The organism is Paenibacillus sp. CCS19 (genome assembly GCF_033239625.1).
Classification (GTDB): Bacteria; Bacillota; Bacilli; order Paenibacillales; family Paenibacillaceae; genus Paenibacillus_T.
Genome location: NZ_BTCK01000024.1, coordinates 1 through 57,671 on the forward strand (window position 1 = coordinate 1; position 57,671 = coordinate 57,671).

47 protein-coding genes and 1 pseudogene are annotated in these 57,671 nt (G+C 50.6%); 35 read left to right on the plus strand and 13 right to left on the minus strand.

The window, feature by feature from the left end; all coding sequences use genetic code 11:
* Nucleotides 1-299: 299 nt before the first annotated feature.
* Both SBI19_RS16820 and SBI19_RS16825 read right to left on the minus strand, forming a co-directional pair.
* Entirely contained in the window at nt 300-1,043 is a 744-nt protein-coding gene (locus SBI19_RS16820; RefSeq protein ID WP_317970216.1) for a sugar phosphate nucleotidyltransferase, read from the minus strand.
* A 44-nt stretch (nt 1,044-1,087) separates the two neighbouring features.
* Nucleotides 1,088-1,966 carry an AraC family transcriptional regulator gene (locus SBI19_RS16825; protein ID WP_317970218.1) on the minus strand — a complete coding sequence of 293 codons (879 nt, stop codon included), beginning with the start codon at nt 1,964-1,966 and terminating at the stop codon, nt 1,088-1,090.
* A 136-nt stretch (nt 1,967-2,102) separates the two neighbouring features.
* Between SBI19_RS16825 and SBI19_RS16830 the strand changes: the two genes are divergently transcribed.
* The 10 genes from SBI19_RS16830 (at nt 2,103) to SBI19_RS16875 (ending at nt 21,251) form a co-directional block, all read left to right on the plus strand.
* Entirely contained in the window at nt 2,103-4,601 is a 2,499-nt protein-coding gene (locus SBI19_RS16830; RefSeq protein ID WP_317970220.1) for a glycosylhydrolase-like jelly roll fold domain-containing protein, read from the plus strand.
* 397 nt (nt 4,602-4,998) lie between these two features.
* Nucleotides 4,999-11,637: a DUF5695 domain-containing protein gene (locus SBI19_RS16835; RefSeq protein WP_317970222.1), complete on the plus strand. Its 6,639-nt coding sequence runs from the start codon at nt 4,999-5,001 to the stop codon at nt 11,635-11,637.
* Between the two features lie 76 nt (nt 11,638-11,713).
* On the plus strand, nt 11,714-12,721 hold the full coding sequence (locus SBI19_RS16840) for an S-layer homology domain-containing protein (protein ID WP_317970224.1): 1,008 nt from the start codon (nt 11,714-11,716) through the stop codon (nt 12,719-12,721).
* A 205-nt stretch (nt 12,722-12,926) separates the two neighbouring features.
* Entirely contained in the window at nt 12,927-14,585 is a 1,659-nt protein-coding gene (locus tag SBI19_RS16845; RefSeq protein WP_317970226.1) for an MGH1-like glycoside hydrolase domain-containing protein, read from the plus strand.
* A gap of 17 nt (nt 14,586-14,602) precedes the next feature.
* Nucleotides 14,603-14,845 carry a family 43 glycosylhydrolase gene (locus SBI19_RS16850; RefSeq protein WP_317970228.1) on the plus strand — a complete coding sequence of 81 codons (243 nt, stop codon included), beginning with the start codon at nt 14,603-14,605 and terminating at the stop codon, nt 14,843-14,845.
* Between the two features lie 292 nt (nt 14,846-15,137).
* On the plus strand, nt 15,138-15,566 hold the full coding sequence (locus SBI19_RS16855; RefSeq protein WP_317970230.1) for a response regulator: 429 nt from the start codon (nt 15,138-15,140) through the stop codon (nt 15,564-15,566).
* Between the two features lie 21 nt (nt 15,567-15,587).
* Nucleotides 15,588-17,360 carry a sensor histidine kinase gene (locus SBI19_RS16860; protein ID WP_317970232.1) on the plus strand — a complete coding sequence of 591 codons (1,773 nt, stop codon included), beginning with the start codon at nt 15,588-15,590 and terminating at the stop codon, nt 17,358-17,360.
* A 124-nt stretch (nt 17,361-17,484) separates the two neighbouring features.
* Entirely contained in the window at nt 17,485-19,203 is a 1,719-nt protein-coding gene (locus SBI19_RS16865) for a type 2 periplasmic-binding domain-containing protein (RefSeq protein ID WP_317970234.1), read from the plus strand.
* A 113-nt stretch (nt 19,204-19,316) separates the two neighbouring features.
* On the plus strand, nt 19,317-20,303 hold the full coding sequence (locus SBI19_RS16870) for an ABC transporter permease (RefSeq protein ID WP_317970236.1): 987 nt from the start codon (nt 19,317-19,319) through the stop codon (nt 20,301-20,303).
* A gap of 15 nt (nt 20,304-20,318) precedes the next feature.
* Nucleotides 20,319-21,251: a carbohydrate ABC transporter permease gene (locus SBI19_RS16875; protein WP_317970238.1), complete on the plus strand. Its 933-nt coding sequence runs from the start codon at nt 20,319-20,321 to the stop codon at nt 21,249-21,251.
* Between the two features lie 104 nt (nt 21,252-21,355).
* On the opposite strand, the gene SBI19_RS16880 is transcribed toward SBI19_RS16875, so the two are convergent.
* Nucleotides 21,356-22,273 (minus strand): AraC family transcriptional regulator, encoded by a 918-nt coding sequence (locus SBI19_RS16880; RefSeq protein ID WP_317970240.1) that lies wholly within the window; start codon nt 22,271-22,273, stop codon nt 21,356-21,358.
* Between the two features lie 189 nt (nt 22,274-22,462).
* Between SBI19_RS16880 and SBI19_RS16885 the strand changes: the two genes are divergently transcribed.
* From SBI19_RS16885 to SBI19_RS16925, 9 genes and pseudogenes are all read left to right on the plus strand, one after another.
* The gene (locus tag SBI19_RS16885; RefSeq protein ID WP_317970242.1) at nt 22,463-23,902 is read left to right on the plus strand and encodes an MFS transporter; all 1,440 of its coding nucleotides are present in this window, start codon (nt 22,463-22,465) and stop codon (nt 23,900-23,902) included.
* Between the two features lie 124 nt (nt 23,903-24,026).
* A pseudogene (locus tag SBI19_RS16890) lies at nt 24,027-24,290 on the plus strand (helix-turn-helix transcriptional regulator); the annotation flags it as partial.
* Nucleotides 24,291-24,407: 117 nt separating this feature from the next.
* The gene (locus SBI19_RS16895) at nt 24,408-25,538 is read left to right on the plus strand and encodes a rhamnogalacturonan acetylesterase (RefSeq protein WP_317970244.1); all 1,131 of its coding nucleotides are present in this window, start codon (nt 24,408-24,410) and stop codon (nt 25,536-25,538) included.
* Entirely contained in the window at nt 25,535-26,290 is a 756-nt protein-coding gene (locus SBI19_RS16900) for a hydroxypyruvate isomerase family protein (RefSeq protein ID WP_317970246.1), read from the plus strand. The genes SBI19_RS16895 and SBI19_RS16900 overlap by 4 nt, the downstream gene beginning before the upstream one ends.
* 313 nt (nt 26,291-26,603) lie before the next feature.
* Nucleotides 26,604-27,335 carry a glycoside hydrolase family 43 protein gene (locus SBI19_RS16905; RefSeq protein WP_317970248.1) on the plus strand — a complete coding sequence of 244 codons (732 nt, stop codon included), beginning with the start codon at nt 26,604-26,606 and terminating at the stop codon, nt 27,333-27,335.
* 207 nt (nt 27,336-27,542) lie between these two features.
* Complete coding sequence (locus SBI19_RS16910) at nt 27,543-29,429, plus strand: beta-galactosidase (protein ID WP_317970250.1); 1,887 nt, start codon at nt 27,543-27,545, stop codon at nt 29,427-29,429.
* Nucleotides 29,430-29,578: 149 nt separating this feature from the next.
* Entirely contained in the window at nt 29,579-31,144 is a 1,566-nt protein-coding gene (locus tag SBI19_RS16915) for a spore germination protein (protein WP_483312306.1), read from the plus strand.
* 4 nt (nt 31,145-31,148) lie between these two features.
* Nucleotides 31,149-32,360 carry a Ger(x)C family spore germination protein gene (locus tag SBI19_RS16920; RefSeq protein ID WP_317970254.1) on the plus strand — a complete coding sequence of 404 codons (1,212 nt, stop codon included), beginning with the start codon at nt 31,149-31,151 and terminating at the stop codon, nt 32,358-32,360.
* A 252-nt stretch (nt 32,361-32,612) separates the two neighbouring features.
* Entirely contained in the window at nt 32,613-33,740 is a 1,128-nt protein-coding gene (locus SBI19_RS16925) for a GerAB/ArcD/ProY family transporter (RefSeq protein WP_317970256.1), read from the plus strand.
* Here SBI19_RS16925 and SBI19_RS16930 read toward each other — a convergent pair.
* Nucleotides 33,697-34,575, minus strand: a complete 879-nt coding sequence (locus SBI19_RS16930; protein ID WP_317970257.1) for an AraC family transcriptional regulator — start codon at nt 34,573-34,575, stop codon at nt 33,697-33,699. The genes SBI19_RS16925 and SBI19_RS16930 overlap by 44 nt on opposite strands.
* Before the next feature lie 205 nt (nt 34,576-34,780).
* Here SBI19_RS16930 and SBI19_RS16935 point away from each other — a divergent pair, with 205 nt between their 5' ends.
* The 7 genes from SBI19_RS16935 (at nt 34,781) to SBI19_RS16965 (ending at nt 39,869) form a co-directional block, all read left to right on the plus strand.
* Nucleotides 34,781-35,941 carry a Gfo/Idh/MocA family protein gene (locus SBI19_RS16935; RefSeq protein ID WP_317970259.1) on the plus strand — a complete coding sequence of 387 codons (1,161 nt, stop codon included), beginning with the start codon at nt 34,781-34,783 and terminating at the stop codon, nt 35,939-35,941.
* Nucleotides 35,942-35,973: 32 nt separating this feature from the next.
* Entirely contained in the window at nt 35,974-37,047 is a 1,074-nt protein-coding gene (locus SBI19_RS16940; protein ID WP_317970261.1) for a Gfo/Idh/MocA family protein, read from the plus strand.
* 83 nt (nt 37,048-37,130) lie between these two features.
* On the plus strand, nt 37,131-37,715 hold the full coding sequence (locus SBI19_RS16945; protein ID WP_317970370.1) for a TMEM175 family protein: 585 nt from the start codon (nt 37,131-37,133) through the stop codon (nt 37,713-37,715).
* Nucleotides 37,716-37,890: 175 nt separating this feature from the next.
* On the plus strand, nt 37,891-38,313 hold the full coding sequence (locus tag SBI19_RS16950) for a DoxX family protein (RefSeq protein ID WP_317970263.1): 423 nt from the start codon (nt 37,891-37,893) through the stop codon (nt 38,311-38,313).
* A 23-nt stretch (nt 38,314-38,336) separates the two neighbouring features.
* Complete coding sequence (locus SBI19_RS16955) at nt 38,337-38,807, plus strand: phage tail protein (protein ID WP_317970265.1); 471 nt, start codon at nt 38,337-38,339, stop codon at nt 38,805-38,807.
* A 378-nt stretch (nt 38,808-39,185) separates the two neighbouring features.
* Nucleotides 39,186-39,434 carry a P-loop NTPase family protein gene (locus tag SBI19_RS16960; protein WP_317970267.1) on the plus strand — a complete coding sequence of 83 codons (249 nt, stop codon included), beginning with the start codon at nt 39,186-39,188 and terminating at the stop codon, nt 39,432-39,434.
* A 42-nt stretch (nt 39,435-39,476) separates the two neighbouring features.
* The gene (locus SBI19_RS16965) at nt 39,477-39,869 is read left to right on the plus strand and encodes a P-loop NTPase family protein (protein ID WP_317970269.1); all 393 of its coding nucleotides are present in this window, start codon (nt 39,477-39,479) and stop codon (nt 39,867-39,869) included.
* An 89-nt stretch (nt 39,870-39,958) separates the two neighbouring features.
* Here the strand turns inward: SBI19_RS16965 and SBI19_RS16970 are convergent, their stop codons facing one another.
* The 4 genes from SBI19_RS16970 to SBI19_RS16985 all read right to left on the minus strand — a co-directional run bounded on the left by SBI19_RS16970 (nt 39,959) and on the right by SBI19_RS16985 (nt 43,260).
* Complete coding sequence (locus tag SBI19_RS16970; RefSeq protein ID WP_317970372.1) at nt 39,959-40,249, minus strand: helix-turn-helix transcriptional regulator; 291 nt, start codon at nt 40,247-40,249, stop codon at nt 39,959-39,961.
* A 40-nt stretch (nt 40,250-40,289) separates the two neighbouring features.
* Nucleotides 40,290-41,432: a helix-turn-helix domain-containing protein gene (locus SBI19_RS16975; RefSeq protein WP_317970271.1), complete on the minus strand. Its 1,143-nt coding sequence runs from the start codon at nt 41,430-41,432 to the stop codon at nt 40,290-40,292.
* Nucleotides 41,422-42,081: a hypothetical protein gene (locus SBI19_RS16980; protein ID WP_317970273.1), complete on the minus strand. Its 660-nt coding sequence runs from the start codon at nt 42,079-42,081 to the stop codon at nt 41,422-41,424. Before SBI19_RS16980 ends, SBI19_RS16975 begins: the two co-directional genes overlap by 11 nt.
* Before the next feature lie 195 nt (nt 42,082-42,276).
* On the minus strand, nt 42,277-43,260 hold the full coding sequence (locus SBI19_RS16985; RefSeq protein WP_317970275.1) for an aldo/keto reductase: 984 nt from the start codon (nt 43,258-43,260) through the stop codon (nt 42,277-42,279).
* 150 nt (nt 43,261-43,410) lie between these two features.
* Here SBI19_RS16985 and SBI19_RS16990 point away from each other — a divergent pair, with 150 nt between their 5' ends.
* Complete coding sequence (locus SBI19_RS16990; protein WP_317970277.1) at nt 43,411-43,812, plus strand: hypothetical protein; 402 nt, start codon at nt 43,411-43,413, stop codon at nt 43,810-43,812.
* Nucleotides 43,813-43,885: 73 nt separating this feature from the next.
* On the opposite strand, the gene SBI19_RS16995 is transcribed toward SBI19_RS16990, so the two are convergent.
* Nucleotides 43,886-44,287, minus strand: a complete 402-nt coding sequence (locus tag SBI19_RS16995; RefSeq protein ID WP_317970279.1) for a VOC family protein — start codon at nt 44,285-44,287, stop codon at nt 43,886-43,888.
* 129 nt (nt 44,288-44,416) lie between these two features.
* The gene (locus SBI19_RS17000) at nt 44,417-44,707 is read right to left on the minus strand and encodes a hypothetical protein (protein ID WP_317970281.1); all 291 of its coding nucleotides are present in this window, start codon (nt 44,705-44,707) and stop codon (nt 44,417-44,419) included.
* A 4-nt stretch (nt 44,708-44,711) separates the two neighbouring features.
* Between SBI19_RS17000 and SBI19_RS17005 the strand changes: the two genes are divergently transcribed.
* Nucleotides 44,712-45,011 (plus strand): hypothetical protein, encoded by a 300-nt coding sequence (locus SBI19_RS17005; RefSeq protein ID WP_317970283.1) that lies wholly within the window; start codon nt 44,712-44,714, stop codon nt 45,009-45,011.
* A 44-nt stretch (nt 45,012-45,055) separates the two neighbouring features.
* On the opposite strand, the gene SBI19_RS17010 is transcribed toward SBI19_RS17005, so the two are convergent.
* The gene (locus SBI19_RS17010; RefSeq protein ID WP_317970285.1) at nt 45,056-45,640 is read right to left on the minus strand and encodes a YdeI/OmpD-associated family protein; all 585 of its coding nucleotides are present in this window, start codon (nt 45,638-45,640) and stop codon (nt 45,056-45,058) included.
* Nucleotides 45,641-45,999: 359 nt separating this feature from the next.
* Nucleotides 46,000-46,998, minus strand: coding sequence for an AraC family transcriptional regulator (locus SBI19_RS17015; RefSeq protein WP_317970287.1), 999 nt, complete (start codon nt 46,996-46,998; stop codon nt 46,000-46,002).
* Nucleotides 46,999-47,163: 165 nt separating this feature from the next.
* On the opposite strand from SBI19_RS17015, the gene SBI19_RS17020 reads away from it, so the two are divergent.
* The 6 genes from SBI19_RS17020 to SBI19_RS17045 all read left to right on the plus strand — a co-directional run bounded on the left by SBI19_RS17020 (nt 47,164) and on the right by SBI19_RS17045 (nt 55,739).
* Entirely contained in the window at nt 47,164-49,677 is a 2,514-nt protein-coding gene (locus SBI19_RS17020; protein ID WP_317970289.1) for a beta-glucosidase, read from the plus strand.
* A gap of 259 nt (nt 49,678-49,936) precedes the next feature.
* A complete protein-coding gene (locus tag SBI19_RS17025) occupies nt 49,937-51,709 on the plus strand; it encodes a sensor histidine kinase (RefSeq protein WP_317970291.1) in 1,773 nt (590 codons plus the stop codon).
* A 5-nt stretch (nt 51,710-51,714) separates the two neighbouring features.
* Nucleotides 51,715-53,214, plus strand: coding sequence for a response regulator transcription factor (locus tag SBI19_RS17030; RefSeq protein ID WP_317970293.1), 1,500 nt, complete (start codon nt 51,715-51,717; stop codon nt 53,212-53,214).
* A 13-nt stretch (nt 53,215-53,227) separates the two neighbouring features.
* Nucleotides 53,228-54,541 carry an ABC transporter substrate-binding protein gene (locus SBI19_RS17035; RefSeq protein WP_317970295.1) on the plus strand — a complete coding sequence of 438 codons (1,314 nt, stop codon included), beginning with the start codon at nt 53,228-53,230 and terminating at the stop codon, nt 54,539-54,541.
* A 192-nt stretch (nt 54,542-54,733) separates the two neighbouring features.
* Nucleotides 54,734-55,231, plus strand: coding sequence for an RNA polymerase sigma factor (locus SBI19_RS17040; protein ID WP_317970297.1), 498 nt, complete (start codon nt 54,734-54,736; stop codon nt 55,229-55,231).
* Entirely contained in the window at nt 55,212-55,739 is a 528-nt protein-coding gene (locus SBI19_RS17045; RefSeq protein ID WP_317970299.1) for a hypothetical protein, read from the plus strand. The genes SBI19_RS17040 and SBI19_RS17045 overlap by 20 nt, the downstream gene beginning before the upstream one ends.
* An 82-nt stretch (nt 55,740-55,821) precedes the next feature.
* Here the strand turns inward: SBI19_RS17045 and SBI19_RS17050 are convergent, their stop codons facing one another.
* A complete protein-coding gene (locus SBI19_RS17050; protein ID WP_317970301.1) occupies nt 55,822-56,205 on the minus strand; it encodes a hypothetical protein in 384 nt (127 codons plus the stop codon).
* A 405-nt stretch (nt 56,206-56,610) separates the two neighbouring features.
* Between SBI19_RS17050 and SBI19_RS17055 the strand changes: the two genes are divergently transcribed.
* Nucleotides 56,611-57,588: a DUF5667 domain-containing protein gene (locus SBI19_RS17055; RefSeq protein WP_317970303.1), complete on the plus strand. Its 978-nt coding sequence runs from the start codon at nt 56,611-56,613 to the stop codon at nt 57,586-57,588.
* Nucleotides 57,589-57,671 lie beyond the last annotated feature (83 nt).

Consider the following 57,671-nt stretch of genomic DNA (forward strand, 5'->3'; position numbering starts at 1 on the left):
GAGGTGGAAGCGCAGCAATGCGTGCAGCTGACGAGTACTAATCGATCGAGGGCTTATCCTAAATATCCTTCTTAGGAAGGTAAAGCATATACTTAAGCTAAGAATGGTTTGCTACCCTATTCATATCCAGTTTTGAAGGTGTGATCTTTGTACAAGACACATCAACAAAAGCCGGTCATCCATTGGATGACCGGCTTTTGTTATGAAACTATGGCATTTCGCAGTCGATCTGGTATTTAGCAGCCGTTATATAACCGGCTGCTTTGTTGTTGAAGACAACATAGCGTCCCAACCCACGCTTATTCAATCTGTTTATGACTGAACGCACTGCTTGTCCGTATCCAATTCTCTTTGGTCCCGGTGTCCCATCGCTTTCCTTCATAGGTAACTCCGTATGCATTTCCCCGCGAAATCAAGCGATTAATCGCCTCGGTCAGATAGACTTCTGCGCCTTCATCCGACCTCAACTGTTCAATTTCATCGAATAGCTCGTGCGTCGCAATAAACCGTCCAGTGGACGTATAGTTGGAAGGAAACGCATCCTTTGGTTTCTCAATAATTTGATGGAGTTCAAACAAGTCAGGCTTGATAGGATTCAATGATAAACTGTTATAGATTTGCAGTTCTGCTCTACTTACTTCCTCTACACCTGTAACGAGTCTTGCTCCCAGACTTTGATATTGATCGATTAATTGCTTCATTACAGGAATCGTGTAGTCGAAGATATCATCAGCGTAACAGATTCCGAACGCTTCCTTACGAAGCAGATCCTTCGTCAGATATAAGGCAGGTGCCGTACCGTTAATTTGATCCTGAACAACAAAACGGATCTTAGGGTTATCTCGGTAATACTCCTGTATGATTTCCCTCTTGTGCCCTATGACCATGATGATGTCTTCGATTTGAGCTTGCTCCAATTCCTCTACTACAAAATCAAGGATAGGTTTCGTGCCAATCGGCAGCATCGGCTTCGGGATCACTCGGGTGATTGGATGCAGTCTTGTTCCCAATCCAGCAGCTAATATTACAGCTTGTTTGACCATATTGTCCTCCATCATCCTTGGTATGTAACGCTGTCATTCATCGGCTATCGGTTGTACATACGAAACTCCGAAGGCGTCATGCCGGTCTCTTCCTTAAAGCTTCTATGAAAATAATGCGAGCTCCCATAGCCAAGCTTGCTCGCTATCTCATCAATCGTTTCCCCTGCAAGCAGCAGCCGCTTCGCATGGCGAATGCGCTGTTCCAGCATGTAGGATTTCGGCGTTGACCCCATCGCTTTCTTGAACAACTCGGTAAAATAAGCGGTCTGATAGCCGCAAGCGAGAGCTAAGTCCGATACCGACCATACACGATCCAGATGCTGCTCCAGCAGTTGAAGAGCGGGCATAATTTTCCGCTTGCTCTCCGGCTCACGCTCCTCTCTCAGATGATAGAGAAGGGTTGCAAGCAGCAGACTCATTCTGCCGCGGAGGGCAATCTCGTAACCAAACGCCTGCTGCTGGTACTCGTTAACGATATGGCTGATCATATCTTCCAGATGCGGCGCTCTTATCTTGAAAGGCAGCGTAATCGTATCCCCATCTTGCATGTTAATGCATAGTTCAACCGGGTCCTGATTCATCTGGTCCTCACCGCAATATAACATGCGCGGGGAGGGATGGACCGGTATGGCCGATTCGCAGTCCCATTGAAAATGAATGCTGTAATAGGTGTAAGGGGAGTCTGTCGACTTGCTGCTCAGCATCATGGGAATGCCGCCCCCGTATAGACCAAGATCTCCCGAGCGGAGCTCGAACGTCTGATTGCCAACCCGAAGTTCAGCCGTACCCGAAAGGGTATATATGAAATGATAATCAGGAATAATGCGAGGTCCCCAAGCATATGTCGGTGCTGCGATGGTTGTGTCCGCAAAATTAACGGTTGGACGCAGCTTATCAAACTCGCCTACGATCAGCGCACACAAGTGCATTCGCCTCCTTCTTGCCTCCTCATTATAATGAAAATCCGAGAAAACTGCACAGATAACCGAGAAACCTGCAAATACAGACCATTACGGGATTGATATAGTAGCGATATAAGGAAGTAAGAAGATGAGGTGAATGACAATGAGCGCATTCGAGACGTTGAAACAGCAATTCATCGCCCCTGCAGCCGAATACAGCCCGATTCCGTTCTGGTTCTGGAATGACGAGTTGACGCGGGAGGAGCTGCTCCGACAGCTTCATGATTTTCATTCCAAAGGAGTCGACGGTTTCGTTATCCATCCACGTATGGGACTCTCACGCAAGATGCCCTATTTGTCCGACGCCTATATGGATCTGGTCGAAGCTGTTGCAGCCGAGGCGGCCAGCTTGGGGATGAGCGTCATTCTCTATGACGAGGGCATGTACCCTTCGGGTTCCGCTTGTGGATTGGTTGTGAAACATAATCCCGACTATGCCAGCCGCGGATTGTTGCTTCAGGAAATTCCATGTGAGAGGGGTACATATTCATTCCCTATCAAGCTATCTTCCAATGAGAACGTTGTCTCGGTGCAAGCCGTAAGGAAACGTTCAGAAAGCGAAATCGAACAGATTCAACCGATCACATTGGATCCTGGGCAAAATGTCATTTCATTCACGCCGCCAGAGGAAGGTGAATGGTCGATTCTTCTGTTCATCGATACGCTTTCCGAGGGTACGATTCGTGGTGTTCATGAAGGGCAGGACGATGGCGAATCGGAAGCTCCTCTTGCCGCAGACTTGTTGAACCCAGATGCGGTACAAACTTTTATTACATTGACGCATGAACGATATTACGCCAGACTGAACCGTTATTTCGGAACGACGATATTCGCGATGTTCACCGATGAACCGGATCTGCTCGGCCGCGGTCACAAGAAAGGGCTTAAGCCGTGGACACGTGGCTTTATGAACGACCTCCAAGCTCAAGGCATTCAAGAGAAAGATTTGGCGGCGCTCTGGTTCGAAGCAGGGGATGCAACAGAACGGGTTCGGAGTATTTACGAGAGCGCTGTTCGGAATCGAATGACCCGTACCTATTACAAGCCGCTCTCCGATTGGTGCGAGGCACATGGAATAGGGCTGACAGGTCATCCCGCTGCAAGCGATGATATCGGCCTGCTTGAGCACTTCCATATCCCGGGTCAAGATGTTGTGTGGCGATACATCGCTCCCGAGAATGACAAGGGCATAACAGGGGTCCACAGCACGATGGGCAAATGCTCCTCTGACGCTGCCCGTCATCGCGGCAGAAGAAGGAATCTGAACGAGAGCTTCGGCGTCTGCGGACCGGAAGGCGGATGGACGCTTACCGCGGACAATATGAAGTGGTACTTGGACTGGCTGTTCGTCCGAGGCGTCAACCTCATTAGCCCGCATGCCTTCTATTACTCGATCCGGGGAGATCGGCGCGATGAACGGCCGCCGGATGTTGGGCCAAATAATATATGGTGGTCGGAATACAACCAGATCTCGAGCTACATTAAACGGATGGGCTGGCTGATGACCGATTCCAAGAACAGTGCAGAAGTCGCCGTCCTAGCTGGCGCAGCCTATCTGCCATGGCGAATCGTGAGACCGCTGTACGAACGGCAGATCGAATTCAACTACTTGGAAGAATCGCTTCTGAACGACTCGTGCCGCTTCACGGATGGAACGATCGATATTGCCGATTATCGATACAAAGCAATCTTGATCGAGGATGGTCATAGACTGGAGCCGGCCAGCTGGCAGCGGTTAGAGCGGTTTGCCGAGCAAGGTGGCTATATCTTCGAGCTGTGCGAGGACGGGGATGCATCAACTCCGAATATCGGTCAGGTAAGCATCGGGCAAGTGGAAGAAATCTCGGAGCTGTTAGTGTGCCAACTGGGGAGCGAGGTTACATTAGAGCCAGCATCGAGCACAATCCGGATCAGCCGTGTTACGAAGAATGGCATTCACTTCTATGTTGTTGTGAATGAGGGGGAGACACCATACGAAGGTGTCATAAGGACGCGGTATGGAGGTCTGACCGAAGTCTGGAACCCATGGACAGGCGTGAGTGAGAGGGTAAATGGTGAACGGACAGCGGATGGACAGGACGTTACATTACGAGTCGAACGCAGGGAATGTCTGATTGTTGCGATTGACCCACAAGGGAGCTTCAACGAAAGCCTCGGCTCTGGATCGACGTCGACGATGGAGGTCCAAGCAATAACGGACTTGTCGGCAGGCTGGCAAGTTACCGACGGACCATGGACCGGCGAACGGAATGAGCTCACTTCTTGGACTAGCTGGCCCAGCATGGAGCAATTCTCTGGAACGGTCACATATGTGAAAGAGTTTGTGCTCGATGATCATGCCCTAGCAGCACAATATAAGCTTGATCTTGGCGAAGCACATGAGCTCGTCCGTCTCGAAGTGAACGATCAAGCGATCGGTACGCAGATGTGGAAGCCTTATGTCTTCTCTCTAGAGAATGCACTCAGGCTTGGCGTGAATCAACTTCGCATATCGGTGACGAATAGTCTCGCGAACAGCTATGACGGCAAGTCACTTCCGTCTGGAATAATCGGTCCGGTGCGGTTAATCGCACTAGGAGAGCGTAAACCGCAATAAGGAATACAACTTAATTCGAGGTTATTGAATCCGACGATGGCATCATGCAGCCGGCCATCCCATATGGATGGCCGGATTTTGTTTTGTCGAAATATAAGAGATGCCTGGGGTCAAAAGATAGAATCTGGGAGGCGATCACTCGGCTTTCCTTTTTTTAACTTTCACACCTATGAACGATCCCGAGAAGGTTGAAAATCTTAAAGAACAGGTTGAATATGCTGATATTTATCCTTGAACGTATCCTTTATAATTTCCGTAAAGCGCTTTCAATTTAAACGTTTAGCTCTTTAATTTTTTGGAGGGAGGTGGGCGAAGTAGAAACAACACTAGCCTTTACGTGGTAGAACGATTGAGCGCTTGCAGTGCGGATTGATTATGAAGCAAACAGGAGGCTAAGATGAAAACGACTACCAAAAAGTTGACGTCACTGGCTACTGCATTTGTAATGGTTCTTCAAGTGCTGCCCTTCGGGATTAACGCGGCGCCTTCGGCAGCCGCAGCAGCGAACAGTATCTCTAACGCTAGTCTCTCTGCCAAGATCGGTGATTTGGGGCAGATTGAAGAACTATATATTCAGAATAACCCGACGAATAAAAGCGGCAAACCGATCAATTTTGTTTTGCCTAACAATACATCGCCACAGAACGACGTCCAGCATCAATGGATGGGCGAAATGATTTTCTCTTACCGTACCGGGGACAGCGATCAGTTCCCTAACGACAGGACTGGATTTATTGAAGTAGATACGAATAAAACACTGGCCGCCGGCGGATCAACCAAGTACACGACCATTAATGCGTCTAACCCTTATTTCTCGAAGACCGCTTCGTCAGACGGCAAGAAAGTGGAAGTCAACTTCATTGGTCAGAATCTGGATTCCACAACGGCTCGAACGATGAAAGGCTTTGACGTGAAGTCTGTATTCGATACGGATACCGCAGATGGTTCGATGCTGTGGGAAATCACGGTCAAGAACAAAAGCAGCAAGTATATGGAATTCGGAGATATCGGCTTGCCGATGCCTTGGAATAACAAGTATGCCAATCAATCCGATACCTATGACAACCGGGTAACGGTGCATAATTTCGCCGGCGCCGACAGCGGTTATTCCTATGCGATCCGCACGAGCGGCGAAGGGAATTTCATGATGTTCACCCCAGTGCCCGAAAGCGGCGCACGCATTGAATATGTGGATTATTGGCTGGGCGACACGGGCGAGCTGCGCAACGGAAGTCTGTACGCCAACTGGGTCGGCGACAGCGGCGGCTGGTTCCCGGGGCTGAATGTGCTCTATATCCATTCCAAGGACATTCAGAAAACCGGACGTGGATATTTTACCGATGCAACCAGCTTGATTCTGGCTCCTAATGAGGAGAAAACCTATAAGTTCAAGTTCTCAGCTGTACGCGCAGGCGACAACACGCCTCAAGCAAATGCGCAAAGTCCTAATAATGCTTCTACTTCGATGGAAGACCGTGAGGCTAACCTTCGCTCAACCCTGTACAAATCTGGCATGATCGATGCGGTTGCTTTGCCTGGCTTCCAGGCTGCGATCAATATGCCGGTTTTGCTGGATCTGCATTATGACGACAACCTCATCGACGTGCAGTCCATAGCTATTCAATCCGTTAACGAGAATGATCCTTTCGATGCCGCACATATTCCGACGATCAAGTCGGGTTCGACCAGAGCCCAGATGGTCAACAATTCCCGTGCCGGACGCGGACTCGCTGACGGGAACCCGGGGTATTCGGAATCGGTACAGTTTGTGGAAACCAAGGTTGTAAACGGTGAACAGCATCATATCTATTCGCTTAAGTTCGGCAATATCGGCAATAACAGCGTACGCGTGGACTATAAGCTGAAGGCCGATCCTGAACAAGCGGATAAGTTTACGCAATTCGAATTCAATATTCTTGCCGAGCTCGATCAAACATCGCAGGCACACTCCGAATTTATGGTAGAGAAAACACAGGATACGGACCCGAACAGCGCTACCTACGGCATCTACCGTGACTGGTATCTGACGACCGGCATTGACATGGTGACGAACCACTGGGGAGATGACTGGAGCCACGACAATATCAACTTCATGACCATGAAAAACTATCTTGATCCAAACCCGGATGAAATAAGATCCATTGAAAACTACCTGATCGACTTCATGTGGGAAACGTATATGAAAGATACGCAGAAGACCTTTACGGTCGCGAACTATCTGAAGGATTCAGGCGTCTACACGAATTCATCAGCCCCTTATGTACGGACGTTCTCCGAACAGATGGAATCGACGGGCTACTTCAACATGTATCGCATCCAGAAGGCTTATCCTAATCTGTTGAAATATCGCGAAACGCCGCAATACTATCTGGAGAAAGCTTACGGTATTTACTATAACCGCGTCTCCAGCGGAGCGGTTGGATTCTATGGCGAGCAGCAGATACCCGATATGATCGAGGCGCTGAAAGAAGAAGGAATGCTGACGGAGTATGAGAATCTGAAGCGTAAATTCGCTCAAACCAAAGGCCGGAACATAACCAACGCGTCTTATCCCTACGGGTCCGAATTTGAATATGACAACACAGGCGAAGAAGGAGCGTATGCCGCAGCCAAGGCGCTGCGTACCTACTACCCTGGAGATGCAAAGGCGACTGCAGCGTTAACAAGCATGGGAATGGCTGACCTGAAGACTCGTGCAATGCGGGGCATTCAGCCTACTTGGTACTATTATTCCGTGCCGGTATTCCGCGCCGGCGAAGGCTGGTGGAACTTCCAATATACCGCTTCCTTGGCGGGATCTATTATGGATGACTGGCTCCGCTATGAGAATGACGGAAGAACAGCGGAACAGACGGCTGTCGCGCAACAGCGCAACTATGCGGCGAAGATTTCCAACTTCAACGCCATCAATATGGGGCAGATCTCCGCACAGTCTGTAGGCGGCATCTCTTGGCGATATAATGCTCAGAAGGGCGGAACGGGCACCAAGAACGTCAACGACGGCGGTACTCGCGTGATGAACAATGGCTGGCAGGACTTCTCCGGCGAATCAGAGGAAGGACTTTATGGCTCGCTATTGCGCATCAGCTCCGATATTGTCACCGATCCGGTATTCGGACTGTTCGGGTATGGCGCCCTGGTCACCGACGAGGACGGCGCTTATCATATCACACCAAAAGACGGCTTCGGCAAACGCATTAACTTACTCGATGAACAAATCTACCTCGTCTCGGAAAGCGACAAAATCGAGACTGCAAACATTCACAAAGACGGCAGTTCCTATAAGCTGCAGCTCTCGAATCTTGCGAAGAGCGAGCATGCTTCGAAGATTACGTTCGATGGAGCAGGCGTAGAGAATGGCTATTATACGATTAAACTAGATGATCAAGATGCCGGACAATTCTATGTACAGAACAATAAAGGCACGGCGATGTTCCAGATGAGCAGCGCGCCAACTGCCGAATTGACGATTGAGAAGGCAGATGCGGGTGATAACGAAGCTCCGCAGGTTGTTGCAGAGCTGACAACGGAAGACGCGCAGGCGATGATGCCGTTCGAGATGAGCGGCAATGTAACGGATGACGGCGCACCGACTGGCGCGTTGACCTACCAATGGGAAGTTATCAGCACGCCGGAAGGCGGCCAGCTCAGCTTCACCAATCCGAAGTCAACGGTCACACGTGCGAACGGCACCAAAGGCGGCTCGTATACGGTCAGACTGACCGCCAATGACGGGCAACTGAGCGGCTCTAACGAACTGACCTTCACGCTCTCCGCTGCGCCGGACAAACAACCTCCGGTAATCGGCGAAGTGACAGCGGTTCAGGACGCTGCGAACAGCAGCATAGTCCGATTGTCCGGCACGGCGACCCCGGATCCGGTGTACAGCGCGGTATATCCACCGGTATGGACGTACGGATGGACGGTTAAGCAGAAGCCGGATGACTCGGCGGATGTTACGTTTGTAGACGGCGATAAAACAAATGCATTTGCCCGCATCAGCAAGGCAGGCACCTATGTGTTTACTTTCACGGCGGCCGATGAAGGCAAGACGTCCAGCAAGGATGTAACGATTAATGTCGCACAAGACGCCGATGGCGTCTACAAGGCGATCAGCGTTGTGACGCAGCTGAACACAGCTCCGATACTTCCAACACAAACGGATATTCTGACTGATGACGGCTATAAGCCAAGTTCGATCGCGTGGAATGCAGTTGATCCAGCCAGCTATGCGAAGACGGGCGAATTCGTTGTCGAGGGCAATATCGCAGACAGCGAAGTGAAGGTGCGCGTTACGGTATATGTCGTCAAATCGCAAGCTGCCAACAATGCGTTGATTGCACGGCCTTCTGCCAGCTACTCTGGCGGCGACGGATATCCAGAAGCGATGAATAACGGCTTCGATCCGAAGAGCTCGTCGGATTTCTCGCCGACTAGAGGAGCCTCCAACAGCGCATGGCACAACTGGGGCAGAGAAGGAGACCCGTCATGGGTCATGTATCAATGGGATGAAGCGTTCCTGGCCTCTTCGATGGATGTCTATGTGTTCCGGGACGGTTCCGGCAATTTCCAACCTACGGATATGAAGCTTCAGCTTCGTGATGCGGAAGGCAAATGGTACGCGCCAAGAGGAGTGACAGGGCTTGGAAATGCATTGAATAAATACAACACGACCACCTTTGAGCCTGCCTATATTACAGGCGCTCGCATTGACATGAAACCGATCACCGCGGGGACCGGTATTCTGGAATGGAAGGTCAATGGTTATACAGGAGCGGTGGATAAATCGCAGCTGGCGCAGGTTCTTAACTTCGCCAACTCATTGAAAGCTGCGAACTTCATCGGCCAAGGCCTTGAACCGATTGCCGCTGCGAAGACGGGCGCTTCCGCTGTGATGAACAGCAAGGAAGCTACAGAAGCGGATGTTGCGCAAGCCGTTAACAAGCTGCTGACAGATCTGCGATTGCTGACTCCGCGCGATAACAATATGGCGTTCGCAGCAAGTCTCTCGGCCAGCTACACGTCGGCTTGGGAGAGCCTTCCTGCCGTCAACGATGGGTTGAAAACGGCAACAAGCAACCCGCATTGGGGTTCGTGGGGCAATACAAGCTCGGAGGAATGGGTGCAGTATGATTGGCCGCAGGGCGCAACGATCGCGAGCTCCAATCTGATGCAGTGGACGGATAATGGCGGCATACTAGCGCCTACCAAGTACACGTTCGCTTACATTCCGAAGAACAGTACGACGAATGAATGGGTAACGGCAGGCACGGTTACGACAGGCATCATCGCGCTTACGACGCCAGTCGGTTCATCCAATCTGTATGCATTCGACCCGGCTCTCGAAGTTAAATCGCTGCGTGTTACGATGACGAAGAAAGCCCGGGATGGCAATGGCGTCGGCCTATGGGAGTGGGAAGTGTTCCAACCGGCAGCCAAGCAGAATCAGCCGGCACCAACAACGCCAGCGGGGGTTGCGCCGACCGTATTGGGCGGTAATGACGGTAAGCTCGTTGGCGTTACATCGGCAATGGAGTATAGGAAGGCAGGCACGCAAGCCTATACGGCCATTGCAGGAACGGAGGTTACAGGCCTCAGCGCCGGCACGTATGAGGTTCGATATATGGCAACCAGTGCTCTGAATGCCAGCCCGGATAAGGAAGTTGTCATTCCAGAAGGGCAGATCCAGAATCCAATGGCCAGCATTAGCGGTCCTTCATCATCCGTGTTCATCGGTCAACCGATTAACCTTGCAGTTGGCGTTGCTGGTCTGACGCATAATTTCAATATGCTAAGCGTGGAGTTAAAGTACGATCCGGCTATGATTGCGTTTGCTACTTCACTAGATAATGGTGTTAACGTCTTGGATGCAGCCTCGGTTACGCCTTCTCGTGCTGGACTCCAAGTGCTTCAGACAGCTGTGAAACCGGAATCGGGCGAGATCCTCCTTATTATGGGAGTCGCAGGATCATTCCTAACGGGTGACGGCGAATTATTCGTTCTTCAGGGCAAAGCCAAGGAAGATGCAGCTGCCGGAACAACGAATGTTACGATTACCAAGCAGGAAATGGTCGGCGATGAAGGCCAATATTCCTTGCTAGACACCTCGTTGGCTGTGGCAGGCATTCAAGTTGTACAGGTAGATAAGACGGCATTGATTGCTTCTATCGCAGCGGCTCAAGCCATTGCTGACGTGGCAGTTGAAGGAGATCAAGAGGGCCAATATCCGATTGGTTCCATCGCCATCTTACAAGCTGCAATTGATGGTGCATCGGCAGTGGTGCAAGATGGAGCAGCGATACAAGCAGACGTTGTTCAAGCATCTGCTGCATTGGAAGAAGCCGTAACAGCCTTCAATGGTTCGATTATTCATATCAATAAAGTCGAATTGAATACAGCCATTGATGATGCTGGGCAAGTATTGAGCGTTGCAGTGGAAGGATCGGCACCGGGTCAATATCCAGCAAGCGCGAAGGCTGCACTTCAAGCTGCGATTGACGCTGCAGCTGCTGTTCGCGACAGCGGCACGGTAACGCAAGCTGATGTGGACGCAGCTGTGTCGGCATTAGCGACAGCCGTGAGCACATTCAGAGCGAGCGTGATTCCTACGCCTACAGCTGATCTGGGCGCATTGAATCAAGCGATCGCTGCTGCTCAGGCTCAAGCCGCTAAGGCAACAGCGGGCAACAAGATCGGTCAATATCCAGGAGCTGCAATCACGAACCTTCAAGCGGCTATTACAGCAGCGATTAACGTGAAGAACAGCGGAGCTTCACAGTCGACGGTTGATGCAGCGGTCGTAACATTGAATAATGCCGTAACGACATTCGCATCAACGATTGTGACGCTTGTACCTGGAGCGACATCCATTACGATTCAAGATCTGTCGATCATCGCCAAGTACTACGGCGTTAAGAAAGATGAGCCGGGCTGGGATATCGTAGAGAAGGCAGACATGTTCGATAATCATGAGATTACGATTCTCGAATTGGCAGCCGTAGCACGTATGATCGTTGGAGATTGGTTAGAGCATTAAACAATCGTAGCTAGTGGGATGAAGCGGGAAGGTGCTGCGGCGCCTTCCTCCTCCTTTTAATGAAGGGATGATTCGCATGTTGAAACGTAGATTCGTATTGCTATTGTCCATCGTCATCCTTGTTATGGGAGTGCCTGTGGGTACTGTTATGGCTCAAGACACGAACGCCACATTCGAATTAAAGCTTAAGTTTTCGGCTAAGGATGTGAAGCTGTCCATTATAGGTCATGGGCTTGCGGATCTGTACGCTTATGATTTGGAGTTGTCCTATGATGACACAGTTCTTTCCTTCAGCAAGGCGCAAACTTCGATTGCAGGCTTCTCGGTAGAACCTATCCTTAGCGCTAATACGATTCGGATTGCGCATACGAAGATAGGTGAGACCAGCGGCGAGAAGGGGGACGTGGAGTTGTCCGCGGTAACCTTCAAACGTATTGCGCCCGGGGCAACGGCTATCAAGCTTAGCACGATTAAACTCGTTGATTCTAAGCTGGATATGGTTACGTTAGAGCCTAAAGTAACGGCATCGGTCATTGATCATCTCGATGAGTTGACTTTCACAGACGTTAAGGGACATTGGGCTGAAGCCTCGATCTATGAAGCTGTAAGGGTGGGCTTCGTGACCGGTTATGCGGACGCGACCTTCAAGCCGAATCTTGAGGTCACAAGGGCGGAATTCGCCGCGATGATCGTTCGAGCGTTGCAGATTAAGACAAGCGACGGTAAAGGTCTGACATTCGAAGACAATAATGCGATTCCGGTATGGGCGAGAGCTTATGTGCAAACTGCGGTTGAGGCGGGGCTGATTACGGGTTACAAGGATAACGCATTCGGTGCGAACCGAAAGATTACTCGCGCAGAAATGTCAGCGATCATTGTACGTGCACTTCCGCAGGAATCAAGCTCAACTATTCCCTTGCAGTTCGCCGATCTTGATCAGATACCGGCATGGGCCATCCCATCCGTGAAGACAGCAGCGGAGCTCGGCATTATGAAAGGAAATACGCATAATCAATTTGTTCCTCATGCACCTGCAACACGTGCAGAGGCCGTGACGGTAATTCTTAGAATGCTGGCCGTATAAAAGAACGAACACATTCTGCAGTGGTAATTCTACAGCAGAATGTGTTCTTCTGTTTTGTTCATTCGGATTCGATTCCATTTCGATAACTCTATAATTTTGTAAGAATCTCCTTTACTTTTGTTTGTATCTGTCTCGACTTGTTTCCGATACAATGAAAGCGCATTTATTGTCCGACGAGCTAGTGGAAAAAGGAGAGCAGCCTGACATGAGCGATTTGCTTAAGAAAATGCGAGCTGTTGACGTGGTATCCCGAGCAGGCGTGCGCGATGCGGAATCAGGGCGTTCGCTGCATGAGGAATTTGTCCGATCGGGCGTGAAGTTCGCCGCCTCTCCGAAGGGATTGGAGGATGTCTATTACGCTGCCGTAGACAAGCTGGCGGATTGCGTAAAGACGGATAAGCAAGGGAACGCGATTTTGCAAGAAGGCGGCATTTACTTCGGCTGCTGGCTGGAGAGCACCGGAACGATCAACGCTGAGCTGCTAGCGCGATTTGCGCCGGAGACGGCGCAATCGACATTCGCACAGTTCGCGCGCTTACAGCGTGAGGACGGCTTGCTGCCCTATAAGGTTACAGCGGATGGCGCTGTGTTCAAGCAAATTCAATTGGTGACGCCGCTGGCGCGCAGCGCGTGGAACCATTATAAGTTGAACGGTCGGGACCGTCTGTTTCTAGCGCAAATGTATGAGGCGCTCGCAAGGTACGATGATTGGCTTACGCAGTACCGCGATACACGCGGCACAGGCTGCGTAGAAGCGTTCTGCGCATACGACACTGGGCATGATCTGTCGCCGCGTTTCTGGCATATACCGGATACACCGTATATGGACGATCCGAAGCGGTATGATCCGGCTATTCCGAGCTTGCCCCTCCTTGCACCTGATCTGACAGCCAGTGTCTATTGCGGACGAAAGTATCTAGCAAAGATGGCAGCGGAGCTAGGGCAAGAAGAAGCGGCGATTGCTTGGGAAGAGAAGGCACGGCAGACGCATGCGAGCTTGCTTGAGCATTGCTTCCATGAAGAGGACAGCTTCTTCTACGATGTGGATCGGCATGGCGCATTCGTTCGCATTCAGTCCGATGTGCTGCTGCGTGTACTCGCTTGCGAGGCGGGGGATGCTGCGTTGTTCGATGCTGCGCTTAAGCGGTATTTGCTCAATACGCGCAAATTTTTCGCCAAGTATCCGCTGACCTCGATTGCGATGGATGATCCGCGGTTCGATCCGTTCTCGAGCTACAACACGTGGGCAGGGGCGGTTAATTTCCTTAGCCTTATCCGCGCGCCGTATGCATTCGAGCATCATGGCCGGTACGTAGAGCTGACTTGGATCCTGCAGCCGATTGTTTCGGCTATTTCGCGTATGCAGCGTTTCGGTCAATGCTTGAGCCCATGGACGGGGGAAGAAGGCTTCACGGAGACGTACTCACCGGCTATCCTGTGCGTGCTTGATTACATCGAGCGGCTGTGCGGTATCGTTCCAACGCCCGAGGGGGAGCTGTGGTTCACCGCTCTAATGCCGCAAGGGCGGGATCACGGCGTGAAGCTGGCGGATGAAACGGCCTACTCGCGGAATGTAGATGGCGTAGAGTTTGAGCTGCATAATACGCACAAGACATGTGCGATCTATCGCAATGGCGAGCTTCTGTGCGAGCTTCCGGCTGGCGTCCGCATCGTGACCGACCGCGCTGGCAACGTACGCAAGGTAATCGGAATGACGGTTCAGCTGGTGGAAGGACGATTGATTTTGGTTCAAGACGGCGTCGAGCTTCCGATCTGTATCGCTGGGAACGAAGTGCTGCGCCTGCAAGATGGACGGTTCGAAGTCGAGTCAGCGCCTGGCGTCGTCGTGCCAACCTATGAATGAGGGGGGTTATTCATTCTATGCCCATGCTAACCAAAGATCAGATCCAGATGCGCGACCCGTTCGTATTGCCGCGCGAAGCGGATGGCATCTATTATTTATATGGCTCGACCGATGCGGATATCTGGAAGGCGAAGGGCATTGGCTTCGACGCTTATCGCAGCAAGGATTTAGTGAATTGGGAAGGACCTTTCCCGGCATTCCGTCCGACGCCTACATTTTGGGCGGATCTCAACTACTGGGCACCCGAAGTGCATCCGTAATATTTTATTTAAATAATGCGACCCTACCGTCCAATAGTTGGTATGGGTCATTTTTGTTTCCTATAAATTAGAATCGCTTGAAATCAATCCAATTCATGCGTTTCATTAATTCGTAAGGTAATATATCATTTGTTGTACAAAATTCTGCACAAAATTCAGTATAATATTTTCAAGCCAAACAACGACGATGTCATCAGTGGAGCAAGAACGATGTCTAGAAATCAGCATGACTGAAAGCGATTACAATAAAAGCCGGACGGCCTATATGCCATCAAGGTTACAGGAGGCGCGCATGAAAAAAGTCATTCTGGTCGATGACGAGATGTTTGCCCGTAAAGGGCTGGTTGGCTTGATCCCATGGGAGAAACACGGCTTCGAGGTCGTAGGGGAAGCGGAAGACGGAGAAGAAGCGCTCGCCCTGATCGAGCAGATTGAGCCGGATCTCGTCATTACGGACATTCGAATGCCCGTCCTGGACGGACTTGAATTGATTCAAGCGGTTCAGGCTCGCCAAGGCAAGGCGATTCGGTTCATCATCATTAGCGGATACAACGATTTCAAATATGCGCAGCAAGCCGTCAGGTATGGCGTTCAGGATTACTTGCTGAAGCCGATTGACGAGGACGAGCTCGTAGAGTCGCTCGTTCGAATAGGCGAGCTGCTGAGGAGTGAGCAGCCTCGTTCGGCCGAATGCAAGAATGCCTTTTTACAAGAAAATTAAGCGGCGGTGGAGTCGATGCCTGTGAGAATCAATTGGAGAGAATTGTTTAAATTAAACAACGTCAGACTGCGCAACAAGATGCTGGTCGTTTATTTCTTGTCCGTGTTCATCCCGGTCGTTCTGACCAATGTCATTTTCTACAATATAACGGCCACTAACGTCAAGCATCAGAAGATGAAAGACATCTCGCTCGCCATCGAGCAGATCCGCAACGATTTTAAGGCGCAAATCGATGCGGCTGTCGGGATCTGCGCGGTCATTTATAATGATCCGTATTTGAAGCAATATCTGGAGGAGAAATACGAGGTTCCAGCCGATTACGTGCATAATTATCAGTCTTACATTATAGGCATGCTCAGCAAGTACAGTCCCGTCTACGAATCCATTCAACAAATAACGCTTTATACGAACAACGACACGATCATTTACGGCGGGCAAGTTGAACCGATAACGTCTCAGACCAGACAGCAGCCATGGTATCGACTGATCAGCGATTCGGAGCCTTCGACTCCATTCTTGGTGAAGACAACAACCAACGATTATCTAGGCGCTTCGCAAGAGGTGCTGAGCGTCATAAGCAAGATCAGCGATCCCGGAGGATCGGAACAATTCGAGAAGCTCATGCGGATCGATCTTCATCCGGTAGTGATCAAAGAGATTTTCCGCAACGTCACGCTGGAAGGCGGTAACCTGTACTTGCTTCATGGAGATGAAGTGCAATATTCGACGAACGCCGCAATCGACCCGTCCAGAATGGCTGAGTTTTCCTCAGCGCCGGTTCCGGTGGGAATGATCGTTATGGATGAAGACTTCTCGAATGTGTCCTATCTAAGCGACTGGCGGATCGTCGGAGAGTTTCAAGAGTCTGCGGTGCTGAAAGAGGTTCACAAATCGAGAAACTTCGTTCTGTATTTGGCTGTTCCGAATCTTCTCCTATCGACGCTTGTCATCATCTGGTTTACACGGCTGCTCAACGTTAGGCTGATTCGAATATTAAAACAAATGAAGAGAGTCAAAAATCATTCGTTCGAAACGATCGATCAACAGGACTCCAAAGACGAGATCGGGCAGCTGACTGCTGAATTCAATCGGATGACGCTGCAGATCAAGAGCCTGATTCATGATGTTTATATCGCCGACATTCAGAAGAAAGAGCTGCAGCTGAAGCGCAACCAATCACAGCTTCACGCCTTGCAGAGCCAGATCAATCCCCACTTCCTGTTTAATTCGCTCGAAACGATCCGAATGCGCAGCCTGCTTAAGAAGGAAGAGGAAACCGCTAAGATCATTCAAAACATGGCTAAGATTTTCCGCAAATCGCTCACCTGGGGCAAGGATTGGGTGACGATGAAGGACGAGCTGGACCTCGTCGCCTGTTTCCTTGAAATCCAGAAGTATCGGTTCGGAGACAAGCTGGATTTTCGCATAGAAGCGGATGAATCGGTAATGGGCTTGATGATTCCGAAGATGACGCTTCAGCCGCTCGTCGAGAACGCCAGTATTCACGGCATTGAGAAATCGAAGGAGGGAGGCTTGATTCAGGTTAAGGTCTACATGACCGCAGAGGGACTCGTATGCACGGTACAGGATAACGGGGCGGGGATACCGGCCGAGAAGCTGGATATGATCCTTAGCGATCTGGAGAACAACGAGGACATGGGCGAAAGCGTGGGCATCAAGAATGTCTATTACCGATTGAAGCTTTATTACAAAGAGAAGGTCAAATTTGAAGTAGCGAGCGTTAAAGGCGAAGGGACCGTCTTCAGGATCGTGGTCGAAGAAGAGGAAGAGTAAAATGTATAGCAAGATATATAATTTACAAAGCTTAATGTTTAGTTTATTCGGTAAACAACCCTTTGAAATGCTTTTATACTGAAAGTGCTTACAAAAACAATCGCATTGAGAGGGGTTCGAAGGTATGGCAAAGAAATTGCTTGTCACGGGTATGGCTGCTGTTATGGCATTGTCCGTAGCTGCGTGCGGAAGTGACAAAAACGACGAAAACAATGCGTCTAACAATGAAACGGCTACCACTCCTAAGACTGAAGGCGCTTCAACAACTACAGAGACAGATGCGCCGAAAGACAAAGTAACATATTCGATGTTTATCGGGGTGTCCGGTGAGAAGGACCTCAACACGAATGAAACGAAGATCGGTAAAATCCTTGAGGATCAAACTGGCGTCAACATGAAGATCGAACACTTGGTCGGTGACCTTAACACGAAGATCGGTACGTATATCGCTGGCCAGAAGTATCCGGATGTAATGGTTCCGGATGCTGGCATCGAAGAGATTCTGAAGGCGAAAGCTTTCATCCCGTTGGACGATCTGATTGAACAATATGGCCCGAATATCAAACGTGTATACGGACCTTATTTCGAGCGTATGAAAGCCGATTACGGCGGCCATATTTACTTCCTGCCATTCTCTGCTCAAGTCGGAGCAGTTGTGCCGGATCCAAATATCAACCAAGGCGCTTTCTGGGTACAACGCCGCGTGTTGAAAGAAGCGGGATATCCTGTAATCAAAACGATGGATCAATACACGAAGCTGATCGAAGATTTCGTCGCTAAGCACCCAGAGGAAGATCTGATCGGTACGCTTACGCTGACGAATGACTGGAGATTCTTCGCAACTTCCAACGTGCCAATGCACTTGGACGGCTTCCCGAATGACGGTAACGTTGAAGTTGACGTGAACACGCTGGACGCTAAAACCTATGCTGGTTCTGACTCCACTAAGCGTTGGCTGCAAACCTTGAATACGCTGAATGCGAAGGGATTGTTCGACAAGTCTTCCTTCGTAGACAACTACGATCAGTATATTGCGAAGCTGACTTCCAAGAAAGTTGTAGGCTTCTTCGACTACGGCTGGCAAGTCGGCACGGCGACAGCAGCTCTTAACGACGCTGCGAGAAAAGATCCAACACAAGATGACTACAAATACTTCCCTATGGCAGTAACTTGGGACGGAACGAAAGATCAATACTTGGACCCAGCGGGTTGGACAAGCAACCGCGGTATCGGTATTACGACGAGCGCGAAAAATCCAGAACGCATCATTCAGTACTGGGATAACATGCTGAAAGAAGAGAACCAAGTTCTGATCAGCTGGGGCGTTAAAGGCGAAACGTATGAAGTGAATGAGCAAGGCCGCTTCTACCGTACGAAGGAACAAATCGACAAAATCGACGAGGCGTTCAAAGAGCAATACGGCTTCAAGACTTTTGACTGGGATTTCCCAGCATACAACCAGACGTCGACGTTTGCAGACGGCAACGCGAAAGGTGTTGGCTTCCAGCCGGAAGTATTCGAAATGAGCTTGACTGACGGCGACAAAGAGATCCTTGCGAAATACGGTCTGAAAACATATGCTGACATCTTCACTAAGCCGGAAGACCGTCCGTGGTTCCCAGCTTGGAGCATTCCGAAGGAGCAAGGCTCCGCAGCGCAAATCTGGGAAACGAAGAAAGACGATCTTACGAAGAAATACTTCTCGAAACTCGTGCTTGCGAAGCCAGCTGATTTCGAAGGCGTCTGGGCAGATTACAAGAAAGAGTTCGACAAGCTTGATACGGCCGGCTACGAGAAGTGGTACGTGGAACAAATCAAGAAAGTCGTAGAAGTTGCGAAGTAATGGGCTATAACTTATAGGAAAGAAGCGAAAGGCCGGCTTAACGTGCGGTTCCCGCACATAAGTCCGGTCTTTCCTTTCCTATTTTTGTGCCGAACGGAGGGAGAGAGAACCATATGGAGAAGAGCGCCGCGCTTACAACGTCTCCTTCGACGTTGGAAAACAAACCGAGAGGACTGAAACTGTTTTTCCAGAGACTCGTGCAACAACGAATGCTGGTCCTCATGTCCGTTCCATTTGTTATCTGGCTGGTCATCTTTAAGTATGTGCCGATTTGGGGCTGGACAATCGCTTTCCAAGATTATCAGCCGGGATTGAAATTCAGTGAGCAGCAATGGGTCGGGTTTAAGCATTTCAAGATTTTGTTTACAGACGAAACATTTTCCGAGCAGTTCCTGCGATCTGTGAGAAATACGCTAGCGATGAGCGGTATTAATCTCGTACTGGGCTTCGTTTCGGCTATTGCGCTGGCATTGCTTCTCAATGAAGTTAAGAAGGTCGCGTTCAAACGCACCGTGCAAACGGTAAGTTACTTGCCGCACTTCATCTCCTGGGTTGTCGCTGCGGGTATTATCCAAACGACATTGGCTACGGACGGTGTCATTAATGAGCTATTGAAGTTGTTTGGTGTCATTAATAATGGTCAGGAAATCTTGTTCCTAGGCAAGGCTAATTGGTTCTGGGGAATCTTCGGTGCAAGTACGGTATGGAAAGATATTGGTTGGAATACGATCGTTTATTTGGCCGCTATGTCATCTATCGATCCCTCACAGTATGAAGCAGCAGAAATGGATGGAGCAGGACGTTTAAAACGGATGTGGCATATAACACTACCAGGTATCAAACCGGTAATTATCGTATTGTTAATTATGAATATCGGATATTTGATGGAATCGGGATTCGAGCCGCAATACCTGCTGGGTAACCCTATGAACGTCGATTATTCCGAGAACATTGACATATTTGTTCTGAAGTACGGGCTTCAGCAATTTAATTTCCCGCTTGCTACTGCGGCAGGCATGTTCAAAACGGTGGTTAGCTTCGTTCTCTTATTTGCAGCGAATCATGTCGCTAAGCGGATGGGACAAGACAGATTGTTCTAGAAGGAGGGTTTCAACATGGCGAATTTGGCGTCCGTTTCCAAGCCAGGAAAGTTCTCGAGTCGGAACTCTTCTCTTGGCGACAGAATATTCGATATAGTCATTTACACGGTTCTCACTTTACTCATGATCGTTACCCTATACCCTTTCATCAACACTTTAGCCATTTCTTTCAACTCGGCAGGGGATTCGATTAAAGGCGGCATTCATCTGTGGCCGCGGCAGTTCTCATTGGAGAACTATAAGTTTGTATTTAATGAAAATACGGTATACACTGCGACTCTGATCTCGGTTCTTCGCAGCGTCATCGGTACGGTCGTTACCGTGTTCGCTTCGGCAATGGTCGCTTACACGATCAGCCGTCCGGACTACGTGCTGCGGAAATTCATCACGATCGCCTTTATCATTACGATGTATATCAACGGCGGGCTTATCCCGAATTTCTTGCTCATCAGGGATTTGGGCTTGCTCGATAGCTTCTGGGTTTATATTCTCCCAGGTGTCATCGGCGTGTTTAACTTGATCATCATTCGTTCCTTCATCGAACAATTGCCAGACAGCATTCTGGAGTCGGCTAGAATTGATGGAGCGGGAGACTTTAGAACATTCGTTAATATTGTGTTTCCGCTCTGTCTTCCTGTTCTTGCGACAGTGGCGTTGTTCTCGACCGTCTCGCAATGGAACTCTTGGTTTGATGTATTCTTATACAACTCGTCCAATGAACATCTGAGCACCTTGCAATACGAGCTGCAGAAGATTCTGCAAAACTCGAACACGACTTCAAGCGCAGAGTCCGGGTTTGCGAACTCGGGTGCTGAAGCGATGAAAGTGTCGCCGCTCTCCATTCGCGCGACGATGACGATCGTAGCATCCGTACCGATGATTATCATTTACCCGTTCCTGCAGAAGTATTTCGTCAAAGGTATGACGGTTGGTGGCGTGAAAGGGTAACGGAATACATGCGTATAGCTCGGTAACACAATTGATCAACAGGAAATGGCGGTTCAGGGATGATTCCTTGAACCGCCATTTTTTCGTCTATCACTAAAACATTATTAGCTGGTCTCGAATGCTTCCAGTGCTGGTGAGCGGTGTAAGGCTTTGATATCTTGAAGCGGAGGAAGCCCGAAGTGCCTTCGGTATTCCCGGTTGAATTGAGCGGGGCTTTCGTATCCGACTTCCAATGCGGCGGCCGTCGCGTTCGCGGAGCCGCTGAGCATGAGACGTCTCGCTTCCTGAAGACGGAGCTGTTTCTGATACTGCAGGGGGGCCATCGTAGTGACAGCTTTGAATTTATGGTGAAGTCCAGAGACGCTCATGTTGGATGATCGCGCAACCTCTTCGATTGTAAAGGTTCTGCTGTAATTCTCCTTGATCCATTCGATCGCTCTGCCGATCCCCTCCTTCTGCTGGTCCATGAAGACTCGCCGTACAAACAAGTGCCCATAATCTCCCGTAAGCAAGCGGAAAATCATCTCGCGTTTGATCAGTGAAGACAGGTAACGAACTTCCGATTCGGGCTTGCCTTGCAGCTCCAACAATCGGATGAATAAGAGCTGCAAGGGCTCGTCGGATTTGCCTACATAAGCGCCGGGGCCCATCTTGGAGCTCAGTGGTTTCACTTGGATTTCAGCCTCCGTCATGACAGAGGCAATCTCTTCCGCGGTTAGATCAATGCGCAAGCCGATATGCGGCGATTGCAGCGAAGCGTCGACGACTTGACCGGAGGCAGGGATATCAAACAACGAGACGAGACAGTCGCCGGCGCCATAATAGAGCGTGTCATGACCGAGTTGGATCTTCTTGGTCCCTTGTAGAATAAGGCAAAAGGATGGTGTGAGGACGCCGGGCGTCATCGCGGTCGGTCGGTTACGTCGGATCATCGTGAAGAAGGGGACAGCCGTTTCTGTTCGTCCTTCCGCAAGATGGAGAGAACCGACCATCTGCAATAATTTATTAAGATTCGTTTGCATGAGGTCGCTCCCTATCCGTTCTATATTTGAATGATCTCATTATACACCCTGCCCCGAAAAGCGCCACTCCGTTTATCTCGAAAAAATCTCGGTTTTGCAGGATTGAGCAATTATTAGACAGGAACGAGCTACTTCGTAACAATGAAACCTGCCATACTGTCGTTAGATCAGGAAAGGGAGGCTGCCCTCTTGAATAAACATTCGAAGTCGATCATTCTGCTGATGATCGTTGCTGCTCAACTGATGATGGTGCTCGATGGTTCCGTCTTGATTACCGCGTTGCCTGAGATCGGTCGTACTCTCGATCTGTCGACAGCTGTATTGACCTGGGTGCAGAACGCTTATATTCTGGCTTTCGGCGGATTCCTGTTATTAGGCGCTAGAGCGGGGGACATCTTGGGAAGAAGAAGAACGTTCAGCGCCGGAATCGCCTTGTTCTCGCTGGCATCGATACTGGCAGGCCTGGCACCGTCCGCTTCGCTTCTGCTTGCTGCCCGTACGTTGCAAGGCTTGGCAGCAGCGCTTGCGACGCCGTCGGCGCTCGCTCTGTTATCGGTTACTTTCTCGGAAAGTCGCGAGCGGGTAAAGGCGATCGCTGTTTACAGCGCTGTATCGGGAGCCGGAGGAAGCGTTGGTCTGATCGTTGGCGGCCTGTTGACGGACGTGATCTCTTGGCGCGCCGGGATGTTCCTTAACGTACCGATCGGTATCGCTCTGCTCTTGATGACGCCTAGTTTTATGCAAGAGACCCGTATGACAAAGGGGCGTCTGGATATGCTAGGAGCGATGACTTCGGTAATCGGTATGACGGCGCTGGCATTTGGTTTCGTTCAAGCGGCGACTGTTGGATGGAGAGCCTCGGAAGTATGGATTTCGCTTGCTCTTGGAGTCGTGTCGCTAGTGGCTTTCGTGAAGACGGAAGCGCGAGTGAAAGAGCCGATTACTCCGCTGCGCTTGTTCGCTAGCCGAACGCGGTCCGGCGCTTACTTGGGGAGATTGCTGCTCTTGTGCGGCAATTATCCGATCTTTTTCTTCGTCCCGCAATTTCTGCAGAACGTCCTTCATTTTAGTTCATTGGAAGCTGGACTTGGGATTATGCCGTTCACGGCCGTCCAGTTCGGCATGATGTATGTCATGCCTACGCTCGTAGCCCGATTCGGGAACGTTAAAGTATTGATTTGCGGATTGGTGATCGCAATCGCCGGAACAAGCTGGCTGAGCCTCATTTCGGCGGATTCCAGCTTTGCCCCCGACATGTTGTTCCCGCTGATCGTAATGGGGGGCGGCGCCGGGATGATCTTTCAGCCGTTCACGACGTTAGGATTGTCCGGTGTAGAGGCTAAGGATGCGGGAGCCGCGTCAGGGATCGTCAACGTGGCTCATCAGACGGGCTCGTCGCTCGGCCTTGCCATTCTGATCGCCGTCTTCGAGGCAGCGAACCGTTCCGCTGCTGCTTCCGGTACGTCTTTGGCCCATGCGATCTCCGTCTCGATCGGGGGCTCGGTCATTTTCCTAACGGCTTCGCTTGCTGCGGTATTGGTCTTGTTGCTGCCTGCGGACAGAGCAAAACGCGCTGTCGCTCAGAGGGAACCAAGACGCGTTTCACCAGTGGAACAGCCAATCGATTAGATTCAGAATTGCAGCGAACCCTACGTATCCTCAATGGGCATCGATACTTGTTTATTAGATGAATCGAGTCTTTCCTCCTCGCCTTCTGCACGATTGATGTACTTGCGCTGTTTCCAGAATTACGCTGCAAACGCTTGGGGAGGAACTTAACTTTCACCCTGTGTATATCGCTAGATGCATGCGCAAGGTGTACGGAGTCACGCCGATGGATTACTTGTTGTCGCAGCGAATTGAGCAAGCCAAGCTGCTGCTCCTTCAGACCGATCACACGATCGCTCGGATTGCAGAGGATGTCGGATTCAATCAAGCCGCTTATTTCACTGCTTGTTTCACTCGAGCGGAAGGGATATCGCCTCGCAAGTATCGGCTTCGGTATGCTTTTGATTAAACGATAAACCCGATCGCCCCGTTGGCGGTCGGGTTTTATTTAGAACTTATTTTATATTGCATATACCAAAATGTCTTATTGCAGGCAAATTTGAATGCGAATAGAGTTAGAGAAGAAATGGAAGCAATCGATCATAACGCAGAAGGGACGATCCTTACAATGGAGTTCGGCTACTCGCTTATTCCGAATGAAAGCTGCCAATATGATAGAGAACAAGGATATGGTTTCTCCTTGCCGCCTCAGCGATCGAAGACAGAAGATATGAGAGATTCATGGCCGGGCGATTATTTCGATTCCGTCATCCCGTCGTTGTTGATGGACGTGCCTAATGGTACATACAAGGCAACCTTAACGCTCGGCTCATCCGATTCCCCCACCGCAACGACGGTGAAGGAAGGTCTGGGGCGAATGCGGCTGCACGAAGTGAAGACGGAAGCGGGTCAATCGGCAGTGCATTCGTTTGCTGTTCATGTGATGGACGGGCAGTTGAAGCTCGCTTTCGGCGGGGCGGCACCTCACGTACAGAAGGTTGAAGTGAAGCGGGTGGCGAGCATTCCGACCATTCATCTTGCCGGCGATTCGACGGTAACGGATCAACCGTCAGCTCATTATCCATATACGGGTTGGGGCCAAATGCTCGGTCTGTACTTTGCGGACAGCGTGGCGGTTGCCAACTATGCATGCTCCGGCAGAAGCAGCAAGAGCTTCATCACGGAGGGCCGCTTGAATCGGTTGGAGAAAAAGCTGAGCCGAGGCGATTTCCTTCTCGTGCAGTTCGCGCATAACGACGAGAAAGATAACGATGGCGGAACGGATCCTTTCACAACGTATCAGGCGTATCTGCAACAGTATATCGAAGTCGCTCGCAAGCACGAGGCATATCCGGTGCTGATCGCACCGATGCATCGGCGTTTCTATGAAGAGGATGGCACGATTCGCAATACGCACGGCGATTATATCGAAGCGATGCGGCAGCTGGCCCTAGAGGAGCAGGTACCGTTCGTCGACTTGGCTTCGTTAAGCAAAGCGTACTTCGAAGAGCTGGGAGAAGAGCGCTCCAAGCAGGTGTTTTTATGGACGGAGCCCGGACAATACGAGTGTCTTCCGGAAGGCACGCGGGATAATACGCATTTCTCGGAATTCGGCGCGATCGAGATTGCTAGACTGGTTGCGCAAGGTATCCGGGATGCTGGCGTAGAGCCGCTAGTTCACCATTTGATCGCCCAAAAGGAAGGAGCAGCGCTATGAAATCTTCTGTATGCATAGAATCGGTGTGCCGAGGGTTGGACCTGACGGAGTCATTATCGTTAGTGAAATCGAGCGGTTATGATGCGTTCGAGTTCTGGAATTGGAGCAACAAAGACATCGACAAGATGCGGGCAGAGATGGATCGGCTGGAGCTGTCTGTCGCGACGTTCTGTACGCAGGGCGGCAGTCTGGTTGCAAGAGAAACGCACGCTGCTTTCTTGCAAGGCTTGTCAGAAACGATCGCCGTAGCGAAGCGCCTCGGCTGCGAGTCGTTGATTGTTACGGCGGGGAACGAGCTTCGTGATGTACGTCGTGAAGCGCAGCTCGAGAATATCGTTAACGGCCTTCGATCCGCAGTTCCGATGTTGGAGGAAGCAGGCATAACGCTGACGCTGGAGCCGCTTAATACAGCGGTTGATCACCCGGGATATATCTTGGCGAAGTCCGACGAAGCATTCGATATTATCGATCAAGTCGGCAGCGCGCAGGTGAAGGTGTTGTACGATATCTATCACCAGCAAATAACAGAAGGCAATCTAGTTGCGACGATGCTTCCGAGGCTCTCGAGCATTGGTCACATTCATGCGGCGGGATGCCCGGGACGGCATGAGCTGCACACGGGTGAAATCCATTATGCCAACGTGTTCCAAGCTCTTCGATCTGCGGGGTATGCCGGTTACATCGGACTCGAGTATTTCCCATCCGAGGATGCGGTCAGCGGCTTGGCGAAAGCGAAGGAATTGTTCTTGTAGGGGCTGCGAGAACGTTGCGCACTAATAAGTAGAAGCTGATTCCATCACGGACTCAAACACGATAAATCAGCATCAGCCTATCCTTTGCATTCGGAGGTCATTATGAATAACGACGCTTTATACGGGTACTTATTTGTTCATTTCATCGGCGAGCAAGAGAACGGCGAGCAGATATATATGGCACTCAGCCGTGACGGCATGCATTGGCAGGACCTTCACAACAAGCAGCCGATTCTGCTGTCAACGGTGGGGGAACGAGGGATAAGAGATCCTTATCTGCTGCGAAGCGCGGACGGCAGCCGATTTCTACCTATTGGCAACGGATCTGTGCATTCATCGTCGCGGAGGATGGGGCAATGCGGAAGCGACTACGACAGGCAGCCGATCGCTCATCATCTGGGAGTCGAGCAATCTGATCGAATGGTCGGAGCCGCGAATCGTTGAAGTCGCGCCTGCGGAAGCGGGCTGCGCTTGGGCGCCCGAGGCGATCTATGATGATGAGGCTGGCGATTATCTCGTCTTCTGGGCATCCAGCCGCGATGCGCGGGACGGCGATGGCCGCGGACTGCACATCTATTGCAGCAAGACGCGCGATTTCCATACCTTCACGCAAGCTGAGCCATATATCACGCGCGGCGAACGCCGCACTATCATTGATACGACCATCATCAAGGCGGGCAGCAAGTATTATCGGGCTTCCGGCGACGGCGATATTACGATCGAGGAGAGCGACCGCTTGCTCGGGGACTGGAGGGTCATTTCAACATTGGAGTCGCTTGGCTTGGGACTTACAGGGAAGGACGTTGAAGGTCCGCAGTTTTTCAAATTCAACAATGAAGAGAAGTGGGGGCTGCTGGTTGACCAATATGCGACTGGCGGAGGATACTTGCCGATCACCACGACGGATATAGGCGATACGACGGGGCAATGCTGGCGGAAGCCGGAGCGGCATGAATATTCGTACGGAAGCTTGAAGAAGCGGCATGGCTCGGTCCTGCCGATCACGAAGAGGGAATACGAGGCTGTACTGAACAAGTGGAGCTGAAACCTAATGCACATTGGAGTAATCGATTGAATCCAATGTGCCTTTTTTATTTTTAGTTTAGTAAGATGCTTTACCTTTGATTTGTTCAATGATCTGCGATTTGTGCACTATTCTTTCTGTCCAGCCGTGTGATATACCTAATGTTGTAAGCGCTTATAGCGGGGAACTTAGTCTCGTTCATACGAAGGTTGAGGGAGGAACTGGGCAATGGATTATGGATTTGGTGAACCTCGCTTGCAGGGATGCAGGCAGGAGCAATCGGCTATTCGATTCGACGAGGAAGGCGGCGGACTCTATTATTCGCTGGACGGAAACAAGTTGGAAGGGTACTCGTACCTGCTTGCGGATGTAGAGAACAAGGAAGACTACGCCGTCTGCGTGAATATGAGCTTCTGGGAAGACCATACGGATAAGACCTGCGACTTGTTTATTGCGGTTGGCATTCTGCCTCGGATTGCGACGACCATCTGTGTCCCGCTGCAGTTTCTGGATGGACAGACGCTGTTCGGACCCCGTCAGCCGGGCATCCTGAAGACAGTGGTTAAGGGCAACCGGATTAACGAGGATCGTCTGGCGGCCTTCGGCATCGTGCTGCCGCCGTCGCATGCCCGAACGGCTCTTGTTGTAAGCAACGTTCGTCTTTCCAAGGAGAAGCCGATTCTAGATATGGATCTGGCCTCTCTCACCGACGAGCTTGGACAGTACACGGGGAGAGACTGGAAGGGCAAAACAGCTAGCCTGGAAGCAAGCAACCGATATCTGACGGAGCTGAGAGAGGAAGCCCAGCAGTTTCTTGCGAGCCATGCAGACGGCTATTACGGAGCGCCGGATATCAAGTTCGAAGCGACCGGCTATTTCCGCTTGGAGCAAGAAGGGGAGCAATATTGGCTTGTCACACCAGACGGTCACGGCTTCTTCAGCAGCGGGCTGGATTGTGTAAATCCCCATTCGTCGGAGCCAGTCGACAACGTTGGAACTAGACGAGATTTCCCTGTTGAGAACATGAAGCGAGCTTTCGGCGATGAGTGGCGCGAGGCTTGGAACGAGATCACCAAGTATCGTCTGATCCAATGGGGCATTAACACGATTGCCGCTTGGAGCGATATGGCTTTCGCCCGCAGCTCGAAGATTCCCTATGTGGCGATGCTGAAAGATTATCCGACGACGACAGCCGCTATTTATCGCGATTTCCCGGATGTGTTCTCGGAAGAATATGCGCAGCGTTCGCGTGAATACGCCGAGCAGCTGCTTGAATATAAGAACGATAGCTATTTGATCGGTTACTTTATGTCCAATGAGCCGAACTGGGCTTTCGTGAACCACTTGAATCTCGGTTATGAGCTGCTTCGTAGTTCGGGAGAACTGGCGTCCAAGCAGGTGATGATCCAATTCCTGAAGGAGCGTTACTCTGATCTGGCGGAGCTTAATCGCAATTGGGGAACGGCAGCGTCCACCTATGATGAGCTGTTCGAGCTGGGGGAATTCCCGGAGGTGTCCGAAGCGGCTATGGCTGATCTCGTAGCCTTCTCCCGCTTGTTGATCAGCGAATATATTCGCGTTCCGTCGCAGGCGCTGAAGCAAGCCGATCCGCATCATTTGAATCTCGGCATCCGCTACGCGTATATTTCAAGTCCTGAGCTGTACAGCGGAAGCGAGTACTTCGATATTTTCTCCATCAACTGTTATGAGAAGGTATGCAATGCGGCGGTGGAAGAGGTGTACGCCAATGTACGCATGCCGGTTATGGTAGGGGAGTTCCACTTCGGATCCATTGATCGGGGGCTGCCAGCCACTGGCATTCGGGGAGCGAGAGACCAAGAGAATCGCGGCAAGGCCGTTCGCCATTACGTGGAACAAGCGGCGGCGCTGCCGCACTGCTTGGGCGTCCATCATTTCCAACTGAACGACCAGCCTTATCTCGGTCGGTTCGACGGCGAGAACTACAACATTGGTCTCGTTGATGTCTGTAACCGCGAGTACGAGGAAGTCACTGGACCTCTGGCCGAGGCTAACAAACGGCTTTACTCGCTCCGACAGGGGATCGAGAAGCCGTTCGAAGAGAAGGTCGAGTATATACCGGCTATTTTCTACTAAACAACGCAAAAGCTCCGCTTTTAATGGCGGGGCTTTTCATGTTTTCTACAACTATATATGGCAGCGGCATACGCATATTTCTAGCGTTGTACGGGAACGTTACTTCTAAATAATTACAATAAAACCAGAGGTATCCTCGCATGGGTTTGATGAAGTTCATGAATCAGTGGAAGTTCAAGCAACCGAATCAATATGCAACAACGAATCAGTCGAAAGCTTCGAGCGACAGGCCGTTGCGACCGAGCCTTCAAGACAACTTGGCGAAGTTTAGGCAAGCGCTCCATGATAGTCCGGATATCGTGATCAGGGAACTGGACTTCGGCGAGAGTCATTCGACACCCGCGGCGCTGCTCTATGTATCCGGCTTGGTGGACCAGGACTATGTTAACCAATTCATCATCGCTCCGCTTCTGTCTGCCGCGAAGGCGCCGGAAGCGCGCATTATTGATATTTTCAACCAGCATGTCATGCCAATCGGAGGGATTCATGAGGCGGACGACTTTGACGCTTTATTAACGGGGCTCTTGTCAGGCGAAACGGTATTCTTATGCGAAGGATACAATCGCGGGCTCCTTATCGGATCGAAGGGAGGGGAATCGCGCGGCATAGAAGAACCGACCTCGCAGTCTGTCATTCGCGGGCCGAAGGATGGATTTACGGAAAGTTTGATGACCAATGTATCATTGATTCGCCGTAGAATCGCCAGCCCTGATTTGTGGTCGGAGCAATATCGAATCGGTCATGTAACGAAGACGAAGGTAGCTATCTTTTATTTACATGGTAAGGCATCGATGCAGCTCATTGAGGAGGTTCGCGCAAGATTAGCTCGGATTGACATAGACGGAATATTAGAGAGCGGCTATATCGAAGAATGGATACAAGATAATCCCCACTCGGTCTTTCCGACCGTGTTCAACAGCGAGAGGCCCGATGTCATAACAGCCGGACTTCTGGAAGGACGCGTTGCCATTGTCGTAGACGGAACTCCGTTCGTTCTGCTGGTTCCGGCGCTGTTCACGCATTTCTTCCAAGCCGCTGAAGACTATTACCAGCGTTATGATGTTTCTACGCTCATCCGCTGGCTGCGTTATTTTGGCTTCGGGATCGCGCTGCTAGGCCCTTCCTTATACATCGCGATTACGACCTACCATCACGATATGCTCCCGCCTCAGTTGCTCATCAGTTTATCGGCACAGCGGGAAGGGATACCTTTCCCGGCATTTATCGAAGCCTTAATGATGGAGTTAACTTTCGAGCTGCTGCGGGAAGCGGGCATACGGTTACCCCGGGCAGTCGGTCAATCGATCTCGATTGTCGGTGCGCTTGTCATTGGTCAAGCGGCCGTACAAGCCGGAATTGTATCGGCAGCCATGGTCATCGTCGTATCCATTACGGCAATCGCAAGCTTCACAATGCCGTCGTATAACTTTGGGATCTCGATTCGAATACTGCGGTTCTTGATGATGGGACTCGCCGCATGTTTGGGTTTATTCGGAATTGTTGCAGGCGTGATCATGCTGATTCAACATCTATGCAATCTGCGATCCTTCGGGACCCCTTACATGTCGCCGTTCAGCCCGGTTCAACCGTCCAAGTATAAAGATACGTTAATCCGCGCTCCATGGCAGCTCATGCGCCGACAGCAAGGTGCAATCCATAACGATGGGTCTATTGACAATCGTAGCGATTTAACCGAGGCCGGAGAGAGGGAGTAACAAGTTGAGAGCGTTATACTTGATCATGTTCACAATCCTTTGTGCCGCGCTGGTCTCCGGTTGCTGGAACCGTCGTGAACTGAACGAATTGGCCGTCTCCGTCGCAGTAGGCGTGGATAAAAAGAATGATGGGATTCGTCTGTCCGACCAAGTGCTTAATGTGGAGGCCATTTCGGGACAGAAGGGCAGTTCTGGAGCATACGCTCCCGTTAACCTGTTTCAGGAAACAGGGCAGAGCTTTCAAGAAGCCGCACGTAAAATGACAAGAAAGAGCTCAAGGAAAATATATGTAGGCCAGTTGCAGATGCTCGTATTCGGCGAGGACTTTGCTAGAGGCGGTGTTGCAAAGGTGCTCGATCACATCTCCAGAGATCATGAATATCGAAGCGATTTCCTCGTTATCGTTGCCCGCGAAACGGAAGCGAGGGATGTGCTGAAAGTATTCACGCCGTTAGATAAAACGCCCGCCACCAAACTCAAGCATTCGCTTGAAGTATCGTCCATCGCATGGGGAGTGACGACAGCGGTACAATTTCGCGAGTTTACCTCAAATGTTATTAGCAAGGGCAAGGAGGCTGTTCTCACCGGCGTGAACATTGTAGGATCCCGCAAGATAGGTAACACCTCCAAAAATGTTGCTCGGATTTTTCCTAGCGCCGGTCTTGTCTACGCAGGTCTTGCGGTCTTTAAGAAAGACAAATTAATGGGCTGGTTAAACGAAGAGGAGAGCTTTGGGTACAATTTCACGCAAGGAAATATTAAAAGCGCCGTCTTGCTCCAGCCCTGTTCCGAAGAAGACTCCGATCATCGGGCGATAAGCGTCGAGCTGCTGCGTACAAAGACGAAAATGAAGGCGCTCTTGGAGGACGGCAATCCGATTGTATCGATCTCGGTGAAAGGTGACGGAGTCGTAACGGATGCGCAATGCGCGCTCGATTTTACCAGTCCGTCAACCGTCGATCGCGTTGAACGAGGAGTCGAAGAACAAATCAAGAGCCACATCGCATCGACTGTTCGCATTGTGCAGATGCGGTACAACTCCGATATTTTTGGATTCGGGGAGCTGTTCGAGCGCAAATACCCTGGCTACTGGAAGAAGTCGATAGGCGATTGGGATGCCGTGTTTCCTACGATTCAAGTAAGAATACAACCGAATATCTCGGTTAAACAGATGTACAAAACGACGAAGTCAATCGAAGAACGAATGAAGGGGTAATGTACGGCTAATGTGGGGCGTAATCATTGTCATCGTTGCAGGAGTGATTATATTCGCAATCGAGGTGCCTTCTTTGATCAAGAAGAGTGCTTGGGCGATACTCGCCGCATTCTTTGCAACGTTACTAACGGGGATGATCCTCTTAATATGCATGTTCGCGGGGATTGAAGTCCCCGGTCCGCTGGATCCGCTCCGATCGATTTACGAACCGATAGGCAAGTCCATACGAGGAGAATGAGGGAGGGGTTCACGATGAATGGAGATCCATTAAGAGCCGATCAATTCAAGAAGATGGTGTTCCTGTTCACGATAGGGACCTCCATTATTCTGATTCCGAGTACGCTTGCTTCCGATGCGAAGAATGATGCATGGATTGTTATTATCCTTGGCTCGCTGGTTGGAATGATTCTGATCGGCCTTTATCTTGCCTTGTCATACCTCGTCCCAGGGAAAACGATTGTTGAAATCTGCTTTGCCGTACTGGGAAGATGGCTGGGATTAGCCGCTTCCCTGTTATTTTTTCAGTTTGTGTTTGTGTTGACCATTCTGGTCATGCGGAATCTCGGTGATTTCCTGACCGGTTCCATGTTTCCTGAAACGCCCATCAGTGCAATCCACTTGGTGTATCTTCTTGTTGCCATCATGGGCGTTCGCTACGGGCTCCCTAATATCGCCAGAACGATGGATATTTTTTATCCATTCATCGTTTTCCTGTTTATTATTTTTGCTTTATTGCTTTTGCCCGAGCTTCATTTTAATAATTTGCTGCCGGTACTCGTTAACGGCGTTTCTCCGATTGCGAATGCCTCGTACAGCTATATCAGTTTTCCATGCTTGGAATTTGTCATATTTCTTATGATTTTTCCGAAAGTAGAGCAAGGCAAGGAGAGAGGAAAAGCCTTTCTTAAGGGGGCGCTTCTCGGAGGAGCCGTATTGTTCGTCATCACGTTATTATGCCTGCTTGTCATGGGAGCGGAGATGACGGCAAGCAATATGTATGCGAGCTTTGAACTGGCCAAAATCATCAAGATCGGAGAATTCTTGCAACGGATCGAGGTGATCATCGCCGTCATTTGGTTTGTCACGAGCTTCTGCAAGCTGATCATTTGTTTCCATATTATGATCGAGTCCTTCAGTCAAAGCTTCAAACTTAAGGATTCTCGGCCGCTTTTATTGCCATGGGGAATGGTTGTTCTAGCGGAAAGCATTCTTGCCGCGCCGGACATGGGCTATTTGCTCTCGTTTGACAGATACTCTTGGACGGTCTATGCTTTCACGTTCGGATTCGCATTTCCGGTTTTACTGCTGTTAGCAGCGATCATTCGATTTAAACCAACTACCCCTGCCGCGCCCACTTCTTCCGATACTGATGCGGCGTGATGCCCATATGCGTCTTGAACAGCTTGCAGAAATACGAATTGTTCGTTAAGCCAATCTCTTCGGCAATCCAGGAGATCGGCTTATTCGTCGTGGTGAGCAGCAGGACGGCTTGGTGAATTCGACGCGTAATGAGGTACTCCGTAATGCTGACACCGGTAGCTTCCTTGAACAGATGCGATAGATGATAAGGAGACAGGTGCAGCGCCCCCGCCATGTCATCAAGCCGGAACGGCTGTTTATAGTTAGCCTCGATCCAGCTGAGGATATGCTCCACCTGATAGTTTCGACGGCGGCCTTGATCGGCCGCGGGCTGTTCGTTCTGTTTGTTCCATGCTTGCTTCATGACGCGAAACACGCTCATTAGGAATAACGATTCTTCCTCGTGTCTGTCCGATTCTGACAACGTTGGCAGCTGCTCGTGCATGTTGCGGAAAATCCGATCCAGCAGTCCCGATTCATCTACCTCATAGATGCACGGATAGGGAAGCTTGTTGATGTTGATATAGTTATAGAACGCATGCAGAGCCGGCCAAGGTTCAAAATAGGATTCAAACATCGTCGGCTCGAAAACCGCGAGCGAGCGTTCGAAGCATTGATCATCCTCGTACTCAAGCTGAAGATGATGAAGCTGGTACGGCTGGAAAATGCACAGCATGCCTGGCTTAATCTCATAGCTGTTATTATTGACGATCATCGTCCCGCGGCCTTGATGAATGTATAGGATCTCGATGCCAAGGTGGGAATGGAACGTTTCCTTGTGCTGGTTGTTGACGCTCTTGCGTCGATAGACAAAATGCAATGGCACATGGTTAAGGCCGTGCGTAATGAGCGACATCACCGTTTCCTCCCTCTGCCGAGCTCGCCGTTCGTTGCAGTTCCCCAGCTTATTCTTACTCTATCTTCAATATACTGAAGCGCTTACACGAGTACAAGGAAAAACCGCAACAGAGCGTTATTTTCTCCGCTATGGACGATCACTATTAACCGACAGAGCAGGCTATGATCGTAAGTAGAAACATCACCACAATGGAGGGGCTCAAATGTTGAAGGCAGCGATCATCGGCGCAGGAGCAATCTCGCCGGCTCATATTCAAGGTTACTTGCAGTTCACGGACCGTTGTCAGATTGTTGCTCTATGCGATCTGTATCCGGAGAAGGCAGAAGAGAAGAAGCAGCAGTTCGGTCTTGATCATGCGAAGGTTGTTAAGGACTATAAGGAGCTGCTTGAAGACGGTATTGATATCGTGTCGGTCTGCATGCCGCCATACTTCCACGCACCTGTTACGATCGATTTCCTGAACGCGGGCAGCCATGTTCTCGTCGAGAAACCGATGGCGGCTTCGCTCGAAGAATGCGATGCGATGATTGCGGCAGCGGAGAGGAACGGGAAGATCCTGTCCGTCGTTGCGCAGAATCGTTTCACCAATCCGCTCATGAAGTTGAAGAGCGTACTGGACAGCGGGCTGGCGGGCAACATTCTGCATGCTCAAGTCGATTCCTTCTGGTGGCGCGGTCACTGCTACTATGACCTGTGGTGGCGCGGCACTTGGGAGAAGGAGGGCGGCGGCTGCACGCTTAATCATGCGGTTCACCATATCGATGCGCTGCTGTGGATGATGGGGCGGCCAACGCAGGTTCAAGCGTTCATGAGCAACGTTGCGCATGATAACGCGGAAGTGGAAGATCTATCGATCGCGATGCTCAAATTCCCGAATGGCGCGCTGGGTCAAATTACGAGCTCGGTCGTGCATCACGGGGAAGAGCAGCAAATGATTTTCCAAGGACGGCGGGCGCGGGTTTCGGCTCCTTGGAAGCTGACCGCATCGAGCTCCTTGCAGAATGGATTCCCGAAGAAGGACGAAGAGCTGAAGCAGCAGATTACACAGCTGTATAACGAACTGCCGGATCTCACGTATCAGGGCCATGCGGCTCAAATCGACAACGTGCTGAGCGCAATCGAGACGGGAGCGCCTGTCCTCATTGACGGTGTGAGCGGACGTAGCACACTGGAATTAATTACGAGCATCTACAAGTCTGCTTCGACTGGCGAGCTTGTGCAGCTTCCGCTGGCGAAGAATGATCCTTTCTATACGGCGGAAGGTCTGAAGAAGCATGTTACGCATTTCTATGAGAAAAGCAGCCATCTGGAGAATTTCGCCACCCAGCAGATTACGATCGGAACGAGCTTGGAAACCAAATAAACGGATAACCGATAACAGGGAGGACGATTGCTATGTCATCGAACGACGGAATGAATTATGCCCCGAAGGGCAAGCCGAACCCGGTCGTGCAGCCAGGACAATTCGTTATCGCAGCGGTAGCGTTGGACCATGGTCACATCTATGGAATGGTCAATGGTTTGCTGGAAGCGGGTGCAACGATCAAGTGGGTGTACGATCAAGACCGTGCGAGAGCGGAAGCGTTCGCTAAGCAATACCCGCAGGTGCGAATCGCAGACTCGGAGGAAGAAGTGCTGCAGGACGCGGAAGTGCAGCTCGTAGCAGGTGCTGCGATTACGTCTGAACGCTGCGCGCTTGGACTTCGTGTGATGGACGCGGGCAAGGACTATTTTACAGATAAGGCGCCGTTCACGACGCTGGAGCAGCTGGAGTCGGCACGTGCGAAGGTGCGCGAGACGGGTAAGAAATACGCGGTATACTACAGTGAACGTCTGCACGTAGAGTCGGCCGTGTATGCGGGTCAGCTCATTGAGCAGGGTGCGATCGGACGCGTTATTCAGGTGACGGGCTTTGGTCCGCACCGACTGAATGCGCCGGCACGACCTGATTGGTTCTTCGAGAAGGAGCGCTATGGCGGCATTATTTGCGATATCGGCAGCCACCAGATCGAGCAGTTTCTGTTCTATGCAGGTTGTAAGAAGGCAGAGGTGCTGCACAGCAAAATCGCCAATTACAATAACCCGCAGTATCCGGAGCTCGACGATTTCGGCGACGCCACGCTGCTTGGCGATAATGGCGCAACGGGCTACTTCCGCGTAGACTGGTTCACACCGGATGGTCTAGGCGTATGGGGAGACGGTCGCACGCTCATTCTTGGAACGGAAGGGTACATCGAGCTGCGCAAGTACACCGATATCGGCAGAGAACGCACGGGCAATCATGTCTATCTGGCGAACAAAGAAGGCGAATTCCACTTCCATGTCAGCGGACAAGTGGGCTACCCGTTCTTCGGCGAGCTCATTCTGGACTGCTTGAACCGTACGGAGAATGCAATGACGCAGGAGCATGCGTTCCTGGCGGCGGAGCTCTGCTTGCGTGCACAAGTAGATGCGGTGAAGATTCAGTAGTGACGTTAATAATTTGTCGGGACAGAACTGAGAATGTGATATAGTAGGGGAAAAGTCGCGATGCGAGGAAAAGGTGAAGCACTCTGAGAGCGAATCGGATGGAAGCCTTCAGTGATGGCGTGCTGGCGATCATCATTACGATCATGGTGTTAGAATTCGAAGTGCCGGAAGGCCATGACTGGCACTCATTGATCGAACTAGGCCCCAAAATACTTAGCTATATTTTCAGTTTTGTTTATGTCGGCATCTATTGGAACAATCATCATCATCTCTTGCACATGGTTCGAACGATGAACGGGCGGTTGATGTGGCTTAACCTGCTCCTGCTTTTCTGGTTGTCCCTTATACCGTTCACGACCGCTTGGATGGGAGACAGCCATTTTGCTGCCACTCCAACAGCGCTGTATGGCATTATTCTGCTGCTAGCGGCATCTTCATATCGTCTGCTTCAGCGCGGGATTTTCAATCAGCATGCCCATGATCCTCATTTCGTCCGACTCATCGGGAAAGATTGGAAAGGGAAACTATCTCCTCTGCTTTACTTGACCGCGGTCCTGACGGCATATGTGAGTTCCTGGATATCCGGCTTCTTCTTCGTACTTGTTGCCGTAGTCTGGTTCGTGCCGGATAAGCGAATCGAGCAAGTCTTGCACAATAAAGAGCACTAATTAATAAGAGATTTTAAAGGATGAAGCTTAGTCTTCATCCTTTTTTTGTATGCTTTTTTCAATCAGGCCTATTGACTGGACACCATTCGGTGTCTTATAATCAAACCGACACCAAATGGTGTCCTATAGAAATCATTTGGATAAAATACAATCTGAAGCTTGGAGGAGTAAGCGCATGCGTACAAATACCATTACCGGTAACGCCGTAAGTTTCAAATCTCAGTCTCGCGCACAAACGATTGCCTATTGGACGGTCACCCTACTGCTCGCCGTATCGATTGCATTAAGTGGCATTGGGCAGTTGATGCGATTTGGGGGCAATGTAGAGCTGATTACAGATATCGGATACCCGCTGTATATCACGAACATCCTCGGGACTTGGAAGCTGCTTGGCGTCCTAGCCATCGTTGCACCAGGATTTCCGCGGATCAAAGAATGGGCTCACGCCGGCATTTTCTTTCTCATGACTGGCGCGGCTTTCTCCCATGCGCTCGCTGACGATTATGGCGATTATGGCTTCAATCTGATCCTGCCGCTTTTCTATGCAGCGCTGAACATTGCCTCGTGGGCACTGCGCCCGAGCTATCGCAAACTATAATTTTATTAGAGGAGAGATAAACAATGTCCTATATCGTTGATTTCAAGAATGTGTCTACAGCCGGTCTGGAAACTTCGCCAGTAACTGATGCGCTTGCCGGTCTGCGCGCGAATGAAGCCCGTTATTTCATGAACAAATACAAGCATGAATTCACGGTGGTGCCAGCGAGCGAGAGTCAAGAAACGTTGGATTATGTGAATCGGGTTCTAAAGGAAGAGCGCAATATCGAGTTTGCGGCCAAACCGCTTCAAACGTCGCTTTTTCAAGTGGAGAATATCAGATGGGCGTTCGTCTTCTACGAGGATGGGCTTGGCATCAACGTGTTGTACACCGTCGATGATCCTAAGAAGCGGGCCGTGGGGTTTAAGCTCTCCGAGGGGATGGAAGTTCCTGCGGAGCTGGGTAAGTTCAAGTTCGCTAGGCAGAAGTCCAAGCTTGCAGGGACGATTCGGGGATCGTTCTTCGTCATTAAAGGTGAATATGAGGTAGGTTAGGATAATGGGGCGAATCCGTTCCTTATAGGGTTCGCTTTTTTTTGCATAAATACAACCATACGGATGACAAGCCTCTATCTAGGAACAGATGGGGGTTATTTGATTTCAATGTGATCCTCCTCGATGGTAAACTATAGGCGAAGCAGGGCGAAGTCTTTGAAGTGTGATTTGATAGAGGCAGGGGCATCCGAATAATAGGTGGGCTTGTTCATTGTCGTTACAGGGGGAGCTTATGCGAAGCGATTGCAAATTGATCTTGGTGAAGGGTTATGCGGTACAGGGAAATCGACGTTGGCTGAACGATTACAGCGCCATCTTGTGGAGTAGGGCATACGGTCTGGCTTCTATGATGAAGGTGCCAAGGAGCATCCCGCGAGCTTGAATTGGCATGCTTTCTATCGTGACGAGGAATATGACAATCTGCTCGATCGATACTCGGGAATGGCGGACGTAATCCGTTCGCGGGCAATAAAGGATGGCCGCCATTATCTGATTCCTTATCGTGATTTAGAGGGAGTCATTGAGGTAAGTGCACTCTACGCCGAACTGAGGTCTCGCGAGCTGTGCTGGACCAAATCGCCTGCAGCCTCCATGGACGAGTATACCTATTCGGTTCAACGGCAATAGGCACGTTTCGCTGAGCTTGCCAGCACCTCGGAGACGGTATATGTGTTAGAAGCGGTGTTCTTGCAGCATCAGATCCATGATTTGCTCCGACATTATGGAGCGACTGATCGTGAGATCGAGCAGCATATCCAAGGTATCGCCAAACAGATTGCAGCTATGAATCCGGTGCTGATCTATTTGAAGCAGCCAAGCGTGCGGGAGCAGCAGGTTTGGATCTCTTCTGTCCGGTCCAAGCCTAATTTTGCAACGGAGGACCATATACGTTTTATGGAGAACCGCAAGCGGATCGAATTGGGTTTGCTGGACCGGTTGCCTTGCCCAACTTATCCAATTGAAAATGCCAATCGAGACTGGGAACAGGTCTTTCGTGAAATGGTAGGGGTGATAGATCAGGGCAATGGGCAGTGTAAAGAGGACTCTTTATGTATCCAATAACCGTCGCGAGAAAAGCCGCATTTCGGGTCATGAACCGAGATGCGGCCTTTTTATCTTTGTACAAGTTACTTAGAAGGAAAAACTAGCAATCAACGCTTGTAATACACAGCATCGAACGGGAACTCAGACTTCTTCGTCCGATATTCCTTTGGCGTCATGTTCATATATTCGCGGAACACTTTGCCGAAGTAGCTGGAGCTATCGAAGCCGCATTGCTTCCCGATATCATGGACGGGCATGTCCGTTGTGCGCAGCAGCGTAAGCACGGCGTCCACTCTTCGATCTCGCAAGTAGGCGAACGGAGACGTCTGCTCCGATTTCTGGAACAGTCGGCATAAGTAATGCTTGTTGATGCCGACATGGTTTGAAATGTCGTCCAGCGTAAGGGGTGCACTTCATTTGAGTTGGTGGGCTTATTGCTTATTTAAATGTTAAATGAATTACTTTACCAGTGTCATCATGTGAGAAGTAACCCCGTTTAACGTTTGTGATTGATTCAACTGAATCTTGTGAAAAACACAGGTCCGATATAATGTCTTGCTTCGTCTTCACCTTGTTATCCACAAGAGCTTCTATTGCTTGTTTTAATAATGAAGTTTCCTCAAAAGGTAGTTCTTCATCTAATGGTTCGTTCACCAGCATGTTATCCTTAGCTAATTTTTGACGAATATAAACATGTTGGTAATCACTAAATATCCCTAATGAATTTGCTCTATAAGCCATCATTTGAATAGAGACTTTCCAGCGTTTTTTTAGAGAAATAAAATGATCAATTGAAGTCGAAACAACTTCTGTACCAAAACTTGAACTTGGCAATAGGAATGAAGCTGCAAAGCGATTAGCTTCTTTTTCGATAAGTTTGTAAATGTCTTTTTTATTAAACTCCGTCTTTTTTAGTCGAGAATGAAGAACTAGGTGCCCTAGTTCATGTGCGATATCAAATCTTGATCTTGCTGATGTTTTATCATCACTTAGCAAAATATATGGACGTCCATTTGTTTCCCAAATCGAGCACGCATCAATTGAATAGGATGAAAAGGGCGAACGAGCAATTATTGCTCCCTTTTTTTCTAATAATAAAACCATATGACTTATTGGACCGTTTCCTAATCCCCATTTTGCACGTAGATCAGATGCTATAGAATCGATTTCATTAAAGTCAGTAGGGATATAACTCTCGCGTTCAATAACTCTTGGGATATCAATGACCGGAAAGTTAAGGAATTGATCGAGATAATTTGTGATTTCTTGCATCATGACAATTTTATTTGCATGTACATTCTTGGATTTTTGAGTTGCCATCGACTTACTTCTAAAGAAGACGACAGATTGATTCTCAACAGTGACGGGTTTATAAAAGAATGCTACGGGCACATGTAGGACTTTTGAGAACTTCTCAAGTGTTTCAAAGCTAGGAACGGCTTTACTTTTCTCATATTTCGAAATTGCTTGGTGGGATATTTCGATAATTTCCTCTAAGTCAGTAAGTGTTAATCCTCGGGCTTCTCGTGCTGCAATTAGTCTCGCAGGGACAAATTGTGAGAAGCGTTTGTTAGCTTCCATTGCCCTCCACCTTCTCAATAAACTTCTTAAGTTCAATTAACTGTTCAGGTTCTATCGTGACCTCAGGCTCGACATAGTCGTGCAAAGAAGGTAAGATGTGCATCTCATTTAATATGTCGATCCGTTCGATCCATCCTTTCTCTCCAGGCATGCCAATGTTTATAAATTGAGGCATATCTCCACCGCTGCTGAATGTTAAGAGTAAATGGAATATATGAGAGTCGTCAACTGAGACTGGATCTCCACCATAATTGAAGTAAGCTTGATTCGCAACCTGTTTCTTCTTTCTAAAGTAAGCAGGTCTAGCAATTTTATTTTTATTATCGACCTGACTTATTGTCATTCTTGCGTTACCCTTCTCAATGACAATAAATTTATGGCTTTTGTTTCTGTTATAATCGAAATCATAAGTGCATTGTAATTCTCCTCGATCAATCGATTGTTGTATTAGAAATGCTATAGCGAGTGGTCTTAAATACCCTTCATGTCTTTTTCCTAAATCCGAGTTTAATATCGTCGTATGTTTAATGGCTTCTTTTGTCAAAGGATACGCTTGTTCAACAATAGTTGCGATCTGAGCACGAGTTTTCAAGGGGAAGCAGCTTTTAATTACATCCAGTGCTGAGACGGGTACAACTATGCTATTCATAACAAATTCCTCCATTCGACTCTTTGCATATACTTTACTAAAATCCTGAGTATTTTGCAACCGTTATGGTGAATGTGAATATATGAATGAAGAGCTGATAGAGTTATTGAAATCAAGAGTACCGGAATATATTGATTTATTTGAATAAATGACGCAACACCAAAAAAGGGAGCCCCGAAGGCTCCCTTTCACGCTTTAATATGGACCGCGAATATGATCGTGGATCTGTTCCTCGTAAAACGTCCGCAGTCGCTCTTGCTCTTCCGCGCTGAATGGCTTAGCGGCCAGCACGCCGAGGTTGTCCTCGACTTGGCGAACGTTCTTGAAGCCGGGAATCACGCATGTGATTTCTTTGAAATCCAGCAGCCAGCGAAGTGCGGCGCGCGTCATATTGCCGCGGCCTTCCGCGATCCAGCCAAGCTGGGATGCAAGCTCAACGCCCTTGGCGAATGGCAGCCCCGCGAATGTCTCGCCCACGTTGAACGCCGCACCGTCGCGGTTGAAGTTCCGGTGATCTTCCGCTTCGAACGTCGCATCCGCCGTGAATTTGCCTGTCAAGAGACCGCTTGCGAGCGGCAGGCGAACGAGCAGTCCGACATTGCGTTCCGCCGCACGTGGAAGGAGCTCCGCGATTGGCTTCTGCCGGAAGATGTTGAAAATGATCTGCAGCGCCTCTACGCCAGATTGCTCCAGGCAGAATAACCCTTCCTCAACCGTTTCCACACTGACGCCGTAGGCACGGATTTTGCCCTCTTGCTTCAGCTTGTCCAGCACCTCGAACACGGCGCCTTGCTTCAGAATCTCAAACGGCGCGCAGTGAATCTGATACAGATCAATCGTTTCACGCTCGAGCCGTTTCAAGCTGTCCTCGCACCACTGACGAACGCGCTGCTCCGAATAGGTCTCCGGGGCGAAAATATCCCCTTGGCGGCAAAACTTCGTCGCGATGTGAATGTTGTCTTCCTTGCCTTTGGTGGCGCGAGCAAGCAAACGCTCGCTTCGGCCGTCGCCGTAAACGTCGGCTGTATCGAAGAAGTTAACGCCTTCATCCATCGCTTTGTCCAGCGCGCGAAGCGATTCGTCTTCATTGGTCTGACCCCATGAGCCTCCGATCGCCCATGTGCCAAAGCTGACTTCACTGACCTGCAGGCCCGTTTTGCCGAGCGGACGTTTATTCATATGCGTTTCCTCCTAATGAGCATTCAATTTCCAACAATCACATTGTAGCAAACGAAGGACAGCCAATGCCATGCACGAATTGGCAACGCTTAATCAGGAACAAATCGAGCAAAGTGAACGTTGGTATATTTATGAGGGGGGACTATGTTGATGAAGATCATGATTCCATTGTTAATCGCTTTATTGCTGCTTACGGGTTGTAATCAATCGAAAGCGATTCATTCCGAAGATTCAATGACGGAGGCTACTCATAATCCGACAGCACAGGAAATAATCGCTCAAGATCCGGACGCAGACATTTTTCAATACAAAGGCGTTATTTACGGCAATGCAAGTAAGGTGGAGTGGGTGCAACAAGAAAAGGTAACAGCTGGAGAGAAGGTTGGAACGATTACACAGCAATATAAAGAGGGTTTGAATTTTGAAGACGGAATGGCGACGAAACTTCCTGTAGGAGTAGAATTTTACGAGCCGACTAAGAAAAGTGGACCCATATTACTCGTAAAACTAAATGGTGAAGAAGTAAGATACTTGGGATTAATCGAAGGTTGAGTTTTGCCTTGGAATCTGTAGTGGAAAAGTACAAAACGCCGATAACCTTAAGCAGGCGACCGGCGTATCTCTATTAGCGTTTCGGCATCTTGCTCTCATCCATGTACAGCAGATTCCAGCGGTGACCGTCCAGGTCGGCGAAGCCTGCGCCGTACATCCAGCCGTCCGTTTCACTCGGCTTGCCGAAGATGCTTCCTCCAGCAAGCTCTACTTTCTGGATAAAGGCATCTATCTCTTCTCTGCTGTCAGCGCCAATGGAAAATATCACTTCTGCGCTGCGGGAAGTATCTGCGATTCTAGATCCAGTAAATTTCTCAAACGTCGCATCCGGAAAGAGCAAAATCGTAGTTTGGCCTATATCAAGCTTGGCTCTCACGCTGCCAACGTTCACTGCATGGAGTCCAATCGCATTGAAAAAGGCAGTGGACCTCTCGACATCTTTGACCGGCAGGTTAATCCAAATTTCCTGTGACATGGCTGCAGCCTCCTGGCATATATTTTCAACTGCTTCTACTATACGCTACCTATGGCGGCAGAGGCGAATTTTATCTTAGTGACTGACGTTTCCGTCAGCCCATCCATTCTGCCATTTCCTTAGCAATGTTCACGCGCACAATCGAGTTCGCATACAGTATTCCATCTTGCCTTGGAAGGGGAATGCCGGAATGCCGACATTAAGAAAACCGCGCAAGCGGCACAGCACGAAGCTTTCCGCTGCCAGACGATCACGATCGGCAGCCTGTACCAGATCGAGTAGACGGACCGAGATCATAACCGAGCTTGCGCCGATAATAATTCCTCCGACGAATATCGTACGCTCGCGTGCATTTACCGTTACCCTGCCTGATAATAGTCGGTTGCTGACGGCAAGCGGAGTCGTAGACCTGGGTCGCAACGCGGTGTCAACCGAAGACGTGCTGGTCATCGTTCCCGTGGAATTCGCCATCCAGCAAGATAGGGAGGAGCTATTGTTCGGCCTAGAGGCGGCGCTTAGCAATTCCACCATACTGGTAGCTCCGAACTCCTACGGTACGTTCGATCGGAATCCGAGCGAGATGGCGCTAATTAATGGCGACTTACGGCTGCAGTTGACGCCTGACGAGACAGCGAAACGACTGCTCGTATCCGTTGTCGTCCGCGTTCGCGGGGCGAACATGTCTCGATTCGGTTATACCGTATCGGCGCTGATTGCAGGTTAACAATTAGCCGACTATGTCTATATGCGGCCCATGGGCTGCCTGCTCTACGAATAGATCTTCTCGCCTTTCTCCAGCATCTCCACGAACTGCTTAATCTTCTTCTCTCGCGTTTCTTGCTTCTTCACATTGTGAATGCGGAACAAGATCGCATATTTATTTTGCCGATTCAACGTTTCGTAGAAGGCTTTCGCTTTCTCATTCTGTTCCAACGCGCTGGAAAAATCATCCGGCATCGAGGCATTGCTTTGCGATTCGTACGCTTTATCCCACAGCCCGTTCTGTTTGGCAGTCTCAATGGCCTGCATGCCTGCGGGTTTCATGCGGCCTTCGGCGATCAGCAGTTCTACTTTGTCTTTGTTAACCTTCGACCAGATGCTCTTCGCCCCTCGTCGCGAGAACCGCTGCAGCCACGTCTTGTCATCCAACGCTTCCTTCTGGCTGTCGATCCAGCCGTAGCATAAGGCAACATCAAGCGCTTCCGCATAGGAAACCGATTCGATTCCTGAATTCTTCTTCGCAATCTGCAGCCGGATGCCAGGCGATGTTTCATAATGCTCCGCAAGCCACTCTTCAAACACTTGTTGGTTCTCGAACAATACAATTGGCCATTCATTCGGTTTCGTTTTCATCGAATTCGCCTCCTGATTTAACTATCGACCTTCTTCGTGACAATGAACCGCCTACTAATCGGACTGTGCGCTGATTAAGCGGGGCATAGCCACAGTTAATCGTTGGCCAGTTCCCACTAAAGTGAATGAAGTGTGGTATATCCACGCTTACCGTTCTGCAACTATTCGATTGCCGCGCATAATGGTGGTTTAAGGGTGGTTCTGACACACTTAAACTTGCGTAGTCCCATCCCAGCGACGAATAATAGGGGTTTCCCCACACTTATCGCGCCAGCGTCGCGATGGCCATCGCATGCTGACTGTCGCCTCCGCCGAGCCGCACCGCATACAACGCACGACGCACGACTCCTGCCATATACTCATCCACGACCGCCGCTCCGTTTCTCATTCCGATAGGCCATCGGCGTGGCGCCATACTGTTCAGCGAAGATCCGGTAGAAGAAACCGAGACTGCTGTAGCCGACCGATTCCGCAATATCTTCGACCGCGCGATCCGTGTTAGCGAGCAAGCCCGCCGCTTGAATAAGCCGCTGCGTCTTGACCAGTTCGATGAATGTCTTGCCAGTCCGCCGCTTCAGCAAATTCCCGAGGTAATTCGCATTAAAGTTGAAGGCGCGCGATAACCCCGTCAATGTACAATCCCGATAGTTGCGTTCAATATAATCGAGCACTTGAATAAGATCCGCCCGTGAATCCGCGTGCTCACCACCAACGTTATTCGTACGAACCGTGTATACCCGCATGAGCTCCGTGAAGATCAGCATGATGTAGTTGTAGATCATTTCCTGGGCATACGCTCTGCTGCCGAACGCTTCGCACATCAAGCTTCGCATGAACCAATGCAGTTCCTCATGATCCCCGCATTCGAACACCATATAGCGGTTATGGTTCGTATTCTCGATAATCGCATTCGCCAGAAAATCGGATACAATCCCGCGCGAGCCGAATCGGGTCAAGAACGATGAAGTGAACGTTTCTTTCTTCATAATGATATTAATCAGAATATCGTTCTCGCCCATCGCCTCAATGCTGTGCACAACCTCCGAATCAAGCAGGCACACCTGCCCCTCCCGAAGCACGACGTCCTCGCCATTAATCGACTGTCTGCACGTTCCCGAATAAATATAGTTCAGCTCGATAAAATCATGATAGTGGAGCGGCATCGGCGCGAACCGGTTATGTTTGCGAATGTGGCTAGGCCCATCTGTGAAGAAGGGAGAGTCCGGCATGCGGAAACAGCCTTCCTCCGGCCGCTGCGGCGCGGACGGTATATCGTTGACGTTCCTCTTCGTCTCCAGCTGCTTCGCTTCTATTTCATTGATCTCTCTTAGATAGTAATCAAGCTCTTGATGGTTCATCGAAGGGATTGCTCCTTATGCGCGATGATCTGTAAATCGGAGAATAATAACCGTAATTACAGAATTGTTGCGGCTCTAATAAAGCGTCACAATAAGGATATCGCAATTCCGCCACTACATGCAATCGAAGAACGATAGAGGACGAAGAGAGAGGATGAACAGACGATGAAGCCATGGATGAATCGCTCGCTTGATACGCAGCAGCGAGTGGAGGCGCTGCTCGCAGCGATGTCGCTGGAGGACAAGCTTGCGCTGATGAACGGCGGCAAGCCGAACGAAGAGCTTGGCATTCCTGCCTTGAAGCTGAACGATGGACCAGGCGGCGTGACAGGCCCGCATGAAACGGTAGGCACGCAGCTACCTGCCCCGATCGCGCTAGGAGCCACTTTCAATCCGCAGGCCGCCCGCCTATATGGCGAAACCATAGGCAAGGACGCACAGGAGAGAGGAACCTCGCTGCTGCTCGGACCAACCGTCAATATTGCCCGCACACCGTTGAACGGACGAACCTTCGAGGGCTACGGCGAAGATCCGTTGCTGTCGGCGGCGACGGGCACCGCTGTCATTCAAGGCATTCAGGAACAAGGCGTCATGACCTGCGTGAAGCATTATGCGGCGAACAATCAGGAGGTGGACCGTCTCTCCCAGAACAGCATCATCGATGAGCGGACGCTAAGAGAAATCTATCTTCCAGCCTTCGAGGCGGCAGTACGAGAGGGGAATGCCGCGTCCATCATGTCCTCCTACAATCGGATCAATGGGACATACGGCTCCGAGAATACGTTTCTGCTGCGTCAGGTGCTAAAGGACAACTGGCAGTTTGACGGCTTCGTCGTTTCTGACTTCCTGGCGACACAGAGCACCGTCCCCTCTATATACGCTGGTCTCGACTACGAGCTCACGATCCCGCATAAGCGGTTCTATGGCGAGCCGCTGAAGCAAGCCGTGGCTGACGGCCAAGTGTCCATAGCGATGATTGACGATAGCGCAGGACGGATACTCGGCCAGATGTTCAACTTCGGCTTCTTCGATCGCGAGCGGGAGGCAGCGCCGCAAGACAATGCCGTCTATACCAAGCATGATGAAGAGGCGCTTTATCTAGCAGAAGAATCCATCGTCCTTTTGCAAAATAACAACGTCCTGCCGCTGGCACCAGTCGGAGGTACGATCGCCGTCATCGGACAAGCTGCCGCCAACCCCATAGCATCCGGCGGCGGCAGCGCCCATGTCCCGAACGCCAGCGTCGATACTCCGCTAGCGGCGATTCAGCGCCGTGCCGGCACCGCAACGCGTGTGGCCTACGCGCCAGGAACCGCGCCTGTTCCAGTCGGGCCTTCGTTCATCTATCCATCGCCGAACGCAGGCTTGACGATTCCGCCGGAGGCATTCGAGAACGGTCTCCAGATGTCGTCCTACGATTCATCGGACCTGAGCGGCGAGCCAACAAGTATGCGCTCCATGCCGCACCTTCGTCTGAACTGGCAGTTCGACGGCGTGCCGCACACGGCATCGGCGAAGTGGACAGGCTCGCTGATACCAAGCGCCAGCGCCGAATACACCTTCTACGTTCCCTCATCTGGCGGAACCCGTCTCTACATCGCCGGAGAGCTCGTCCTTGATAACTGGGAATTCCAATCGTTCTATTCAATCGGAAGGAAGCGCTTGGAAGCTGGTATAAGCGTGAATGTCGAAGTGCACTATAAGGCTGTTAATGGAGAGGCCGCGTCGCTTCCCTCTATCGCATTGGAATGGTATGCGGGATGCGACGAGCATCTAATAGAAGAAGCCGTTCGAACCGCAAGCGCTGCGGATACGGCAATCGTGTTCGTGAACGACTACATGACCGAGAACTTCGACAAACCGGATTTGAACTTGCCAGGGAAGCAAGATCAATTGATTGCGGCCGTTGCGGCTGCCAATCCGAAGACGATAGTCGTGCTCAATACAGGCGGACCTGTTGCGATGCCGTGGCTGGAACAAGTCGCTGCGGCAATCGAAGCATGGTATCCGGGACAACAAGGCGGGGAGGCCATTGCGAAGGTGTTGTTCGGCGATACGAATCCTTCAGGCCGCTTGCCGATCAGCTTCCCAACGTCAGAACGGCAAGGCCCGCTGACGAGCAAGGGACAATACCCGGGCATCGGGCTCGACACCGTCTATTCCGAGAAACTGAAGGTCGGCTACCGTTGGTTCACTGACGAACAAGAAGAGCCGCTGTTCCCATTCGGGCACGGTTTATCGTATACGTCATTCCGTTACTCCGCGCTCGAGATTAAGCAGGTAGAGAACGAAGGTCTCCCGTGCGTACAGGTCGCATTCGACGTATCCAACGTCGGCGAACGTGATGGTCAAGCGGTTCCGCAGCTGTATGTCCGATACCCAAGCAGCGCCGGTGAACCGCCAGTCCAATTGAGGAACTACGCTAAGCTTGAAGCAGCGGCGGGCGGCACCATTCGTGCGTCTATGCTGCTCACCCCGCGATCGTTCAGCACGTGGAACGCGGAGCGAAGCAGATGGGAAGTGCCGGAGGGAGCGTTCGTCATCCGGATCGGCGAATCATCCGCACGAATCGTACTGGAGGCCGAAGTCGCGCCTTCCCGTGAGATTGCAGAAGCAGCCGAGCAATGCGAGAGTGTGCTGCATGGCTTGGCGGATATGAGCGCTTCCTATATAGGATAGCGATAATAAATCGAGGAGAGCTGTCCTAGCTGCATGTAAAATGCACTGGAGACAGCTTTACTTGTTCTCATGAAGGCTGTCGTTCAAGCTTGCATGGATGTCAGTTTCCTGCGCCGGCCGGGGCACTCGTTCGTCTTGCACCCAAAAAAACCAGACATGCCACCTGAAAAATGTGCGCCGTGATAATCCGTATGTATTCGTTTACAATGGATAAATCAACTCTTATTACAGGCCAAACGGCCACAGGAGCTCAAGCAGGATGCGTTCATATTCTCTTATTTCGCTTCTTAAGCAGTTTCGCCCTCGCAGACTGCGTACACGAATATTGCTCGCTGTCGTACTGTTGTCCGTGCCGCCGCTTATTATTCTTGGCGCGATTTCGGTCAACATCTCGAAGGATACGATCGTGCATAACCATCTGGACAACAACGAGCATAACTTGAAGACGGCTAGCGAGGTTGCAGACCTGTTGTTTCGCAATGTCATTAACATGCATCGATTGATACTGGCGAATGACCAGCTCCGCGAGGAGCTCAAGGCAAGCGCGGAACAAGATGGTCATGTGCTTGATATACGGACGGCTAATCGTCTTCAAAATATGGTCGTGCGCAATCTGATCGATACGCGCCATATCGACTCCATTTGTTTATTCGATAGAGGTTATCACTCCGTCTGTTACGGAAGCGTCGATGCCAATGCAGGCATCTATGCGGACGAGCCCAGCCGCTCGATGATCGGCCAGACGGATTGGTACAAGCGGGCCGCCGCCGCAGGCGGCAAGGAGGTTTTCTTCAGCTACAACGTGCTGCAATCCAGCACATCGCGCAATCCGAGCGATTCCTTCTCCAGCGTGAAGCTGCTTCGCGATCCGACGAATTTCCGTCCGATCGGGCTGCTGGTCATCAACCTGAAGAGCACCATATTCGAGCAGGCGATGAATGATGAAGAGGACAGCGGGTTTATCGTGCTGGACACAACGGGTTATGTCACGCGCAGCGTGTATGCGCAGAACGCCTCGATCTCGGGGCTGATCAATTGGGATGATAACGAAACAGCGGTGCTTCGCAATCTGCATGAGCACGGCTATCTCACGGTCGGTTATCGCAATTCGACGACGGATTGGACCTTCCTCCATGTCGTGAAAGCGAGTGTGCTGCTGCAGGATTCCAATCGAATTACGACGGTCACGATGCTGATCGCCGCGTTCATTGCATTGGTTGCGATACTGTTATCGTTGTTCGTATCCGGCAGCATTACAAGGCCGCTGCTTCAATTGAAGAAAATGATGGTGGACTGGTCCAAAGGCTCCGGCACGTCCGTGCAGGAGACGTCATTCGAGGAGGATGAAGTTGGCGCGATCGGCGAAACGTTTCGGAAAATTTCGTCCGAAAACAAACTGCTGAACGAGCGGCTCATTCATTCGCAGTTGAAGGAGCGGGAGGCGGAGCTTCGAACGCTGCAGGCGCAGATCAAGCCGCATTTTCTATACAACACGCTGGATTCGATCTATTGGATGGCGATTCTGCAGAACAACGCCGATATCGCGAAGATGACGGTCGCGCTGTCCGAAAGCTTCAAGATCAGCTTGAACAAAGGCAAGGAAACGATTCCGGTATTCCGCGAGCTGGAGCATATCGAGCACTACATGACCATTCAGAACTTGCGCTATAAGTCCCGTTTCCGATACATCGTCGATGTCGATCAGGAGCTGATGAGTCTGGAGATCTTGAAGCTCATTCTGCAGCCGCTGGTCGAGAACGCGATCTATCATGGACTGGAGCCGAAGATCGGCGAAGGGACGATTCGACTGACGGGAACGATGGAAGACGGCACGGCTATCTTCACAGTCGAAGATGATGGTGTCGGGATGGCGGATACGAGCGTAACAGAGAAGGGATATGGCCTGACGAACGTGAAGGAGCGCATTATGCTCTATTACGGACATCGAAGCTCGCTCCAAGTAAGCAGCGAACTCGGAAGAGGCACGACCGTCGAGATTCGATTCCGGCCAAATGAAATCAGAGAGGTTTGAGAGCCATGCTAAAGGCCGTTATATTCGATGATGAATATATTGTGACGCAAGGTCTTCAAATGATGGTGGATTGGTCCAAATACGGCATTCAGCTTGTCGGCACCGCTGCGGATGGCCTCTCGGCCGGGCAGATGGTTCGGGAGCTGCAGCCGGATATTGTGATGACGGACATCCGTATGCCTGGTTTAACTGGGCTTGAGCTGATCGAGCAGATCATGAAGGAGAAGCCGGACACGGCATGCATCGTCTTCAGCGGCTTCAACGAATTCGAATATATCCGCACAGCGCTTAAGCTTGGCGTCATCGATTACTTAGACAAGCCGATCACGCTTGAGAAAATCGACGAGGCGCTCCAGCGGACGATCGCCCGGATCGGCCGACAGCAGGAGCATGTCCAGTTGCGAACGCAGCTGGAAGCCAATAAGGATGCGCTGCTGGAGAAGGCCGCGCTTGATCTGCTGCTGCTTGGGGAGGAAGCCGTTCCCGCCTGGCGGGCGGCGTTCGGCGAACCGAATGCAGAGCGGGCGGCTGGCGTTACCGTACTGGCGGCGACAGGCCGCGGGGAGCGGCTCGATGAACATTCATCCTACCGGATCATCTCCTTCCCTTACGGCAAAGAGTGGGTCAGCGTCGTCATCCATTACGAGCTTCCAGCCGATGAATTATGGGAGCATTTGACACTGTTGTCGCTGCAGATGCAGGTGACGATCGGGTCGGGGCAGACGTATACGAATATCGCCGAAGCAGGTCTGAGCTACAAGGAAGCATTGCGTGCGCTGCGCTACGCCGTCTTCTTGGAGGAGAAGGGCTGGACAAGGTTCGTGCCTGTCGAAGAGCATCTGCCGAGCGGTCTGACGGAGCGGGAGGAAGAGATCGTCTTCTGCATGCGAACGGGCAATAAAGAAGGACTGCTGCGGCAGCTGGATCAATACAAGCATGAAGTGGAGATACAGCGACTAAGTCCGGAGCAGGTCGAGCAGGAAGTGCTGAAGCTGGCTTACATCGGCTATCAAGTGGCGAGGGAATCGGGCAGGGACGCTAAGCAGCAGGCAAATGTGTCATACCGCGAGCTGGGCGAGATGACTTCCCGGGACCAGATGTTCGAGTGGCTGCAGGAGCAGATGGAGATGCTTCACAACTTCATGAAGGAAGATAAGCAAGCGACGAGCCACAATGCAGTGGAGAAGGCGATTGTTTTCATTGAACAGAATTACTCGCAGTCCTGCACCTTGCAGGAGGTGGCGGAGCATGTCGGCATGAATGCGACCTACTTCAGCCTGCTGTTTAAGGAGAAGGTCGGGCTTTCCTATATCAAATATGTGACCAAGCTGCGCATGGAACAAGCGAAGATGCTGCTGCTCAAGGGCATGCTGGTCAACGATGTGAGCAAGAAGGTCGGGTATTTTAACTATCGGCATTTCACCGAGCAGTTCAAGAAATATACAGGCGTCACGCCAAGCCAATATCGGGAAGGGCATGTCACCGCGAAGGTTAGCGATGAATAGGAGGTGCTCCGCCATGCTGAAGCCCGCGGCGGCATTATGCCTTATTATGGTCTGCTGTCTGCTTCTCGCATCCTGCGGAGGCAGCAGCTCTTATATGTCGGACAAGCAGAACACGATCTCGGATCCGGAGCGGACGATTCATTTTGTGTCATCGGATCTGGAGGAGCAGCAGCCGAGGATAATAAGCGAGCAGGCGCGTGCGTATGAGAAGCAGCATCCGACGGTGAGGTATGAGTTCGAGAACGTGAATACATCGGATCTTGTGCAAAAGATACAGCTATTAGCCGCTAGCAACGATCTGCCGGAGATCTTCTCCTACGAATCGGGCAGGCCTCTTGAGCAACTGGCCGATAACGGCCTTGTTCTCGACATTGAGAGGCTGTTCGATGAGATCGGACTTCAGCATGAACTGAATCCGGCTGCCGTCAAGCTTCTCAAGTCGATGGTGCGCGGCAAGGGGATGTACGCGCTGCCGCTTGAGATCAATATCGAAGGCTTCTGGTACAACAAGGACTTGTTTGCTCGATACGGATTGCCGGAGCCGGAGACATGGGACGATCTGATGCATGCTGCCGAAGTGTTCCAGAGCAATGGCATTCAGCCGTTTGCGCTGTCAGGCGCACAGAAGTGGCCGATTACCCGTCTCATTAACGGCTATGTCATTCGCAAATACGGCTACGATGTGATGCAGAGGGTCGATCGCAAGGAGATCAAGGTAACCGATCCGGGTTTTGTTGAAGCTGCTGCGATCGTGCAGCGGATGGCGCTGCAAGGCTACTTCGGGAAGAATGTGAACCGAATCGAGATGGATGAAGCGTCAGAATTGTTCCTGCAAGGGAAAGCGGCCATGTTCTACACCGGCAGCTGGAGCGTTCGGGACTTCAACAACCCGGACAAGAACCATATCGGCACCGATGCGATTGGTTTGTTCAACATACCGCTCGTTCCAGAAGGGAAGGGAACCCGAGACGATTGGCTGATGAACGCAGGTCTGACGACTTCTCTATCGGCTGCTGCATACGACGATACGATGAAGGAATGGCTGAAGGCGGTATTCACCGGCTACGGCGACAAAGCGATGGCCGAGAACGGCGTCATCACAGGCTTTAACGTGCAGCATATGCCTTCCGACATACCGATGCTGACGCAGATGGCGCAATCGACGATCGACAGCGTCAAGAACGGCGCTTTATGGTTTGAAGCGTTATTCGATTCGGAGACGCAGACCGTCGCATGGAATAATGCGCAGCTGCTCATCTCCAGCAGCGAGTATACGCCTAAGATGTATATGGAGGACCTGCAGGCAGCGCTGGATAAACAGCAATAACAAATGGGCAAAATCCCGCTCATGAATCCCGTCTCGATAATGAGGCGGGATTTTTTGCTATCTGAAGGCTGCATCCCTTTGCACGCTGCGGCTCGTCTAGAGCTATGAAGATATTATTTTCTCAAAAAAATATCGCTCTCGTGAAAAATAACCGTGTGCTCAGTTGTATTGAAAGTGAAAGGAGGTGCTGAGGTGTACAATTCATTCGAGCTCAATGAATCTGTGCGACGGGCCTTGGATCTTTATTCGCAAAGCTTAATACGGATTGCCTTCACGTACTTGAAGAACACGGCGGACGCGGAAGAAGTGGCGCAGGATGTATTCGTCGCTTATTTGCAGAAGCACCCCGTATTCGATAATGACGAACACGAGAAAGCTTGGCTCATCCGAGCGACCATTAATAAAAGCAAAAATAGGCTGAAGGCCGGGTGGTTCCGCAGCCGCAACCCGGTTCCCGAAGACCTGAGCTACCTCCCCAAGGAAGAGAGCGACGTTCTGCAGGCGGTGTTGGCTTTGGACAAGAAATATCGGCTCCCGATTCATTTACACTATTACGAGGGCTATTCCATCCAGGAAATCGCGACGATTCTTGACGCCAAACCGGCCACGGTGGGGACTTGGATGGCGAGAGGGCGGGCGATTCTCAAGGAGAAGATTGGAGGCATGGAGGATGAAGAAGTCTGTTTATAAGTCCGCAATGTCCCATTTGAAGACGAGTGAGCATTTTCAAGAAGCAACCTATAACAAATTAATCAATCATAAGGGGACGATGACTATGGAATTGGCGAAGAAGAGAAAAGTAATGGGCTGGACGGTTGGCATTGCGGCGTGCGCGGTGCTAGCGGTGGGCCTGATCACACTCAATCAGGACTCCCCGGCGTCGACGCCTTCGTCTCAACCTGCGGCTAACGTAACGACGAAGCCGCCGACCATGGGCAAGGTGGCGGTCAACATTGACGGCGTCATCTCAGAAGTAAGCGAGGACGGCAAGAGCTTCAAAGTCGGCGATCTGTGGGTGACCGTGACGCCGGAGACGAAGATGGGCATCGACGGCCCAACGGCCGCTGAACCTTCCGAAGAGCTGCTGCAGAAGGAATTCAAAGTAGGGAACATCGTGTCCGGCTTCACGACCGATGACATCAGCACGGGCAAGGTCAACGCGACGAACATTTACAACAACATGGCTCCGCAGCAGTAGAAATTCATCATAATATAATGGAATGAGAATGTGAGAGGAAGGAGGCTGGACGCCTCCTTCTGTTCAATTGCGTGCCAATGAATTAAGTGATCGGATAATTGGCCGATTTGCCGGCGTAGATCATGCTGAAGTTAGCTGCAATCTCGATGACAGTCCATCCTGAAGGCAGCGTATTGGATGTATACACATATAGTCCTTGACTCGGATTAGAGGACGTTAATGTGAGATAGACCGTTTGATATACATAAGAACCTGGCGATCCGCTCATCAAAGTTGCTTTGACGGCAGTCGGTGCCTCGGATGAAGGCTGGTGGGTTTCGTCGTATGCATATATGCTGACTGTCAGCATCTTGTCGTTGAGAGAATCGTATAAATTAACATCGACCGTAGCAGCGAACACGGAGGCAGGAAGCACCAATAAAAGAGTCAAACACATTGCAAATAGAAATCCTAATTTCTTCTTCATCATAAATCCTCCTCTTGTAAATTGTCTAAACAATTGGACATCGTACCTACCGACAATAATCCTTTTCATGGTTATCTCTTAGCATGCACCACCATCCTTGTCATTGATGAATACGCTTACAATTTTAGACTATACAGACTCTGCTCCAAAAGATGCATTTATTTACATAACAACCATTTGATTTCTAATTCCGAAATGACGAAAAAAGCTGTAAATAGGATCGATTGTTGCCTAAACGACCTGTTCAAGAGTAAAACCAATCAATCTCCAATCGATTATAGAAACTCGTTTCATTAAAATCGTGTTAAGCTTTTCTAATGAGGTCTACCCACTGAAAATGATAGATCTCCTCGAATCCTTGTAAATGCTTACAACTACTACTATACAAGCAGAGGAGATCTAATGATGAAACCAACTACAAAGCTGAACAAGATGATGTTAAACGGCGTGCTGTCCTGTGTATTGGCGATGGGCATTGGAGCAACGACGGCTTACGCAGACGGGAACGATACTTCCGACATTCCGTCTGCAACTACGGATCCCGTCGCAGTACAGAATGTTACGGACGATGGGCCAACGCTCACATGGACGGCGGATGCGCCTAAGGGTCTAATCAGGGCTTTTATTTCTCTAGCGGAGAAAATCCAAATTGTCCTCACGGTAGACAGTGCGGAGAGAGCAAAACTGCTGGATTCGCTCACTCAAGATAAGATCGAGGAAGCGAACGACCAGCTGGAAGCAGGCAAAACCGATCTTGCAGCAAACACGCTGAACAACGCCATCACGAACCAATCGCTGGCCATCCTGCTCACGGCGATAGTTACTCCTCCCAAGGATGACGAGGCAGATAAATCAGACTCTGAGGACAAGGACGAAGCGAAGAGGAAGGCAGCCATTACCGAACATATTCGCCATAACATCGAAGCCTTGACGCATGCCATGGGCAATGTGACCAATCCCACTGCAAAAGCGAAATTGGAACGGAATATTAACAATAGACTGGACAAATTGTCTCAGAAGCTTGATGCGTTGGAAGCATCGAACGATCAGCAGACTCAAGTTCAAGTGACGGAGACCACGAGTGCTGCAACCGTGAAATCCGAGGACAATCTAGCTCAAACCAAAATCGATGCGGTAACGGATAAAGACGATGAAGGCAATGAAGAGGCGGACGACGCAAACGCTGAGCAAAAAGAGGCTCTCAAGGAGCAAAAGGAAATCTTGAAAGCGGAGCGTAAGAAGCAGATGGAAATCTTAAAAGCGGAGCACATGCAGAACAAGATGCAGGAGAAGGCGGATAAGAAGGAAGCTCATGCGAATTCGAAGGCGAATCAGAATCAATTGAAACAAGACAAGCAAGGTGGCAATAATCGCGACAAATAAATGGAGTGAATAGAGCGCGATAGCTCACTGCTAGAGGTTGCCGATTAACACGGCAGCCTCTTTTGCTGCAGGCAGATAATGTA

What these genes read in the sequence shown, in the direction of transcription:
- SBI19_RS16820 (WP_317970216.1), bottom strand. Translation starts at nt 1,043, where the DNA reads ATGGTCAAACAAGCTGTAATATTAGCTGCTGGATTGGGAACAAGACTG.
- SBI19_RS16830 (WP_317970220.1), top strand. Translation starts at nt 2,103, where the DNA reads ATGACAATGAGCGCATTCGAGACGTTGAAACAGCAATTCATCGCCCCT.
- SBI19_RS16835 (WP_317970222.1), top strand. Translation starts at nt 4,999, where the DNA reads ATGAAAACGACTACCAAAAAGTTGACGTCACTGGCTACTGCATTTGTA.
- SBI19_RS16840 (WP_317970224.1), top strand. Translation starts at nt 11,714, where the DNA reads ATGTTGAAACGTAGATTCGTATTGCTATTGTCCATCGTCATCCTTGTT.
- SBI19_RS16845 (WP_317970226.1), top strand. Translation starts at nt 12,927, where the DNA reads ATGAGCGATTTGCTTAAGAAAATGCGAGCTGTTGACGTGGTATCCCGA.
- SBI19_RS16850 (WP_317970228.1), top strand. Translation starts at nt 14,603, where the DNA reads ATGCCCATGCTAACCAAAGATCAGATCCAGATGCGCGACCCGTTCGTA.
- SBI19_RS16855 (WP_317970230.1), top strand. Translation starts at nt 15,138, where the DNA reads ATGAAAAAAGTCATTCTGGTCGATGACGAGATGTTTGCCCGTAAAGGG.
- SBI19_RS16865 (WP_317970234.1), top strand. Translation starts at nt 17,485, where the DNA reads ATGGCAAAGAAATTGCTTGTCACGGGTATGGCTGCTGTTATGGCATTG.
- SBI19_RS16870 (WP_317970236.1), top strand. Translation starts at nt 19,317, where the DNA reads ATGGAGAAGAGCGCCGCGCTTACAACGTCTCCTTCGACGTTGGAAAAC.
- SBI19_RS16875 (WP_317970238.1), top strand. Translation starts at nt 20,319, where the DNA reads ATGGCGAATTTGGCGTCCGTTTCCAAGCCAGGAAAGTTCTCGAGTCGG.
- SBI19_RS16880 (WP_317970240.1), bottom strand. Translation starts at nt 22,273, where the DNA reads ATGCAAACGAATCTTAATAAATTATTGCAGATGGTCGGTTCTCTCCAT.
- SBI19_RS16895 (WP_317970244.1), top strand. Translation starts at nt 24,408, where the DNA reads ATGGAAGCAATCGATCATAACGCAGAAGGGACGATCCTTACAATGGAG.
- SBI19_RS16900 (WP_317970246.1), top strand. Translation starts at nt 25,535, where the DNA reads ATGAAATCTTCTGTATGCATAGAATCGGTGTGCCGAGGGTTGGACCTG.
- SBI19_RS16910 (WP_317970250.1), top strand. Translation starts at nt 27,543, where the DNA reads ATGGATTATGGATTTGGTGAACCTCGCTTGCAGGGATGCAGGCAGGAG.
- SBI19_RS16915 (WP_483312306.1), top strand. Translation starts at nt 29,579, where the DNA reads ATGAAGTTCATGAATCAGTGGAAGTTCAAGCAACCGAATCAATATGCA.
- SBI19_RS16925 (WP_317970256.1), top strand. Translation starts at nt 32,613, where the DNA reads ATGAATGGAGATCCATTAAGAGCCGATCAATTCAAGAAGATGGTGTTC.
- SBI19_RS16930 (WP_317970257.1), bottom strand. Translation starts at nt 34,575, where the DNA reads ATGTCGCTCATTACGCACGGCCTTAACCATGTGCCATTGCATTTTGTC.
- SBI19_RS16935 (WP_317970259.1), top strand. Translation starts at nt 34,781, where the DNA reads ATGTTGAAGGCAGCGATCATCGGCGCAGGAGCAATCTCGCCGGCTCAT.
- SBI19_RS16940 (WP_317970261.1), top strand. Translation starts at nt 35,974, where the DNA reads ATGTCATCGAACGACGGAATGAATTATGCCCCGAAGGGCAAGCCGAAC.
- SBI19_RS16950 (WP_317970263.1), top strand. Translation starts at nt 37,891, where the DNA reads ATGCGTACAAATACCATTACCGGTAACGCCGTAAGTTTCAAATCTCAG.
- SBI19_RS16955 (WP_317970265.1), top strand. Translation starts at nt 38,337, where the DNA reads ATGTCCTATATCGTTGATTTCAAGAATGTGTCTACAGCCGGTCTGGAA.
- SBI19_RS16975 (WP_317970271.1), bottom strand. Translation starts at nt 41,432, where the DNA reads ATGGAAGCTAACAAACGCTTCTCACAATTTGTCCCTGCGAGACTAATT.
- SBI19_RS16980 (WP_317970273.1), bottom strand. Translation starts at nt 42,081, where the DNA reads ATGAATAGCATAGTTGTACCCGTCTCAGCACTGGATGTAATTAAAAGC.
- SBI19_RS16985 (WP_317970275.1), bottom strand. Translation starts at nt 43,260, where the DNA reads ATGAATAAACGTCCGCTCGGCAAAACGGGCCTGCAGGTCAGTGAAGTC.
- SBI19_RS16990 (WP_317970277.1), top strand. Translation starts at nt 43,411, where the DNA reads ATGAAGATCATGATTCCATTGTTAATCGCTTTATTGCTGCTTACGGGT.
- SBI19_RS16995 (WP_317970279.1), bottom strand. Translation starts at nt 44,287, where the DNA reads ATGTCACAGGAAATTTGGATTAACCTGCCGGTCAAAGATGTCGAGAGG.
- SBI19_RS17010 (WP_317970285.1), bottom strand. Translation starts at nt 45,640, where the DNA reads ATGAAAACGAAACCGAATGAATGGCCAATTGTATTGTTCGAGAACCAA.
- SBI19_RS17015 (WP_317970287.1), bottom strand. Translation starts at nt 46,998, where the DNA reads ATGAACCATCAAGAGCTTGATTACTATCTAAGAGAGATCAATGAAATA.
- SBI19_RS17020 (WP_317970289.1), top strand. Translation starts at nt 47,164, where the DNA reads ATGAAGCCATGGATGAATCGCTCGCTTGATACGCAGCAGCGAGTGGAG.
- SBI19_RS17025 (WP_317970291.1), top strand. Translation starts at nt 49,937, where the DNA reads ATGCGTTCATATTCTCTTATTTCGCTTCTTAAGCAGTTTCGCCCTCGC.
- SBI19_RS17030 (WP_317970293.1), top strand. Translation starts at nt 51,715, where the DNA reads ATGCTAAAGGCCGTTATATTCGATGATGAATATATTGTGACGCAAGGT.
- SBI19_RS17035 (WP_317970295.1), top strand. Translation starts at nt 53,228, where the DNA reads ATGCTGAAGCCCGCGGCGGCATTATGCCTTATTATGGTCTGCTGTCTG.
- SBI19_RS17045 (WP_317970299.1), top strand. Translation starts at nt 55,212, where the DNA reads ATGAAGAAGTCTGTTTATAAGTCCGCAATGTCCCATTTGAAGACGAGT.
- SBI19_RS17050 (WP_317970301.1), bottom strand. Translation starts at nt 56,205, where the DNA reads ATGAAGAAGAAATTAGGATTTCTATTTGCAATGTGTTTGACTCTTTTA.
- SBI19_RS17055 (WP_317970303.1), top strand. Translation starts at nt 56,611, where the DNA reads ATGAAACCAACTACAAAGCTGAACAAGATGATGTTAAACGGCGTGCTG.